The 55,461-nt window shown below is 71.4% G+C and carries 54 protein-coding genes and 6 pseudogenes (2 of these 60 only partly in view); 27 read left to right on the forward strand and 33 right to left on the reverse strand.

The window, feature by feature from the left end; translation table 11 throughout:
- The 3 genes from AQJ91_RS26060 to AQJ91_RS26070 form a co-directional block, all read left to right on the forward strand.
- A protein-coding gene (locus AQJ91_RS26060; RefSeq protein ID WP_067026312.1) for an MBL fold metallo-hydrolase crosses the window boundary here: on the forward strand, positions 1-11 show its 3' end. It extends 1,357 nt beyond the left edge of the window; the window shows 11 of its 1,368 coding nt (coding positions 1,358-1,368); its start codon lies off the left edge, out of view; its stop codon occupies positions 9-11.
- A 70-nt stretch (positions 12-81) separates the two neighbouring features.
- On the forward strand, positions 82-471 hold the full coding sequence (locus AQJ91_RS26065; protein ID WP_067026314.1) for a rhodanese-like domain-containing protein: 390 nt from the start codon (positions 82-84) through the stop codon (positions 469-471).
- Positions 468-1,214, forward strand: coding sequence for a sulfite exporter TauE/SafE family protein (locus AQJ91_RS26070; protein WP_067026315.1), 747 nt, complete (start codon positions 468-470; stop codon positions 1,212-1,214). Before AQJ91_RS26065 ends, AQJ91_RS26070 begins: the two co-directional genes overlap by 4 nt.
- A 30-nt stretch (positions 1,215-1,244) precedes the next feature.
- On the opposite strand, the gene AQJ91_RS26075 is transcribed toward AQJ91_RS26070, so the two are convergent.
- Positions 1,245-1,523, reverse strand: a complete 279-nt coding sequence (locus tag AQJ91_RS26075) for a metal-sensitive transcriptional regulator (protein WP_067026317.1) — start codon at positions 1,521-1,523, stop codon at positions 1,245-1,247.
- Positions 1,524-1,613: 90 nt separating this feature from the next.
- On the opposite strand from AQJ91_RS26075, the gene AQJ91_RS26080 reads away from it, so the two are divergent.
- The gene (locus AQJ91_RS26080) at positions 1,614-2,207 is read left to right on the forward strand and encodes a rhodanese-like domain-containing protein (RefSeq protein WP_067026319.1); all 594 of its coding nucleotides are present in this window, start codon (positions 1,614-1,616) and stop codon (positions 2,205-2,207) included.
- Positions 2,208-2,282: 75 nt separating this feature from the next.
- On the opposite strand, the gene AQJ91_RS26085 is transcribed toward AQJ91_RS26080, so the two are convergent.
- Entirely contained in the window at positions 2,283-4,010 is a 1,728-nt protein-coding gene (locus tag AQJ91_RS26085; protein ID WP_067026321.1) for an aminotransferase class V-fold PLP-dependent enzyme, read from the reverse strand.
- Positions 4,007-4,453 (reverse strand): OsmC family protein, encoded by a 447-nt coding sequence (locus tag AQJ91_RS26090; protein ID WP_067026323.1) that lies wholly within the window; start codon positions 4,451-4,453, stop codon positions 4,007-4,009. The genes AQJ91_RS26085 and AQJ91_RS26090 overlap by 4 nt, the downstream gene beginning before the upstream one ends.
- A gap of 278 nt (positions 4,454-4,731) precedes the next feature.
- On the opposite strand from AQJ91_RS26090, the gene sqr reads away from it, so the two are divergent.
- Genes sqr through AQJ91_RS26105 form a run of 3 tightly spaced genes read left to right on the forward strand, consistent with a single transcriptional unit; the run spans position 4,732 to position 6,800 of the window.
- A complete protein-coding gene (gene sqr / locus AQJ91_RS26095) occupies positions 4,732-5,973 on the forward strand; it encodes a type III sulfide quinone reductase, selenoprotein subtype (protein WP_067026325.1) in 1,242 nt (413 codons plus the stop codon).
- Between the two features lie 18 nt (positions 5,974-5,991).
- Complete coding sequence (locus AQJ91_RS26100) at positions 5,992-6,309, forward strand: TusE/DsrC/DsvC family sulfur relay protein (protein ID WP_067026327.1); 318 nt, start codon at positions 5,992-5,994, stop codon at positions 6,307-6,309.
- A gap of 17 nt (positions 6,310-6,326) precedes the next feature.
- A complete protein-coding gene (locus AQJ91_RS26105) occupies positions 6,327-6,800 on the forward strand; it encodes a DsrE/DsrF/DrsH-like family protein (RefSeq protein ID WP_067026329.1) in 474 nt (157 codons plus the stop codon).
- A gap of 94 nt (positions 6,801-6,894) precedes the next feature.
- Here the strand turns inward: AQJ91_RS26105 and AQJ91_RS26110 are convergent, their stop codons facing one another.
- Complete coding sequence (locus AQJ91_RS26110) at positions 6,895-7,185, reverse strand: hypothetical protein (protein WP_067026331.1); 291 nt, start codon at positions 7,183-7,185, stop codon at positions 6,895-6,897.
- Between the two features lie 119 nt (positions 7,186-7,304).
- Here AQJ91_RS26110 and AQJ91_RS26115 point away from each other — a divergent pair, with 119 nt between their 5' ends.
- Positions 7,305-7,727 (forward strand): redoxin domain-containing protein, encoded by a 423-nt coding sequence (locus AQJ91_RS26115; protein ID WP_079085193.1) that lies wholly within the window; start codon positions 7,305-7,307, stop codon positions 7,725-7,727.
- Between the two features lie 112 nt (positions 7,728-7,839).
- On the opposite strand, the gene AQJ91_RS26120 is transcribed toward AQJ91_RS26115, so the two are convergent.
- The 5 genes and pseudogenes from AQJ91_RS26120 to AQJ91_RS58365 form a co-directional block, all read right to left on the reverse strand.
- The gene (locus tag AQJ91_RS26120) at positions 7,840-9,225 is read right to left on the reverse strand and encodes a rhodanese-like domain-containing protein (protein ID WP_067026333.1); all 1,386 of its coding nucleotides are present in this window, start codon (positions 9,223-9,225) and stop codon (positions 7,840-7,842) included.
- A gap of 135 nt (positions 9,226-9,360) precedes the next feature.
- On the reverse strand, positions 9,361-10,590 hold the full coding sequence (locus AQJ91_RS26125) for an NAD(P)/FAD-dependent oxidoreductase (protein WP_067026335.1): 1,230 nt from the start codon (positions 10,588-10,590) through the stop codon (positions 9,361-9,363).
- A gap of 318 nt (positions 10,591-10,908) precedes the next feature.
- Positions 10,909-11,229: a hypothetical protein gene (locus tag AQJ91_RS55980; RefSeq protein ID WP_234382931.1), complete on the reverse strand. Its 321-nt coding sequence runs from the start codon at positions 11,227-11,229 to the stop codon at positions 10,909-10,911.
- Entirely contained in the window at positions 11,220-11,477 is a 258-nt protein-coding gene (locus AQJ91_RS55985) for a histidine kinase dimerization/phospho-acceptor domain-containing protein (RefSeq protein WP_324618029.1), read from the reverse strand. Before AQJ91_RS55985 ends, AQJ91_RS55980 begins: the two co-directional genes overlap by 10 nt.
- A gap of 42 nt (positions 11,478-11,519) precedes the next feature.
- A pseudogene (locus tag AQJ91_RS58365) lies at positions 11,520-11,588 on the reverse strand (hypothetical protein); the annotation flags it as partial.
- Between the two features lie 15 nt (positions 11,589-11,603).
- Between AQJ91_RS58365 and AQJ91_RS58370 the strand changes: the two are divergent.
- A pseudogene (locus tag AQJ91_RS58370) lies at positions 11,604-11,864 on the forward strand (DUF2202 domain-containing protein); the annotation flags it as partial.
- 187 nt (positions 11,865-12,051) lie between these two features.
- On the opposite strand, the gene AQJ91_RS26140 reads toward AQJ91_RS58370, so the two are convergent.
- The gene (locus tag AQJ91_RS26140) at positions 12,052-12,363 is read right to left on the reverse strand and encodes a DUF4235 domain-containing protein (protein WP_067026338.1); all 312 of its coding nucleotides are present in this window, start codon (positions 12,361-12,363) and stop codon (positions 12,052-12,054) included.
- Between the two features lie 20 nt (positions 12,364-12,383).
- On the reverse strand, positions 12,384-13,397 hold the full coding sequence (locus tag AQJ91_RS26145) for a glutathione S-transferase family protein (RefSeq protein WP_067026339.1): 1,014 nt from the start codon (positions 13,395-13,397) through the stop codon (positions 12,384-12,386).
- Between the two features lie 118 nt (positions 13,398-13,515).
- Here AQJ91_RS26145 and AQJ91_RS58375 point away from each other — a divergent pair, with 118 nt between their 5' ends.
- Genes AQJ91_RS58375 through AQJ91_RS58385 form a run of 3 tightly spaced genes read left to right on the forward strand, consistent with a single transcriptional unit; the run spans position 13,516 to position 14,371 of the window.
- Positions 13,516-13,902, forward strand: a complete 387-nt coding sequence (locus AQJ91_RS58375; RefSeq protein ID WP_407696915.1) for a hypothetical protein — start codon at positions 13,516-13,518, stop codon at positions 13,900-13,902.
- Between the two features lie 30 nt (positions 13,903-13,932).
- The gene (locus AQJ91_RS58380; protein WP_407696916.1) at positions 13,933-14,160 is read left to right on the forward strand and encodes a hypothetical protein; all 228 of its coding nucleotides are present in this window, start codon (positions 13,933-13,935) and stop codon (positions 14,158-14,160) included.
- Positions 14,147-14,371 (forward strand): hypothetical protein, encoded by a 225-nt coding sequence (locus tag AQJ91_RS58385; protein ID WP_407696917.1) that lies wholly within the window; start codon positions 14,147-14,149, stop codon positions 14,369-14,371. Before AQJ91_RS58380 ends, AQJ91_RS58385 begins: the two co-directional genes overlap by 14 nt.
- A gap of 82 nt (positions 14,372-14,453) precedes the next feature.
- Here AQJ91_RS58385 and AQJ91_RS26155 read toward each other — a convergent pair whose 3' ends face one another.
- Positions 14,454-14,903 (reverse strand): nitroreductase family deazaflavin-dependent oxidoreductase, encoded by a 450-nt coding sequence (locus tag AQJ91_RS26155; protein WP_067026559.1) that lies wholly within the window; start codon positions 14,901-14,903, stop codon positions 14,454-14,456.
- 192 nt (positions 14,904-15,095) lie between these two features.
- On the opposite strand from AQJ91_RS26155, the gene AQJ91_RS26160 reads away from it, so the two are divergent.
- Positions 15,096-15,527 carry a nuclear transport factor 2 family protein gene (locus tag AQJ91_RS26160; protein WP_067026341.1) on the forward strand — a complete coding sequence of 144 codons (432 nt, stop codon included), beginning with the start codon at positions 15,096-15,098 and terminating at the stop codon, positions 15,525-15,527.
- Between the two features lie 21 nt (positions 15,528-15,548).
- Here AQJ91_RS26160 and AQJ91_RS26165 read toward each other — a convergent pair whose 3' ends face one another.
- Positions 15,549-16,172 (reverse strand): LysE family transporter, encoded by a 624-nt coding sequence (locus AQJ91_RS26165; RefSeq protein ID WP_067026561.1) that lies wholly within the window; start codon positions 16,170-16,172, stop codon positions 15,549-15,551.
- A gap of 300 nt (positions 16,173-16,472) precedes the next feature.
- Here AQJ91_RS26165 and AQJ91_RS26170 point away from each other — a divergent pair, with 300 nt between their 5' ends.
- Entirely contained in the window at positions 16,473-17,672 is a 1,200-nt protein-coding gene (locus AQJ91_RS26170) for a cytochrome P450 (protein WP_067026343.1), read from the forward strand.
- A gap of 12 nt (positions 17,673-17,684) precedes the next feature.
- A complete protein-coding gene (locus AQJ91_RS26175; RefSeq protein ID WP_067026345.1) occupies positions 17,685-17,885 on the forward strand; it encodes a ferredoxin in 201 nt (66 codons plus the stop codon).
- Here AQJ91_RS26175 and AQJ91_RS26180 read toward each other — a convergent pair.
- Positions 17,860-18,371 (reverse strand): annotated as a pseudogene (locus AQJ91_RS26180) (RNA polymerase subunit sigma-70); the annotation flags it as partial. The gene AQJ91_RS26175 and the pseudogene AQJ91_RS26180 overlap by 26 nt on opposite strands.
- Between AQJ91_RS26180 and AQJ91_RS52375 the strand changes: the two are divergent.
- A complete protein-coding gene (locus AQJ91_RS52375) occupies positions 18,292-18,471 on the forward strand; it encodes a hypothetical protein (RefSeq protein WP_107122534.1) in 180 nt (59 codons plus the stop codon). The pseudogene AQJ91_RS26180 and the gene AQJ91_RS52375 sit on opposite strands and share 80 nt — an antisense overlap.
- 64 nt (positions 18,472-18,535) lie before the next feature.
- Here AQJ91_RS52375 and AQJ91_RS26185 read toward each other — a convergent pair whose 3' ends face one another.
- Positions 18,536-19,357 (reverse strand): phytanoyl-CoA dioxygenase family protein, encoded by an 822-nt coding sequence (locus AQJ91_RS26185; RefSeq protein ID WP_067026348.1) that lies wholly within the window; start codon positions 19,355-19,357, stop codon positions 18,536-18,538.
- 63 nt (positions 19,358-19,420) lie between these two features.
- Between AQJ91_RS26185 and AQJ91_RS26190 the strand changes: the two genes are divergently transcribed.
- Together AQJ91_RS26190 and AQJ91_RS26195 are read left to right on the forward strand one after the other, a co-directional pair.
- Complete coding sequence (locus AQJ91_RS26190; protein WP_067026350.1) at positions 19,421-20,341, forward strand: helix-turn-helix domain-containing protein; 921 nt, start codon at positions 19,421-19,423, stop codon at positions 20,339-20,341.
- Between the two features lie 343 nt (positions 20,342-20,684).
- Positions 20,685-22,895: a ricin-type beta-trefoil lectin domain protein gene (locus tag AQJ91_RS26195; RefSeq protein WP_067026352.1), complete on the forward strand. Its 2,211-nt coding sequence runs from the start codon at positions 20,685-20,687 to the stop codon at positions 22,893-22,895.
- Positions 22,896-23,041: 146 nt separating this feature from the next.
- Here the strand turns inward: AQJ91_RS26195 and AQJ91_RS53825 are convergent, their stop codons facing one another.
- Together AQJ91_RS53825 and AQJ91_RS26200 are read right to left on the reverse strand one after the other, a co-directional pair.
- The gene (locus tag AQJ91_RS53825) at positions 23,042-23,203 is read right to left on the reverse strand and encodes a hypothetical protein (protein WP_159054669.1); all 162 of its coding nucleotides are present in this window, start codon (positions 23,201-23,203) and stop codon (positions 23,042-23,044) included.
- Between the two features lie 81 nt (positions 23,204-23,284).
- Positions 23,285-25,669, reverse strand: coding sequence for a SpoIIE family protein phosphatase (locus AQJ91_RS26200; protein ID WP_067026355.1), 2,385 nt, complete (start codon positions 25,667-25,669; stop codon positions 23,285-23,287).
- A 255-nt stretch (positions 25,670-25,924) separates the two neighbouring features.
- Between AQJ91_RS26200 and AQJ91_RS26205 the strand changes: the two genes are divergently transcribed.
- The 3 genes from AQJ91_RS26205 to AQJ91_RS26215 all read left to right on the forward strand — a co-directional run bounded on the left by AQJ91_RS26205 (position 25,925) and on the right by AQJ91_RS26215 (position 32,074).
- A complete protein-coding gene (locus AQJ91_RS26205) occupies positions 25,925-29,020 on the forward strand; it encodes a glycoside hydrolase family 2 TIM barrel-domain containing protein (protein WP_067026358.1) in 3,096 nt (1,031 codons plus the stop codon).
- A 298-nt stretch (positions 29,021-29,318) separates the two neighbouring features.
- A complete protein-coding gene (locus AQJ91_RS26210) occupies positions 29,319-31,562 on the forward strand; it encodes a glycoside hydrolase family 9 protein (RefSeq protein ID WP_067026360.1) in 2,244 nt (747 codons plus the stop codon).
- Between the two features lie 47 nt (positions 31,563-31,609).
- A complete protein-coding gene (locus tag AQJ91_RS26215; protein ID WP_067026362.1) occupies positions 31,610-32,074 on the forward strand; it encodes a hypothetical protein in 465 nt (154 codons plus the stop codon).
- A gap of 6 nt (positions 32,075-32,080) precedes the next feature.
- Here the strand turns inward: AQJ91_RS26215 and qcrB are convergent, their stop codons facing one another.
- A complete protein-coding gene (gene qcrB, locus AQJ91_RS26220; RefSeq protein ID WP_067026364.1) occupies positions 32,081-33,535 on the reverse strand; it encodes a cytochrome bc1 complex cytochrome b subunit in 1,455 nt (484 codons plus the stop codon).
- Entirely contained in the window at positions 33,532-34,461 is a 930-nt protein-coding gene (gene sigJ / locus AQJ91_RS26225) for an RNA polymerase sigma factor SigJ (protein WP_067026366.1), read from the reverse strand. The genes qcrB and sigJ overlap by 4 nt, the downstream gene beginning before the upstream one ends.
- Positions 34,462-34,649: 188 nt before the next feature.
- Between sigJ and AQJ91_RS26230 the strand changes: the two genes are divergently transcribed.
- From AQJ91_RS26230 to AQJ91_RS26240, 3 genes are all read left to right on the forward strand, one after another.
- Positions 34,650-34,895, forward strand: a complete 246-nt coding sequence (locus tag AQJ91_RS26230) for a hypothetical protein (protein WP_067026368.1) — start codon at positions 34,650-34,652, stop codon at positions 34,893-34,895.
- Positions 34,896-34,898: 3 nt separating this feature from the next.
- Positions 34,899-35,276, forward strand: coding sequence for a toxin Doc (locus tag AQJ91_RS26235; RefSeq protein ID WP_067026370.1), 378 nt, complete (start codon positions 34,899-34,901; stop codon positions 35,274-35,276).
- A gap of 504 nt (positions 35,277-35,780) precedes the next feature.
- Complete coding sequence (locus AQJ91_RS26240; protein WP_067026372.1) at positions 35,781-37,397, forward strand: ricin-type beta-trefoil lectin domain protein; 1,617 nt, start codon at positions 35,781-35,783, stop codon at positions 37,395-37,397.
- Positions 37,398-37,594: 197 nt separating this feature from the next.
- Here AQJ91_RS26240 and AQJ91_RS54570 read toward each other — a convergent pair.
- The 5 genes and pseudogenes from AQJ91_RS54570 to AQJ91_RS26265 all read right to left on the reverse strand — a co-directional run.
- Positions 37,595-38,571: pseudogene (locus AQJ91_RS54570) on the reverse strand (2-hydroxyacid dehydrogenase); the annotation flags it as partial.
- Positions 38,568-39,737, reverse strand: coding sequence for a lactate 2-monooxygenase (locus tag AQJ91_RS26250; RefSeq protein ID WP_067026373.1), 1,170 nt, complete (start codon positions 39,735-39,737; stop codon positions 38,568-38,570). The gene AQJ91_RS26250 and the pseudogene AQJ91_RS54570, both read right to left, overlap by 4 nt.
- 73 nt (positions 39,738-39,810) lie before the next feature.
- Entirely contained in the window at positions 39,811-40,506 is a 696-nt protein-coding gene (locus AQJ91_RS26255; RefSeq protein WP_067026375.1) for an alpha/beta fold hydrolase, read from the reverse strand.
- Positions 40,503-40,712: pseudogene (locus AQJ91_RS26260) on the reverse strand (cytosine permease); the annotation flags it as partial. The pseudogene AQJ91_RS26260 and the gene AQJ91_RS26255, both read right to left, overlap by 4 nt.
- A gap of 381 nt (positions 40,713-41,093) precedes the next feature.
- On the reverse strand, positions 41,094-41,645 hold the full coding sequence (locus tag AQJ91_RS26265) for a hypothetical protein (RefSeq protein ID WP_067026379.1): 552 nt from the start codon (positions 41,643-41,645) through the stop codon (positions 41,094-41,096).
- Between the two features lie 324 nt (positions 41,646-41,969).
- On the opposite strand from AQJ91_RS26265, the gene AQJ91_RS26270 reads away from it, so the two are divergent.
- A complete protein-coding gene (locus tag AQJ91_RS26270; protein ID WP_067026381.1) occupies positions 41,970-42,404 on the forward strand; it encodes a protease inhibitor in 435 nt (144 codons plus the stop codon).
- 136 nt (positions 42,405-42,540) lie between these two features.
- Here AQJ91_RS26270 and AQJ91_RS26275 read toward each other — a convergent pair whose 3' ends face one another.
- From AQJ91_RS26275 to AQJ91_RS26305, 8 genes are all read right to left on the reverse strand, one after another.
- Entirely contained in the window at positions 42,541-42,954 is a 414-nt protein-coding gene (locus tag AQJ91_RS26275; RefSeq protein ID WP_067026383.1) for an STAS domain-containing protein, read from the reverse strand.
- A gap of 212 nt (positions 42,955-43,166) precedes the next feature.
- Entirely contained in the window at positions 43,167-44,603 is a 1,437-nt protein-coding gene (locus tag AQJ91_RS26280; RefSeq protein WP_079085194.1) for an MFS transporter, read from the reverse strand.
- 124 nt (positions 44,604-44,727) lie between these two features.
- On the reverse strand, positions 44,728-44,865 hold the full coding sequence (locus AQJ91_RS58390) for a hypothetical protein (protein WP_407696920.1): 138 nt from the start codon (positions 44,863-44,865) through the stop codon (positions 44,728-44,730).
- A 135-nt stretch (positions 44,866-45,000) separates the two neighbouring features.
- The gene (locus AQJ91_RS26285; RefSeq protein WP_067026385.1) at positions 45,001-47,817 is read right to left on the reverse strand and encodes an NHLP bacteriocin export ABC transporter permease/ATPase subunit; all 2,817 of its coding nucleotides are present in this window, start codon (positions 47,815-47,817) and stop codon (positions 45,001-45,003) included.
- Position 47,818: 1 nt separating this feature from the next.
- Positions 47,819-50,041 (reverse strand): NHLP family bacteriocin export ABC transporter peptidase/permease/ATPase subunit, encoded by a 2,223-nt coding sequence (locus AQJ91_RS26290; protein ID WP_067026387.1) that lies wholly within the window; start codon positions 50,039-50,041, stop codon positions 47,819-47,821.
- Positions 50,038-50,844 carry an HlyD family efflux transporter periplasmic adaptor subunit gene (locus AQJ91_RS26295; RefSeq protein WP_067026389.1) on the reverse strand — a complete coding sequence of 269 codons (807 nt, stop codon included), beginning with the start codon at positions 50,842-50,844 and terminating at the stop codon, positions 50,038-50,040. The genes AQJ91_RS26290 and AQJ91_RS26295 overlap by 4 nt, the downstream gene beginning before the upstream one ends.
- A 111-nt stretch (positions 50,845-50,955) precedes the next feature.
- Entirely contained in the window at positions 50,956-51,171 is a 216-nt protein-coding gene (locus AQJ91_RS26300; RefSeq protein WP_067026391.1) for a hypothetical protein, read from the reverse strand.
- Between the two features lie 456 nt (positions 51,172-51,627).
- Positions 51,628-52,041 (reverse strand): PaaI family thioesterase, encoded by a 414-nt coding sequence (locus tag AQJ91_RS26305; RefSeq protein WP_067026393.1) that lies wholly within the window; start codon positions 52,039-52,041, stop codon positions 51,628-51,630.
- A 185-nt stretch (positions 52,042-52,226) separates the two neighbouring features.
- On the opposite strand from AQJ91_RS26305, the gene AQJ91_RS26310 reads away from it, so the two are divergent.
- Positions 52,227-53,576, forward strand: a complete 1,350-nt coding sequence (locus AQJ91_RS26310) for a S1 family peptidase (RefSeq protein ID WP_067026395.1) — start codon at positions 52,227-52,229, stop codon at positions 53,574-53,576.
- 124 nt (positions 53,577-53,700) lie between these two features.
- Here the strand turns inward: AQJ91_RS26310 and AQJ91_RS50015 are convergent.
- A pseudogene (locus AQJ91_RS50015) lies at positions 53,701-54,063 on the reverse strand (GAF domain-containing protein); the annotation flags it as partial.
- 159 nt (positions 54,064-54,222) lie between these two features.
- On the opposite strand from AQJ91_RS50015, the gene AQJ91_RS26315 reads away from it, so the two are divergent.
- Positions 54,223-55,461, forward strand: partial view of a SpoIIE family protein phosphatase gene (locus AQJ91_RS26315; RefSeq protein ID WP_067026397.1) — the 5' portion only. 1,218 nt of this gene lie beyond the right edge of the window; 1,239 of the gene's 2,457 nt are visible here — the first part of the coding sequence; its start codon is at positions 54,223-54,225; its stop codon lies off the right edge, out of view.

The raw sequence follows: 55,461 nt of genomic DNA on the forward strand, positions 1-55,461 counted from the left end.
GGACCCCCTGACGGCGTCGGACGCCACGGACGCCCCACCGACCTTCCGAACCGATACGGGAAACAGGAGCGAGAGACCGAAATGAGCATTCTCCGACGAGGCCGGGGTGGCCCCGGCCGCGTGACCGTCCAGGAGGCAGCCGCGCGCACCGGCCACGGGAACGCCGCCGAAAGAGGCGGCCATGCCGTGCTGCTCGATGTCCGGGAACCCGGCGAATGGGAGGCGGGACACGCCCCCGGGGCCGTGCACCTGCCGCTGTCCTCGCTGGCCGCCGGGGCCGGGCTGCCCGAAGACGCACAGGCACGGCCCCTCGTCGTGATCTGTCGCTCGGGCAACCGCTCCCGGCAGGCCGCCGAACTGCTGGCCGCCCGCGGCTCTCAGACCGTGGACGTGATCGGCGGCATGCGGGACTGGGCCGGAGCGGGCCTGCCCATAGTGGACTCGCACGGCGGGAACGGCACCGTCGCGTGAGCGTTCTCGTACTCGCCCTGGCCGCCGGGGCCGTGATCGGTCTGGCGCTCGGTGCACTCGGGGGCGGCGGCAGCGTGCTGGCCGTCCCCGCCCTGATCTACCTGCTCGGCTTCACTCCGGTCGCCGCCACCACCGCCAGCCTGGTCATCGTCACCCTCATTTCGGTCACCGCGCTGTCCGCGCACGCTCGCGATGGTCAGGTCCGCTGGCGTACCGGGCTGTTGTTCGCGGTGGCCGGGATCGGTCCGGCGATGCTGGGCGGCGCGCTCGCCGGGCGCATCCCGGCCGCCGTACTGACGGCGGCGTTCGGCATGGTGGCGGCGGCCGCCGCGCTCCGCATGCTGCGGACCGGGCCGCCCGCGGACACCGTCGTGCCGGTACGGCCGGGCCGGGCCGCGGCCGCGGGAGCCGGGCTCGGTGCCGTCACCGGTGTCCTCGGCGTCGGCGGCGGTTTCCTCGCCGTACCGGCGCTGGTGGGCGTGCTCGGCCTGCGGATGCGGAACGCGGTCGCCACCAGCCTGCTGGTCATCACCGTCAACTCCCTGGCCGCGCTCCTTGCACGCGCCGACACGCTCGACGGGCTGAACTGGGCGGTCATCGGGCCGTTCGTCGGCGCCGCGATCCTCGGCGCATGGGACGGGAAACGGCTGGCCGCGAAGGTCTCCGGACGCACGCTGCAGCGCGTCTTCGCCCTGGTGCTGCTGGCCGTGGCCGCGTTCATGCTGATCGACGCGGTGGTGTGATGCGCCGAAGCCCACCGGCCCGGGCGCGCCCTACGCCAGGGACAGGAACAGCTTCTCCAGGCGGTCCCGCATCTCCTCGCCGTTCCTGCGGCCGGACTCGATGTCCGTCACGCACTGCTGCAGACCGGTCGCGATGATCGCGAAACCGGCCCGGGCGAGCGCACGGGAGGCGGCGGCGAGCCGGGTGACGACGTCCTCGCAGTCGCGCCCCTCCTCGATCATCCGGATCACGCCCGAGATCTGCCCCTGCGCCCGGCGCAGCCGGTTCAGCACGGCCTTCAGGTCCGCACCCGCGAGCTCCAGTTCCACGATCACTCCTCGAAAAATACCCCTAGGGGTACTCTATGTCCCGGTTCGGGACAGCGTCGAACATGTCGAACATTAAGGACCACACCTGCCATGACCAGTTCTCCTTCTCCCACCCCCGTCACCCTCGGCACCGACCAGGCCCGCACCCGGCTGCACGAGCTCACCGTCATCGATGTGCGCACGCCCGCCGAGTACGCCTCCGGCCACCTGCCCGGCGCCCTGAACATCCCCCTGGACCACATCCGGCGTGCCCTGCCGGAGATCCGGGACGCCGCCGAGCGCGGTGACGTCCTCGTCGTGTGCGCCTCCGGGGCCCGGTCCGAGAACGCCTGCAAGCTGCTGGCCGGGCAGGGCATTCCCACCGCAACGCTCGCCGGCGGCACCGGCGCCTGGGCCGCGGACGGGCACGACCTGCAGCACCCGGCGGCCTGCGACACCCGTGCCGGGTGGAGCATGGAACGCCAGGTCCGTTTCACGGCCGGTGCCGTGGTGCTCCTCGGTCTCCTGCTCGGCCTGCTCGTGCATCCGGCCTTCCAGCTCCTGTCTGCGGGCATCGCCGGTGGCCTGGTCTTCTCCGCGCTCACCGACACGTGCGGCATGGCGGTCGTCCTCGGCAAGCTGCCCCACAACCGCCCCCGCGCGGCCGATCTGGATGCCGCGCTGGCCGCTCTGCGCAGCCGCTGAGCGGTGCGTTCGAGGGCACCCGCGAACTCCGTGGGTGCCCTGGGCGTCAGTTCGCCCGCGCCGAGCCCGCGCACATCAGCGTGGGGATGGAAGAGATCCGGAAGGCCGACGCCGGCTCGGGCCGTGCCTCGGTTCCAGGCAGACGGGCGGCAGCGGGAACCAGCGCATGCACTCGAAGTCGGCCGGCAGTCCGGTGGGGCCGTCGTCCAGGCGGTCGGGGCGAGCGGCGAGCACCTCGCGGGCGCGGCCGAGTTGACCGGACAGTGCCTCCTCTCCCAGTCGGTGGTGGTGGACGCCCGGAGCCGCGATCCGTCCGTCGGCGGTGAAGCGCACGCCGGTCAGCCGCAGCGGCGGGTCGGCGGCACCGGCGCGGTGGTGCCACTGCCCGGTGTGCGGGTCGAAGCGGTAGTCGGGAAGGAGCCGATGGCCTTGCGTGGCGATCAGGTCGACGGCGGCGATGAGGTAGTCGCGGACGATGTCGCTGATGAAGTAGTTGAAGTTGACGCGGGTCCAGCCGGGTTTGATGCCGTCGCAGCCGTGGACCACCTCGTCGAGCAGGGCGTGGGAGGTGGTCGCGTCGATGGCGAGCAGGCGGTGGCCGTACGGTCCGGCGCACGAGCAGCCGCCGCGGGCCTGGACACCGAACAGGTCGTTGAGCAGAGCGACGACGTAGTTGTGGTGCAGGTGGGAGTGGTCGCCGTGGCGGATGCGGAAGGAGATGACGGCCAGCCGCCGGGCGTGGTGGTTGCCGAGGATCTCGATCCGCGGGTTGCTGTCCCAGTGGGCCAGCGCGTGTCGCCAGTGGCGCTCCTCGGCGGCCTGAATGGAGTCGGTGCCCACGGCCTGCTTGAGGGCGAAGGCGAGCCCTGCGCGGATGGATTCGACGATGGCCGGAGTGCCGCCCTCCTCGCGGGCGACCGGGTCGTCGAGGTAGCGGTGGCCGAGGGGGTCGACGAAGGCGACGGTGCCGCCGCCGGGCACGGTGGGCACGTGGTTGTGGACCAGTTCACGGCGTACGACCAGGACCCCCGGAGTCTGCGGGCCGCCGACGAACTTGTGCGGTGACAGGAAGACCGCGTCCTTGTGGTCGACCGCGCCGGGCTCGCTTTCTGCGACCCGGATCGGGACGTACGGGGCGGCGGCCGCGTAGTCCCAGAAGGAGAGCGCGCCGTGCGCGTGCAGCAGCCGGGCGATGCGGTCGGTGTCGGTGAGGATGCCGGTGACGTTGGAGGCGGCGGAGAAGCTGCCGATGCGCAGTGGCCGGCGGGCGTACCTTCGCAGTCCCGCTTCGAGCCGGTCCAGGTCGATGTGGCCGTCCGGGTCCTCGTCGATGACCACGACGTCGGCGATCGACTCACGCCAGGGCAGTTCGTTGGAGTGGTGCTCGTACGGCCCGACGAAGACCACTGGACGCTCGGCCTCGGGCGGCTTCTCCGGACGGCGCAGCTCCAGGATGCCGACCAGTTTGTTCACCGCCGCGGTGGCGCCCGAACCGCAGAAGATCACGAGGTCGTCCTCGGTGCCTCCCAGCGCGTCGCGGATGATCCGGCGGGCGTCCTCGCGCAGCCGGGTCGTCTGCAGGCCGGTGCTGGAGCTCTCCGTATGGGTGTTGCCGTAGCGCGGCAGCACCTGCTCGCGGATGAAGTCCTCGATGAAGTCCAGCGAGCGGCCGGAGGCGGTGTAGTCCGCGTAGACGATCCGCTTCGGGCCGTACGGGCCGTCCAGTACCTCGTCGTCTCCGATGAGCCCGCCCCGGATGCGCTCCAGCAGTGCCGACACGGCCGGCGCCAAGGACGTGCTCATGGCTCCAGCTCGATCGCGATCTCGGGCGGCTGCCGGAGGGTGTTGTGCACCGTGCAGTGCGAGGCCACGGCCAGCAGGGCCGCCCGGCGCTGCTCGGGGAGCTCCGGCGGCGGCACGACCACGACGCGCAGGGAGGCGACACGAGCGGGGCGGTCGGTGGCCGTCGTGAACTCCGCACGGACCCGAAGCCCCGCCTGGCTGAGGCCGTGCCGGTGGAGGTAGCGGCCCGCATAGAACGCGACACAGGTGGCCAGCGACGCCGCGAACAACTCGGTGGGGGTGGGTGCGGTGTCCGTGCCGCCCGCCAGGATGGGCTGGTCGACCTGGATGCGGTGTCCGCGGATGTCCACGGTGTAGGCGTCCCGCTCGACGTGGGTGACCTCGAAACGGTTCACGTCCGTGGACTGCGGCCGGTTCGTGCTGTGCTGCGTGCTGGCGGTCATGGCCGGGCCCTTCTCGCTGGTGCCGACTGCTGCCGGATTCCATTCGACCGCGGAGAGTGTGGCGGATCGAGAGGCCGACGGGGTGCGGCAGGGGCCGTTCGGCCCTCGTGCAGGCTGTCGTGGCAATATACCCTGCAGGGTATTTTATCAGCGGGTTTGCGGCGGGCAAGCGGGCCGTGGGAGGGCAAAGGGGGTTGCTGAAGGCATACCCCGGTGGGTACTGGAGTGAGGACCAGCGGCCCATGTCTCGCTCTCATCTGCCGTATGACAGTGGGGGCATGGGCAAACACATTGTGATCCTCGGCGGCGGAACCGCCGGCACCATGACGGCCAACCGCCTGCAGCGCACGTACGACGAGCGGGATTTCCGGATCACGGTCGTCGACCAGGACGATGACCACGTCTACCAGCCCGGCCTGCTGTTCGTGCCGTTCGGGCTGGCCCAGCCGCACCACCTCGTCCGCTCCCGCCCGCAGCAGCTGAACACCGCCGTCGACTACAAACAGACCCGGATCGAGCGAGTCGACCTGAACGGGCGGACGGTGTACCTCGACGGTGGCATCCGACTGTCCTACGACATCCTCGTGGTCGCCACCGGAGCCCGGCTGCTGCCGGAGGAGACCGAGGGACTGACCGGTCCCGGCTGGGGCGAGAACGTCTTCACCTTCTACGACCTGCCCGGCGCCGTCGGTCTGCGCCATGCGCTGGAGCGCATCGACGGCGGCCGCGTCGTGATCGACGTGGCGGACCTGCCGCTCAAGTGCCCTGTGGCGCCCCTGGAGTTCGCCTTCCTCGCCGACTGGCACTTCCAGCGACGCGGCATCCGCGACAAGGTTCAGCTGACGTACGTCACCCCCCTCGACGCCGCCTTCACCAAGCCGGTCGCCGCGAAGGCGCTGGGTGGTCTGCTGGCGGAGAAGGGCATCGAGCTGGTCACCGAGTTCACGCTCGGCGAGGTCGACGGCCCGGGTGGGCGGCTGGTCTCGTACGACGAACGGGAGGTGCCGTTCGACCTGGCGGTCGTCGTCCCGTTGCACGGCGGCGCGGAGTACGTCGGACGCTCCGAGGGCCTCGGCGACGAGCTGGACTTCGTGCCCGTCGACCCGCGCACCCTCCAGCACTCCGGCCATCCTGAGGTGTTCGCCATCGGGGACGCGGCGGGCGTGCCCGCCTCCAAAGCCGGGTCGGTGGCCCATTTCGAGGGCGAGGTACTGGTGCACAACATCGGCCGCTTCCTCGCCGGGCAGTCGCTGGACGCCTCCTTCGACGGGCATGCCAACTGTTTCGTCGAGACCGGCTTCCACAAGGCGCTGCTGATCGACTTCAACTACGACACCGAGCCGCTGCCCGGCCATTTCCCGGGTCCCGTCGGCCTCCCGCTGCTGAAGGAGTCGCACGCCAACCATCTCGGCAAGCTCGCCTTCGAGTGGCTGTACTGGCACAGCCTGCTGCCCGGCCGGGAGCTGCCCGGCATCGGCTCGGCCATGCCCGAGCACGGCAAGCACCACGCCCACGCCTGAACCCAAGGAGCACCTGCCATGCCCACTGCCACTTACGGCGACACCGCCGTTCCCGTCGACGACGAGGGCTTCTTCATCGACCCCGACCGGTGGAACGAGCCCATGGCCGAGCAGATCGCCCGCGAGGCCGGCATCGAGGCGCTGACCGACCGGCACTGGACGGTCATCCGCTTCATGCGTGCCCAGTACGCGGAGAAGGGCACCGGCCCCACCGTGCGGGTGCTGGGCAAGACCTCCGGCGTCAGTGTCAAGGAGCTCTACCAGCTCTTCCCGAAGGGGCCGGCGAAGACGGCCGCGAAGATCGCCGGCATCCCCAAGCCCCGCGGCTGCATCTGAGAAGGAGCGTGCCCGTCATGGCCGACACCGCCACGATCGAGAAGGTCTCGATCATCGTCTCCAAGGGATCCCTCGAAGGGATCTACCCGGCTCTGATCATGGCCAACGGCGCCCGCGCCGAAGGCATCGAGGCCGACCTGTTCTTCACCTTCTTCGGCCTGGACGCGATCACGAAGAAGCGCTGGGAGCACATCAAGCTGGCCACGGTCGGCAACCCCGGTCTGCACCTGCCGACCCTGCTGGGCGGCATGCCGGGCGTTCCGGATCTCGTCACCCGGTACATGGAACGCAAGATGGACAAGCTCGACATCCCGCCGATCCCCGAGTTCATCGAGATGATCTCCGACACGGGCGCCGGAATCTACGCCTGCAAGGCGTCGGTCGACCTCTTCGAACTCGACAAGGACGACCTCGTCGAGCAGGTCCAGGGCATCATCACCGTCGGCGAGTTCTACGAGCACGCGGCCGGCGGCCAGATCATCTACACGTGAGACGTCCGGCAACCCGGTGCTCTGGCGCCGTCCGGAACTCCTGGGCGACCGGGAGTATCCGCGGATCCTGGAGTGACCCGGGCCGGTGTCGAAGTCAGAAGGAGGGGGAGTCCGTCCGTGACGGGCCTGCGGGCTCGGTACCGCGCTCGGCCAGGCCGGCCTGCAGGAGGAGCAGGCGGGCCAGGTCACGTGCCTCGTCGACGGTGAGCGCCGCCCACACTCCCGGCTCGCCCCCCTGGTCCCGGCCAACGTCCAGGGTGACCCGACTGATGGGCCGGTCCACGGCTGCGAGCCGTAGGCATCGCACGGCGATCCTGCGCCCGCAGGTCGTCACGACAAAGCCGTCCTCGCCCGTAGGGAGTCGGTCAGGTCCTGTCGTCGTCATCGTTCTCACGCTCCTCCGCCGGGTCGGTGACGGTCTCAGGCGGGCGTCTTCCGGGACTCGAATACCCGCCGGGGTATAAGTGGAAGCGTCGCGCAAGGCCGCATTGTTCCCGTGCTCGCGTGCCGCAGGCGGAATCCACCCACGGGCCCGTCCGGCTCGCCGACCACGCCGGCCGGTGGCTGGTGCTCTTCAGCCACCTGGCGGACTTCACCCCGGTGTGCACCACGGAGTTCGTCGCCTTCACCGAACCCGCCGACGAGTTCGCGGCCCGCAACACGGCCCTGCTCGGCAACTCCGTGGACTCCGTGCACAGCCACCTCGCCTGGACCCGCGCGATCGAGGAGAAGCTGGGCGTGCGCGTTCCGCTCCCGATCACCGCCGACCTGGACACCCGCGTCTTGCGCGCCTACGGCGTGCTCCACCCGAACACCTCGAACACCGCCGCCGTACGCGCCGTGTTCGTCATCGACCCGGAGCAGACCGTCCGGGCGGTGCTAGTACTACCCGGCCGTAACTCGGCCTCGCTCAGCGGCGGGGTGTGACCCCGCTGCCGTTCGGTGAGGCACTGGCGCATGCCGCTGGGGCCTTGGAGCTTGTGCTGCGGAGCTGTCTACGTGTCGTGCGGTGAGGGGCCGCCGCCCGGGGCGCGGTGGATCAGACGTCGGCCGGTGCGGGCTGGGCGAGCCAGGCGCCGTAGCCGCCGAGCAGGTCGGAGACGTCGGTGCGGCCTTTGTGCCGCAGCAGGCTGGCGGCGATGGAGGAGCGGTGGCCGCCCGCGCAGTGCACGACGAGGGGCCGGTCGGCCGGGATCTCGTCGATGCGGCGGGCCAGTTCGGCCAGCGGGACGTGCAGGGAGCCCTCGATGAATCCCTCTTCGCGCTCGGCGGTGTTGCGCGCGTCCAGGACGAGCGGGGGTTCGTCGCCGTCGAGCAGCCGGCGCAGTTCCTCGGCGGTCAGCCGGCCGGCCTGCCGCATCTCGTCGGCCAGGGTGACGAACGCGCCCTCGGGTTCGCGCAGGTACCCGCCGACCTTGTCGAAGCCGATCCGCGCGAGCCGGGTGACGATCTCCTCCTCGCGGTCCTGGGGCGCGACCACGACGACTTCCTGCTCGGGGGAGACGACCATGCCGGCCTGTTCGGCGAAGCGTCCGTCGGCGGGGACGTTGACCGAGCCGCGCAGGTGGCCGGCCGCGAAGTCCTGCGGGGAGCGGGCGTCGACGACGACCGCACCGGCCGCGCGGTGCGCCAGGAACTCCTCGGTGGACAGCGGTCGCGGCGCGGCGGCCGCGTCGAACAGGCCGTGCTCCTTGCGGTTGAGGATGGCGTCGTAGACGAAGTAGGCGGGCGCGGACGGCTGTCCCGCGGTGACCAGCTCGACGAACCTCTCCTCGGCCATGGGCCGACAGGCGTAGTTGGTGGCGCGTTGCTCGCCGATGGTGGACTGGCGCTGGGTGGAGAGGTTCTTGCCGCAGGCGGATCCGGCGCCGTGCGCGGGGAAGACGCGGACCGCGTCGGGCAGGGCCATGAGCTTGTTCTGGACGCTGTCGTAGAGCATGCGGCCGAGTTCGTCGGCGGTGGCGCCGAGCGAGGCGAGGAGGTCGGGGCGGCCCACGTCGCCGATGAACAGCGCGTCGCCCGTGAGGACGCCGTAGGGGACGGTGTCGTCGGCGTGCTCGTGGACCAGGATGCTGATCGACTCCGGGGTGTGGCCCGGGGTTTCGAGGACGTGCAGCTGGACGTCGCCGAGGCTGATGCGTTCGCCGTCGGTCAGCTTGCGGATGGGGTACTCGGCCTCGGCGCGCCGGCCGTAGCCGATCCAGGCGCCGGTGCGGTCGGCCAGCTCCAGATGGCCGGCGAGGAAGTCGGCGTGGAAGTGGGTGTTGAGGACGGCCTCGATGGTGAAACCGTGCGTCTCGGCGTCGGTGAGGTATTCGGAGACGTCACGGCGCGGGTCGACGACCACGGCCCTGCCGGTGGTCTCGTCGGCGATCAGGTACGACGCCTGGGAGAGGCAGTCGAGGTAGTACTGGGCGAAGAACATCTTCGGACGACCTCCGTGTCGGAAGTGAATGGGGTTCCGTCTGATACCCGAGGGGGTATATGAAAGGGCCTGGTCCGCCCCGGTTCGGGGCGTGGGGATGGCGGGCCCGGGTCGGGGGACGCCCGGGCCGACCGGTCAGAGACGGCCGGTGAGCATGCCGTGCCAGTACACCGGCGGCAGCGCGTACCGCTTGAACACCCACATGTCCCGCCGCTCCTTGAACGTGTCGATCAGCGGGAAGGTGGGCGTGGGACGCAGGTCGTAGTCGAACTCGGCGAGCAGCATCCGGTCCCGGGCGGTCACCAGTGGGCAGGACGTGTAGCCGTCGTAGCGGTGCGACGGGGACCGGCCGTCCATCACGTCGAGCAGGTTGCCGGCCGCCACCGGTGCCTGCTTGCGCACGGCCGCGCCGGTCTTCGAGGTGGGCAGGTTCGCCACGTCGCCGACCGCGAAGACGTTGTCGTGGTGCGGGTGTTGGAGGGTGTGCCGGTCGGCGGCGATGAAGCCCTGGGGGCTCGCGGGGTCGGCGAGCGGGCTCGCCTTGACCCAGTCGGGTGCGCTCTGCGGCGGAACGGCGTGCAGCAGGTCGTAGGAGACGGTCTCCTTCGTGCCGTTCGTGTGGTCCGCGATCGTCAGCTCGCGGCGGTCGCCGTCGACGGAGGTCATCTCCGAGCGCAGGCGCACCTCGATGCCGTAGCGGGTGGCCACCTTCTCCAGGACCTGCGACCAGGCGGGCACCTTGAACAGGGCCGGATCGGGGATGACGAGGATGACACGGATCCGGTCGAGGACCTTCTGTCTGCGCCAGTGGTCGGCGGCCAGGTAGGCGATCTTCTGTGGGGCGCCGCCGCACTTGAGCGGGCCGGCCGGGTGGGTGAAGACGGCGGTGCCGGAGCGCATCGCCCTGATCAGCTCCCAGGTGCGCGGGGCGTACTCGGGTGCGTAGTTGCTGCTCACCCGGTCGTGGCCGACGGCTTCGGCCAGGCCCGGCACGCCACCCCAGTCGAGTTGCAGTCCCGGTGCCATGACCAGATGGTCGTACGTGATCTCGTCGCCGCCGGAGAGCGTCACCGTACGGGCGCCGGCGTCGACGGCCAGAGCGCGCCGCCGGATCCAGCGCACGCCGTCGGGTATCACGGATCCCTCGGGGCGACGGGAACTGCGCAGGGGTGCCTGGCCGCCGCCGACCAGGGTCCACAAGGGCTGGTACCAGTGGGTGTCGGACGGTTCGATCAAGGTGATGTCGGTGACGCCGGCGCGGCGCAGGCGGGCGGCGACGCTGATTCCGGCGCTGCCGCCGCCGACGACGGCGACGCGGTGGCGGCCGGAGATCGGAGCGTCGGAGGGTGAAGGGGTGGCGGCCAAGGCGGAGCTCCTTCCTGAAGGGCCGGTGTGCGGGTACCGGACGGGGGTCAGGCCGTGTGCTCGTCGGTGTCGAGGGAGTTCATCTGCTCCTGTGTCACTTCGCGAGCACTTCGTTGCCCCCTCAAATACCCCGGGGGGTTTCCTGCTGGCGAGAGTACGGCGGCTCCGAGAGGTGCGTCAAATACCCCAGGGGGTATTTGCCCGCGAGGCAACGTCCGGCGCCGCCCCGGCTCCGCGGAGTGTTCCCGAGCACCGTGTGCCGGCCCTCGACAGGCGGAGGGTGATCCGCGTTCCGCCACCTGGTCCCGAGTCCGCCGGTCACGCGGGCGCGGGTGCCGCGCCACAGCCGGTCGAAGACATGGGTGAGCCCATCGGCGGGGATACCCGGACCGGTGTCGGCCCCCCCTCGACGAGTGCCTCGCCGGTGGTGGCGGAAGCGGTCACGGTGACGGTGTCGCCGGGGCGGCAGTGGCGTGCGGTGTTGCTGAGGAGGTTGCCCAGCGCATGGTGCAGGCGGTCGGCGTCGGCGTACACCGCCAGGGGAGCGGAGCCCGTGCGCGTGCGTACGGTCAGACCGGCGGTGCGCAGTTCGGCCTCGCCGTCGGCCACGGCGGCACGGACCAGGGCGGTCAGTTCCACCTCGGCAGGGTGGAGGGACAGCCGGGCCGATTCGGCGTCCGCCAGACGCCGAGGTCGCCGCCGACGCGGCCCAGCCGCAGGGTCTGGTCGTGGAGGGCGGCCAGCCGGTCCGGGGCGGGGTCGGCGTAGCCGTCGCGCAGCTCCTCGAGCACGGCCTGCAACGCCGCGAGCGGAGTGCGCAGTTCGTGGGCGATGTCGGCGGCGAGCCGGTGGCGCGCCTGCTCGGTGTGGGTGACGTCGTCGGCCATGGCGTCGAAGGCGCGGGCGAGGTCGCCCAGTTCGCCCGGGGCGTCGATCCGGGCGCGGGCGCCGCGGTCTCCGGCGGCGAGCGCGCGGGCGGTGGCCGCGACCCGGACCACGGTTACGACGTCACCGACCCGACCGCCGGGCAGTCGGCAGGGGAGTTCGCCGACACGGCCGTCCAAGCCATCTACGACCGGATGCTGAGGCAGGGAGAGGACAGCCTGGACGCGGCTCTGAAGGCGGGGTGCACGGTCGAGACCGACGGCATCACCGCGCTGACCAAGGCGATGTCCGGACTCACGGCCTCGGACGCCCGCCAGGTGTACACCCACCTGCTCGCCGCCTCGGAGAGGCATCTGGCGGCGTTCGAGCGCGGGTCCGTCCGTCCATAGGGAAACGGTGACCGACCCCGACCGGCGACCCCGACCGGCGACCCCGACCGGCGACCCCGACCGGCGGCCCCGACCGGCGACCCCGACCGGCGGCCCCGACCGGCGACCCCGACCGGCGACGCCGCCCGGCGACCCCGACCGGCGACGCCGCCCGGCGACCCCGACCGGGGCCGGAAGCAGGCGCGCCTCAGTCCCGGCCCCCCTTGTCACTCACCGGCCACACACCGGTCGACCGCTCGACGGCCTTCGCGCCCGTGCGGTCCGCCACGCTGCGGGCCACCGCGAAGAGGGCGCCCTGGACCGCGGCCGCCAGCAGGATCTCTCCCCACCCGCGGTCGCGGTCCAGCGCGTCGGGTGCGTCCTCCTCGTGCCGGATCGCCATCCAGGCCTTGCGGAAGGCGAGTCCCGCCAGCGCCCCGCTCGCCCAGCCCAGCGCGAACCCGAGGGGCTTGTAGGCGAGCGGGAGCTTCAGCTTCGTCTTCTTCTTGTTCCTGGCCACGTGGGTGCCTCCTTCGTCGGTCAGGGCCGCCCGCGCGCCGGCACCTCCTCGGCCGCGGGCACCGGCCCGGGCGGTGTCCCGTCCCCGAACGGCCTGCCGCCGAGCTCCTCCCGGTGGTGCGGCGTCAGCCAGCCGGACAGATCCGGCCCGTGGGGCACGATGCCGGTCGGGTTGATACCGCTGTGCACCTGGTAGTAGTGCCGTTTGATGTGGTCGAAGTCGACAGTGTCACCGAAACCGGGCGTCTGGTAGAGGTCGCGGACGTACGCCCACAGCACCTGTTGCTCCGTCAACTTCCAGCGGTTGCACTTGAAGTGGCCGTGGTACACGGCGTCGAAGCGCACCAGCGTGGTGAACAGCCGGATGTCCGCCTCGGTGATCGTGTCGCCGACCAGATACCGTTGCCCGGACAGCCGCACCGCCAGCAGCTCCAGCCGCCGGAACACGGCCGCGCAGGCGCCCTCGTACTCCTCCTGGTCCGTGGCGAACCCGGCCCGGTACACACCGTTGTTGACGTCCTCGTACACGTCCGCCATCACCGTGTCGATCTCGTCGCGCAGCGCCTCCGGGTACAGATCCGGCGCCCCCTCCCGGTGCAGGCCGGACCACTCGGTGGCCAGGTCGAGGGTGATCTGCTGATAGTCGTTGGTGACCAGCTTGCCGCTGGGTACGTCCACGATCGCGGGGACGCTCACACCGCCGGGGTAACCGGTCTCCCGCCGGTCGTAGGCCTCGCTGAGGTAGCGGATGCCGAGCACCGGGTCCCGGCCGTCGGGGTCCAGGGTGAAGCGCCAGCTGCGGTCGTCCTGGATCGGATCGGCCACGGCCAGCGACAGGGCGTCCTCCAGACCGAGCAGCCGCCGGGAGACCAGCGCACGGCTCGCCCACGGGCAGGCGCGGCTCACCACCAGCCGGTAGCGGCCGCTCGCCACCGGCCGGCCGTCCCGGCCGTCCGCGGTGATCCGGTCGGCGAAGTGCGCCTTGGACCGCTTGAACGCCTTCCGGCCGTACGACTCGTTGCCCCCGACGCTCATGACCGCTCCTCCCTGAGTCACAGCTGTGCCGCACCGGCTGTACTGGCTGTTCTACCGGGTTCCCCGATTTCCGCCGACCGCACGGTGTGAGCCGCGCCGACCGGGGCAGTCGGCGTAGATGAGCAGGCGATCCTCCAGGCGGAAGGCCGACCGCAGGACGCGGGTCACCGTCCTGGTGGCGCTCGTGGCGAACCTGTTGATCGCGGTCGCCGAGGCGGTCGGCGGCCTCGTCGCGCGGTCGCTGCTCGCCGCCGTCGGGATCTTCGTGATGGGCGGCTGCTTCTCGTTCTTCCAGGGCTTCGAGGCGCCGCGCAACGGCGCGGAGGAGGACTTGGACGGCTATGTGGCGGGCATGATCGTGCTCGGCGTCGCCCTCGTCGCGGAGGGGGCCTCACTACTGCGGGCGCTGCACCAGATGCGCAATCAGGGCGGCGCCGCGGCGGGACCGCGTGATCCCGCGCTGCGTACCGTCGTCGCCGAGGACAGCATCGCGGTGCTCGGCTGACCCTGGCGCTCGCCGGGATGGGGGCTGCACATGGGTACCGGGCAGGTCGGGAGGGAGGCGGCCGCCTCGCTCGCGATCGGTGCGCTGCTCGGGTACGTCGCCTACCGGCTGGGCCGTGAGGCACGCGACCGGCTGATCGGGGAGGCCACCGACCCGGAGGTCAGCGGCCGGATCCGGGCGCTGCTCGAGGCGCAGCCGGAGATCGACAGCGTGGAGGCGCCACGCGGCGGTAGCCGCATATTGAATGCACCACCATGAAGACGGGGCTGGAGACGACACTGGTGGCGGCCCGCGTCGACCCGGTGCCCGGTCTGACAGCGAACGCGTCGAGGAGGTCGCCGACCGGATCAAGCGGTCCATCGACGGCGCGATCCCGGAGGCCGACCCGGTCTTCCTTGACATCACCGACCGGCCGGCGCCCGCGGCACGGGAAAGCCCCGCCGCGACGGGGGAGCGCGGCGGGGCCTGACGCACGGGTGCCCGGCGAACAGGGGTTCATGCGTCCCGGAACCAAGAACTTTCCCGGGCCCGTGACAACCCCTGCCCACCCGTCACTCGCTGTCGGTCGGCTCCAGCACGAAGACCGGGATCACGCGGTCCGTCTTCTCCTGGTACTCCGTGTACGGCGGGTACGCGGCGACGGCGCGTTCCCACCACTCGGCCTTCTCCGCGCCGGTGACCTCACGGGCCTTCATGTCCCGCTTCACCGGCCCGTCCTGGAGCTCCACCCGGGGATCGGACTTGACGTTGTGGTACCAGACCGGGTGCTGGGGCGCCCCGCCCAGGGAGGCGACCGCCGCGTACCGTCCCTCGTGCTCGACACGCATCAGCGGCGTCTTGCGGATCTTGCCGCTCTTGGCGCCCCGGGTGGTCAGCAGGATGACGGGCATACCCGTGTCCATCAGGGTCGTGCCCTGCGTTCCGCCGGAGCTCTCGTACAACTCCACCTGCTCACGTACCCACTGGGTGGGGCTGGGTTCGTACTCGCCCTCGAGAGGCATGGCATCGGTCCCATCGTCGTGTACGGGTGCTGACTGCTCCATCCTTCAACACCGGTCCGTTCAGGATTCATCCACCCCCCTCGCATCTCCGCCGCCCCCTCACGCTTACCCGACGGGTAATCGACCTCACCCGGCCGGTCGGGCAGAGTCGGCGTCGTACGACAGCCGCCGGTGCCGACGGAGAGGACCGCCATGACCGTGACCACCGACACGACGACCCGCGCCGTGGTCGAGGAGCTGCTGCGCAGGATCGGCCGGGGCGACCCCGAGCACATCGCCGAGCTGTACGCCGACGACGCCGACTGGAAGCTGAACTGGCCCGAGGACGAGCACGGCCGCACCGCCACCCCCTGGATCCGCCACCGCTCCGGCCGGGCCGACGTGGCCGCCCACTACCGGGAGCTGGCCGCGCACCACGTGCCCGGAGCGGCGGCCACGCAGGTCGAGCGGATCCTGGTCGACGGCACCGACGCCGTGGTGCTGGGCGAGATCCGGCAGACGGCCGCCGCCACCGGACGCCCGTATCGCGCCAGGTTCGCCCTGCACCTCACCGTCGAGGCCGGTCGGGTCGTCCGCCATCACGTGTACGAGGACGACCTCGCCGTCGCCCGGGCCTTCGCGTAGCGGACCGGACACCCACGACGGCTACAGCAGCATCCCCCCCGCCAACGCCAGGATCACCGCACTCGACACCAGCGCCGTCACCAGCCGCCCCCGATCACCCGTCAGTGCCTGTCCCAGCAACGCCCCGCCGCCGGCCAGTGACAGCTGCCAGCTCGCGGACGCGGTGAACGCCGCCAGGACGAACACCCCTTGTTCCAGGGCCGGTAGGGCGACCGTGGCACGGGTGCCGAGGACCAGGGCCGCGAAGTAGATCACGGTGGTGGGGTTGAGGAGGGTGATGCCGAGCAGCGACAGGTAGGCGCGGGCGGGGCTCGGCGGAGGTGGCGTGGTGCGGGTGGCGAGCCGGTGGCGGCGGTACTGCCGTACGGCGGTGACGGCGCCGCGTATCGCAAGCGCCACCAGGACCAGGGCGGAGGCCCAGCGCAGGGGCCCCAGGAGCGGCTGCAGCGCGGCGGCGAGCGCGGCGCCGCCGACCGTGGCCAAGAGGGCGTAGAGCCCGTCGGCGGTCGCGACGCCCAGCGCGGCGCAGACACCGGTGCGCAGGGACGTCCGGGCGGTCAGGGAGACGAGGTAGGTCGCGACCGCGCCGACGGGCACGGCGATGCCGTAGCCCGCGAGCAGTCCCGCGACGAGCGCGGCCGTCACGACGTGGGAAGCGTCGGCCTCCACCGTCGGCCGGGCTGCTGCTGGAACCGCACCGGACGAACGGCGGTGACGGTCAGCGGCAGGGGGAGGGAGATCGTAGGCATGGCCGGATTCTGGGGTACGGAAGCCGCGCCCACAAGCCGATTTCCTCCGGGGGCCCACCGACACGCGGGGCGGGGCGACCATCCCCGGCCAGATTGCCGCCGTAGCCGATCTGGCCGAACTTGACGTGGCCTCACTAGATGCCCGGGGCATCTACTGAAGATCGGCACGACGCACTCTTCGTCTGCGAGGTCTCCCATGACGGAACCGCACACCGTCGCCTTCCCCCAGGACCGGACCTGTCCCTACCACCCGCCCGCCGCCTACGACCCGTTGCGTGACGAGCGCCCCCTGTCCCGGATCACGCTCTACGACGGCCGCCCGGCCTGGCTGGTCACCGGCCACGCCCTGGCCCGCACCCTGCTGGCCGACCCGCGCCTGTCGACCGACCGCACCCGCCCCGGATTCCCCGCACCCACCGCGCGCTTCGAGGCGGTCCGCAACCGCAGGACGGCCCTGCTGGGCGTCGACGACCCCGAACACCGGGTCCAGCGGCGGATGATGGTGCCCAGCTTCACCCTCAAACGCGCCGTGGAACTGCGCCCCGAGATCCAGCGGATCGTGGACGAGCGGCTCGACGCGATGATCGCGCAGGGGCCGCCCGCCGAGCTGGTGAGCGCCTTCGCGCTGCCCGTGCCGTCGATGGTGATCTGCGCGCTGCTCGGTGTCCCGTACGCCGACCACGACTTCTTCGAGGCGCAGTCACGCCGGCTGCTGCGCGGCCCGAAGGCCGCCGACATCGAGGACGCCCGCGACCAACTGGAGGCATACTTCCACGAGTTGATCGACCGCAAGGAGAAGCAGCGGGATCCCGGCGACGGCGTCCTCGACCAACTCGTCCACGAGCAGCTGCGCGAGGGCACGATGGACCGCCCGGAGCTGATCGCCCTCGCGATCATCCTCCTCGTCGCGGGCCACGAGACCACCGCCAACATGATCTCGCTCGGCACCTTCACCCTCCTCCAACACCCCGACCGCCTGGCCGAGTTGCGCGCCGACCCGACGCTGATGCCCGCCGCGGTCGAGGAGCTCATGCGGATGCTGTCCATCGCGGACGGCCTGCTGCGGCTGGCCCTGGAGGACATCGACGCGGCCGGGACGACGATCCGGGCCGGTGACGGGGTGCTCTTCTCGACGTCGGTCATCAACCGCGACGAGGCCGTCTACCCGGCCCCCGACACCCTGGACTGGACCCGCTCGGCCCGCCACCATGTCGCGTTCGGTTTCGGCATCCACCAGTGCCTCGGCCAGAACCTGGCCCGCGCCGAGATGGAGATCGCCCTGCGCGCCCTCTTCGACCGGCTGCCCGCCCTGCGTCTCGCGGCGCCGCCCGACGAGATCCCCTTCAAGCCCGGCGACACGATCCAGGGGATGCTGGAACTCCCCGTGACCTGGTAAGAGGATCCGGTCATGCACATCGACATCGACAAGGACCTCTGCATCGGCGCCGGCCAGTGCGCCCTGGCCGCCCCGGACGTCTTCACCCAGGACGACGACGGCTTCAGCACCCTGCAACCCGGCGGCGAGGACGGCACCGGCGACCCGATGGTCCGGGAGGCGGCGAGGGCCTGCCCGGTCGGCGCGATCACGGTGTCCGAGACGGCGGGGTGAGGCCGGGCAGTTCGAGCACGGCCACGTCGAGCCGGCGCAGCCGGTCCGGGTCGGCGATCACCTCGTACGACGTGATCCGTTCGCCCTCGACGGTCACCCTGAGGGCGAACAGCAGCCGACCGCGCGGGGCGACGACGACTCCGACGTCGCCGTCGACGAGGGCCGCCGCGGCGCGCCGGGCCCGGTCGCGCAGCAGCACCGTGCCCTCCGCCACCGCCCGGGCACCCCGCAGCTCCCGCGGCACCCCGGGCGGCAGGATCGGCACGGCGTACGGCGTACGGCGTCCGGCGCCAGCACGTCGAGCAGTGCGCCGAGGTCGCCGCCCCGCGCGGCGGCGAGGAACGCCTCGACGACCCTCCGATGCCGGTCGAGTTCGGCCCCCGGGACCGCGGGAGCGCCCCGGACCTTGAGCCGGGCCCGGCTGGCGAGCTTCTTCGCGGCCGGCTGCGAACGGTCCACCACCTGGGCGACCTGGTCGAAGGGCACGCCCTTCCTCTACGTCGTCTGCGCCGCCGGGATCGCCGCGGACGTCAGCAAGCTGATCACCGCCGCTCAGGAGCGGGACGGGGCGCGGGGCTGGGGCTGAGTCGATGTGCGGCTCCGCCGCGTGGGCGCGACCAGCCACGAACGACCCACAGCCGAAACACCCCCTAGTGCGGCCCGTGCGGTTCAAACTCCGTACCGCACGGCCCAGCCCCCTCACTCTCGGCCAACCGCACCCGCTCCCCACGCATCGACACAGTCCGGTAGTACCTCCCGATGCGCTCGGCCGAAGACCCCGCATAGTGCCCGATGAACGAACGCCGGAACCGCTCAACCGACCCGTTCGGCTGCGACCCATGCACCAGACTCCCGTTGAAGAACAGCACGTCCCCCGGCCGCATATCGACGGGCACAGCCGCGAGCCCGTCCGGCGGCGGCACATACTCCCGCGCGAACGACACCTCCGCATCGGCCACCTCAGGACAGAACAGATCCATCGCATGCGTACCGGGCACGACCTCAAGACCACCGTTCTCCCGGTCGATCACATCGCAGGCGATCCACGCCGCCACACACGTACCCGGCTCGACCCGCAGATAGAAGTTGTCCTGGTGCAGCGCCTGCCCCCGGGCCCCCGGCGGCTTGAAGTAGAACATGCTCTGCGCGGCCAGCACTTCCTCCCCGAGCAGCACCTCCAGCACAGCGCGCAGCCGCGGGTCGAGGAGCACACTCAGGGACAGCTCGTTGATCTCGTGCGGCTGCATCACCCTCGGGTAGGTGTGCAGCGGGTCGCCGGAGTCCGCCCGCGGCTCGAAATGCCCGCGCACCGGCCCCGCCGCACGCAGCGCCGCGAACTCCGCGCACAGCCGCTCGATCTCGTCGTACCCGAACAGCCCGCGTACGACAGTGAAGCCCTCCCCCTCGAACTGGCGGCGCCCGGCCTCGGGCAGGATGGGAGCGCCGGCGGCGCCGATGTCCATGGCTGTCATGCGTGCACTCCTCGGTCGGATGTCCTTCGCCCGCCAAGCTAGGCCCCCACCCATGCCAGGAGGATGACCGTGCGTGCTGACGGATTGCCCGGGACTGCTGCCGCCGGCGATCCCGCACCGCCGCCGGGCCTGGTGGTGGCCGGCCACTTCGACCAGCCGCAGGGCTACGGCATCAACCGGCCGCACGGCGCGGACAGTTGGCTGTTCACCTGGACGACCGGCGGTCAGGGCAGACTGCGGCACGGCGGGGCCGAGGTCCGGGCCGCGGCGGGGGACCTGGTGGTGCTCGGCCCGGGCGTTCCGCATTCCTACGGTGTCGAACCGGGCGTACCGCACTGGCGGTTCTGGTGGGCGCACTGCCAGGCCCGGCCGTCGTGGCAGGCCTGGCTGCGCCCGTACGACGCCGGGGGCGGGATGTACGTCGTCGCGCCGACGCCGGACGCGGTGCGCGGCCGCGTCGAGGCGGCGTTCCGCCGGATGCTCGCCGATGCCCGCTGGACCGGCACTGAGGCGCCGCCCGCCGTCGCGCCCGGGGACGACGCGGTCGCCGTGGCGCACGGCACCGCCGCCCGTGAACTCGCTCTGTGCGCACTGGAGGAGGCCCTCCTGCTCGCCGCCGTCACCGCGCGGATGCCATCGCCCCGGCCCGGTGCGGACGACCGGGTGCGCCGGGCCGAAGAGCTGATCGCCGCTGACCCGGGCGCGCCGCACACCGTCCGCTCGCTCGCCGCGCACGTCGCCCTGTCGCCCTCGCGGTTCGCCCACCTGTTCACGCAACAGCTCGGTCAGTCACCGATGCGGGCGCTGCGCGAGGCGCGGCTGCGGCATGCCGCACGGCTGCTGGAGGGGACCGATCTGTCCGTGGAACGTGTGTCCTTCGCCTCCGGTTTCGCCAGCCCCTTCCACTTCAACCGGGTGTTCCGCGAGCGCTTCGGGATACCGCCCGGTGCCTACCGGAAGAGCGGTTCAATGGTTGGAGAGTGAGTCGACGAGACCCACCGGAGGTGCGGTGGGGTGGCCGTTCAATGGTTGCCGCGGGGAGCGCCGACGAGTCAGGTGAATACGGTTTCCAATTGCCGTAACGATACGGCGGCATTGATCCCCGGCCCGCATTGACGATTCGTCAAAATGGATCTCTGGGTACGCAATGCACAAAACTGCGGTATCACTTGTTCCGTCTCGCTGACCTGTGCAAAGGTGTGCACGCTCCCCATGCGTCCCCTGCTCCAAAAGAGCCGCGCCGGGCGAAAGTTGGTGAGCTCAATCCCCGCTACATACCTCTTGGTATGGACTTTTGGTGCCGCATGCCCTCGGGAGGAATGCCGCTGTGCACGACGCAGGCCTGTCGAATTCCCCAAGCAGTGCCCGCCTCTTCGGCGTGACGGACGCACAACTGAGCGCCGAACTCAAGAAGTGGACGGGCGCGTCGCCGGCGCTGCACCCGGTGGGTGAACTCCTCGACCGGCACTGGGAAGCGGGCTTTGCCTACGCGCGGCTGTGTACCGACGACGCCCGTTCCGCGGGAATGCTCACCACCGCGGCGTTCACCAGGCTCTTCGGTGAGTCCCTCCGGCAGACCGGGCCGAGCGCCGCGTGGCGCCCCCATCTGCTCGTCACCGTGCGCCGGATCGTGGCGGAATGGGACACCGACCGCAGACGGGAGCAGCTCCACCCCGAGCTGAGATCCGAGGCCGGCGAGGGGGAGCGGCTCGCCGCCCGGCTGCTGCCGCCCGCGGACCGGCGTCTGCTGTCCGGTGCGTTCCAGCGGCTGCCCCAGTCGGCCCGTTGCGTGCTGTGGCACAGCGAGGTGGAGGCCGAGCCGCTGGAGATTCCCGCCGGGTTGCTCGGCCTGTGCGAGGAGGACGCCCGCATTGAACTGGAGCGCGCCCGCGAGAGGTTGCGCGAGGAGTCCCTCCAGTTGCACCGCGAGCTCGCCCCCGAGCAGGAGTGCGGGCGCTTCGCACGGATGCTGGACGTCACCTACCGGCGCGGCGGCGTCGACGTCGACCCCGACCTGCGCGAGCACCTGGACCGGTGCCGGCACTGCCATCAGACCGCCGAGCAACTGAGCCAGTTCAACGCGGGGCTCGGCCTCGCCCTGGCCGAAGCGGTGCTCGGCTGGGGTGCGCGTGCCTACGTCGAGTCGAGAGCCGCGCAGACCGAGGAGGCCGCGGCGGGCACCACCGCCGAGCACGAGGCGGTGCCGCCACCCGTCATCGCGGGCGAGTCCTTCTTCGCGGAGGGCGAGGCGTCCGCTCCTGCGGCTGAGGCTTTTCCTGCCGGGGGAGGGGCCTTGGCTCCTGTGGATGGGGCATTTCCCGCCGGGAGTGAGGCGTTCGTTCCTGCGGCGGGGGCATTTCCCGCCGGGAGTGAGGCGTTCGTTCCTGCGGCGGGGGCATTCCCTGCCGGGAGTGAGGCGTTCGCTCCCGTGGTTGGCGCATACGGCGCCGGAGGCGAGGCCTTCGCCCCCGTGGGGGAGCCCTTCTTCACCGAGGGAGATGCCTTCGGCGCCGCGGCCACGCCCGCGGACGGCGCTCCCACCGCCGGAGACGCGGCCGGCGTCCCCGGCCCCCGCACCGGTCGCCGCACCCACGCCACTCCCGGTGGCTCCCGTACCGCCTCCCGCCGCTCGGCCCACAAGGCCGCCCGCCGCCCCCGTCCCCGCCGCCGCAACCTCACCGCGGCCATCATGACCGTCAGCGGCCTGATCGTCCTCCCGCTGGTCCTGTGGTCCACCCTCGGCAACGGCGACGGCACGAACCCGGCCGCCGACGACCGCCCCTCCGAGGCGCCCGGCTCCGACCGGGGCACGTCGACCAGTAACCCCTCCTGGGCCGGGGCCGAAGAGGCCGCCAAGGGCACCCTGCGCGGACGGCTGCACAACCTCGGCTCCGGCCTGTGCGTCGGCATCGTCGGCGGAAAGGCCGTCGAGGGCGCCGAGACCGAGCTCACCACCTGCTCCTCGGCGCCCGGCCAGCAGTGGTCGTACGAGACCGACGGACTCGTGCGCAACGGCGAGGACCTCGGCCTCTGCCTCGACTCCCACCTCGGGTACTCGGTCCGGCTGGCCCCCTGCACGGGCACGACCCACCCGGACACCAAGAACATCCGCTACGACTTCACCCTCCAGGGCACCCTCGTACCGCGCTTCAACCAGGAACTCGCCCTCACCCCCGCCGCCACCGACGGCTCGGGCGCGCTGGTCCTCAAGACCCGCGACGCCAATGAGGACCAGCGCTGGGTCGTCGACACCTCGAAGACCGAACTCCAGATGGAGGTCGTCAACTGGGACGCGGAGACCCCCGCCGCACCGAAACCCACGCCCACCCCCAAGCAGGCGAAGACGCCGACACCGACGCCGACCGCCACCCCGTCCACCCCGCGGCCGACCCCGACGCCGACGAGCCCGTACCCCGGCGGCGCAACCTGCTCCCCCTACTCGTACGGCTGCTCGTGGAACGGGGATTACGGCCAGGGCGGTTGGCCCGGTTACAACGGCGGCTACGGCTACGGCTATGGCGGCGGCGGCCGTCGCTGACAGGCGTCAGCAGGACGACCCCTGCGGTTCCTGGGTTCAGGCGCCGGTGCCTGCCCGCAGCACCGTCAGGAACACCCAGTTCCCGGAAACGGGCACCTCACGGGCCGTCCACCTCACCTTCAGGGGGTCCCGCTCGTCCGGCGGCGTCACCAGACGGAGGCGCGCAGTTCGGAGGTGCGGCAGCGGGTGCCGGTGGCGGCCGACTCGGTCGCAGGGCTGCTCGTGCCGACCGGTGTCTGCGCACTGCTCGCCGAGCCGCCCCCGCCGTCACAGGCGGCCAGCAGTGCCACCAGCGCGGCGACGCTCACAAGGGGAGTCGTGCGGCGTAAGGCCCGGGCCGCGGATGCACATGCCATGCCTGTCACGCGTCCCCGCTTCCCGGGATGTACTCACGCCTCGTCCAGGAGCCCGATCTCCGCCCAGATCGTCTTGCCGTCCGCCGTGTGTCTGCTGCCCCAGCGCTGGGTGAGCTGGGCGACCAGGAGCAGCCCGCGGCCGCCCTCGTCCCACGTCTTGGCGCGGCGCAGATGCGGTGCCGTGTGGCTGCCGTCGGACGCCTCGCAGATCAGCGTGGCCGCGTCGTGGATCAGCCGCAGCCGTATGGGGTGGGCGCCGTACCGGATGGCGTTGGTGACCAGCTCGCTCACCACCAGCTCCGCCGTGAACGACACCTCGCTCACCTCCCACGCGGCGAGCTGCTCGACGACCTGCTTGCGGATCGGGGCGACGAGCGCCGGGTCTGCCGGGATGTCCCAGGTCGCGACCCGCGACGCGGGCAGCCCCTGAGTGCGGGCCAGCAGCAGGGCCACGTCGTCCGCGGCGCCGCCCGCCGGAAGCAGGGTGTGCAGGATCCGGTCGCAGGTCTCGTCGAGGGACCCGGAGTACGCCGACAGCGCCTCGCAGAGCAGCGCGTGCCCGGCGTCCACGTCCCGCTCGCGGCTCTCGATCAGACCGTCGGTGTAGAACCCCAGCACGGTGCCCTCGCGCAGTTCGAGCTCGGCGGACTCGAACGGCAGCCCGCCGAGACCCAGCGGCGGCCCGGCCGGCAGCTCGACCTGCTGGGGCGTGCCGCCGGGCGGGAGCATGACCGGCGAGGGATGCCCGGCCCGGGCCAGCGTGCAGCGCCGGGTCACCGGGTCGTACACCGCGTACAGACAGGTGGCGCCGACCTCACCGGGGCTGCCCTCGCCGCCGGCCTCCGCGGACAGCCGTACGACCAGGTCGTCGAGGTGGGTCAGCAGCTCGTCCGGAGCCAGGTCGATGTCGGCCAGGGTGCGCACGGCGGTGCGCAGCCGGCCCATGGTGGCCGAGGCCTGGATGCCGTGGCCGACGACGTCCCCGACGACCATCGCGACCCGCATCCCGGACAGCGGGATCACGTCGAACCAGTCGCCGCCCACCCCGGAGCGCGCCGCCGGAAGGTAGCGGGAGGCCCCTTCGAGGGCGGCGGTGCGCGGCAGCGACCGGGGCAGCAGGCTGCGCTGCAGGGCGAGGGCGGTCTCGCGTTCGCGGGAGTAGCGGCGCGCGTTGTCGATGCAGACGGCGGCGCGGGCCGTGACCTCCTCGGCCAGCAGCACGTCGTCGGGGGTGTACGGCTCGGGATTCCGGAACCGGGTGAGGACGGCGACGCCGAGTGTGGTGCCGCGGGCCTGGATCGGCACGGACATCGTCGTGTGGATGCCTTGCTCCTTGATCCGTTCGCCGCGCCCCTGGTCCCAGGAGAGCCACTCCGCGAGGTCGCCGGTCGACGTCGACGCCACAATCGTGTGGCCCACGAGCAGGGAGTCGGCCTGCGGCGACGAGGCGGGGTACACGTCCACGTGCCCTGGCTTGACGACGGTCTCGGGGGTGCCCTCGTCGATGGACCGGTGGGCGGCCCGGCGCATGCTGATCGGGGCGGTCAGCCGCCCGGCGGCGGGTTCGCCTCCGTGCTCCGGGGGGTCCAGCAGGTCGACGCTGACGAAGTCGGCGAGGGCGGGGACACAGACGTCCGCCAGCTCCTGGGCGGTCCGGGTGACGTCGAGGGTGGTGCCGATGCGGACACTCGCCTCGTTCACGATCTGCAGTCGCTCGCGGGCCAGGTACTGCTCGGTGAAGTCGTGGGCGGCGACCGTGACGCCGCGCACCCGTCCCTTCTCGTCGGTGACCGGGGCCATGCGGGCCAGCCAGGCGTACATCCGGTCGCCGCCGATCGGGATGTACGCCCGGACGTCCTGGTCCCGGCCGGTGGTGAGCACCCGGAGGAGGTGCCGCTCGATGTCCGTGCTCTGCGGCCGGCCGCTCAGCTCGGGCGCCCGCAGCCCGCGCACCCGCTCCTCGGAGAGCCCGAGGACGTCCGCCATGACGTCGTTGATCCTGCGCAGCCGGAGCCGCTCGTCATAGATCGCGATGGCGCAGGGCGACTGGAGGAGCCCGACGCTCTCCAGCGGATCGTCGGGCGACGGCGGACCGTCCTCATCGAGCGGCGTGACCACGAGCCAGTGGCCGGGACCGGCGCCGTCCGGCCGCACCCGGTGGGCGAGCACCCACACGGATACGGCGCCGCCGTCACGATGCCGCAGCGTGAGGGTGCCGTGCAGGCGGTTGTCGCCCGGCGTGACCGCCCGGCCCGCCCGCGCGTCGGCCAGCAGCCGCTCGGCAGGGTGTCCCACGACCTCGGCGGCGGACCATCCCAGCAGCCGTTGGGCACCGGCGTTCCACTCGACCAGGGTGCCGTCGTCGTCGACGACCGCCCGGGCCGTCGCGGCATCGTCGAACGGGTACTCCGGGCTCATCGTCGTCGCCACTCCATCGCACACTCACAGTGAACAGGCGTGCCACTTCGGCTCCAGCCTAGTGCGTCCGCGACCTGCACGGACGGGAACCGTGGAGCCACGCGGCGGCACCCGGTCAAGGGGGAAAACCGGCCGTTGTCCGCCGTGGGGCACAAGGCCCTCCCCGCACCCTTGACGGGCCTGTGTGGCCCGCCGTCAGAATCTGTTTGTTCGCGATCAGTTGTGAGTACTTCTGGGTTCTGAGGGAGAGCCGCCATGACAGTCGCTCGAAGATCGTTACTGCTCGCCTCCGCGGCCGCACCGGCGGCCGGAGCTTTGCTGGGCGCCCCGGCCGCGCGGGCCGCCGAGACGGCGGGAGGAGCGTCCGGCCGCCGCACCGTCCTGCTGCGCGACGGGTGGCGCTTCGCCCTGGTCAACCCGGGCGGGATCACTGACCCGACCGGCGCGTACGCCGGTGCCGCCGAGCCCGGCCACGACGACTCGGGCTGGCGCGAGCTCGCGGTGCCGCACGACTGGAGCATCGAGCTCGCCCCGACCACCCAGCACGGCACCACCAGCGGCACCGGCTTCTTCCCCGGCGGCCTCGGCTGGTACCGCCACGCCTTCACCCTGCCGCCCGCCCTCGCCGGGAAGCGGATCTCGGTGGAGTTCGACGGCGTCTACATGGATTCGTACGTCTACTGCAACGGCACCGAGGTCGGCCGCCACCCCTACGGCTACACCGGCTTCGCCTTCGACCTCACCGACCTGCTGCACGCCGACGGCAGCACCGAGAACGTCATCGCGGTCAAGGTGCAGAACCGGCTGCCCAGCAGCCGCTGGTACTCGGGCAGCGGCATCTACCGAGAGGCCCGCCTGGTCGTCACCGAGCCGGTGCACGTGGCGCGCTGGGGCACCCAGGTCACGACGCCGGACATCACCGAGGACCGGGCCGTCGTCCGCGTGCGGACCTCGGTGGTGAACGAGTCCGACGACGGCGCGGACGTCGAGGTCGTGTCACGGATCGTCGATCCCCGCGGCCGCACCGTCGCCCGTACGTCCGCCACGGTCACCGTCACCGACCGGGCCACCGCGACCCAGGAACTGACCGTCCCAGACCCGAAGTTGTGGGACTTCGAGGCCCCGCACCGCTACACCCTGAAGACCGAACTGCGCGTCGGCGGCACGATCACGGACACCTACCGCACCACGTTCGGCATCCGCACCTTCCGCTTCGACCCGGACGAGGGCTTCCACCTCAACGGCACCTATCACAAGATCAAGGGCGTCGACCTCCACCACGACCTCGGTGCGCTCGGCGCCGCGGTCGACATCGACGCGATCCGCCGGCAGATGACCATCATGAAGTCGATGGGCGTCAACGCCTTCCGCACCTCGCACAACCCGCCCTCGCCGCAGATGATCCAGGTCTGCGAGGAGCTCGGCATCGTGATGATGGTGGAGGCCTTCGACTGCTGGCGGAGCCCCAAGACCCGCTACGACTACGGTCGGTTCTTCGACGAGTGGGCCGACCAGGACATCACCGAGATGGTGCTGGCCGCCCGAAACTCCCCTGCGGTTCTCATGTGGTCGATCGGCAACGAGGTCTCCGAGTTCACCTCCACCTCGGGTCTCGCCATGGCGGACCGGCTCATCGCCGCCATCAAGGCGTCCGACGACACCCGCCCGGTCGTGATCGGCTCCCACCGGCACCGCAGCGTGCCCGCCCCGGGCACCCCGGGCGACCTGATCCTGGCCAGGCTCGACGGCCTCGGCCTCAACTACAACACCGCCAGGTCGGTGGACGCGCTGCACGCCCGCTATCCGAACCTGTTCCTCTTCGAGTCGGAGTCGTCCTCGGAGACGTCCACCCGTGGCGTCTACCAGGAGCCGGAGCACCTCAACACCGGCGAGAACCACACACCCGGCAAGCGGGGCCTCTCGTCCTACGACAACAACCTCGCCTCCTGGACCATGAGCGGCGAGTACGGGCACAAGAAGGACCGGGACCGGAAGTGGTTCGCCGGGCAGTTCCTGTGGTCGGGCATCGACTACATCGGCGAGCCCACGCCGTACGACGTGTTCCCGGTGAAGGCCTCCTTCTTCGGCGCGGTCGACACGGCCGGGTTCCCGAAGGACATGTACTACCTGTTCCAGAGCCAGTGGCTCAGCGAGCCCATGGTCCATCTGCTGCCGATGAGCTGGAACCACGAGAAGGGCGACACGGTCGAAGTGTGGGCGTACTCCAACGTCGACACCGTCGAGCTCTTCCTCAACGGCAGGTCCCTCGGCACCCGGACCTTCGACACCAAGAAGACCACCGACGGCCGTACCTACCTGGAGACCACCGAGGCGACCGGCGACGACAAGACGTTCACCGACGGCCCCTACCCCGGCAGTTACACCAGCCCCAACGGCAGCGCGGGCAAGCTCCACCTCACCTGGAAAGTCCCGTTCGCGCCGGGCGAGTTGAAGGCGGTGGCGAGGAGCGGCGGCAAGGTCGTCGCCACGGACGTGCTGCGTACGGCCGGTGAGCCGAAGGCCGTGCGTCTGACCGCCGACCGCAAGTCCCTTGGCGCGGACGGACGTTCGCTGGCCTTCGTGACCGCCGAGATCGTCGACGCCCGCGGCGTGGTGGTGCCCGACGCCCAGCACCTGATCTCCTTCGAGGTGAAGGGCGGCTCGCTCGCAGGGCTCGACAACGGGCGTGAGGAGAGCGCCGAGCGCTACCACGCCAGTACCCGTACGGCCTTCGGCGGCAAGGCGCTGGCGATCGTACGGTCCGGCACGAAGGCGGGCGCCCTGAAGGTGACCGCACAGGTGGAAGGCCTACGGTCCGACACCGCGACCGTGCGCACGACGCCCGCCGCGTCGGCCGCCACCACCCCGGCCACGGAGTTCGCCCCCGACCACCCCGCGCCCCCGGACCACCCCCACGCGGACGCCAGTTACTCCGGCCGGCCCGACACCCTCCCGGCCGCATTGCTCGACGGCGACCCGGCCACCGGCTGGTCCAACGGCTTCCTCAAGGCGGCCACCGCCCTGCTGCCCGCCTTCAGCGGAGCCCGCCCCGAGGACTGGGTCTCCGTGGACTTCGGGCGGACACGGACCTTCGACCGGGTGGAAGCCTCCTTCACCGTGGACACGACGCACACCCTGCCCGCGCGGGTCGAGGCCGAGGTCTGGGACGGCCGACGGTACGTACCCGTCGAGGGAGCGGCCGTCGACTGGGCCACCGCCTCGGACGCGCCCACCGTCATCACCTTCACCCCGGTGCGCGGCTCCCGGCTGCGGCTCACCCTGACCAGCAGCCATCCGGGTGAAGCCCGAGGGGCGGTACGGATCAGCAAGTTGGAGGTGCCCGCCACCTGAGCCCCGCCGCGGTCCGGACGGACACCGTGCAGGTCGGGCGAAGTCCGCTGACGGTTCGGCAGCGCCCCGCAAGGGGGCGGGGCTGTGTTCAATATGCGGCGCCGCCGCCCGGGCGCGACCAGCCACGGCGGCGCCGCGGACGAGAGACGGCACAACGCGGCACCACTCAGCGGAGCGCTTAGTCCCGTCCGGACCGTTGACGGGGTGTCACACTCCCACAAGCATGGTGCGCGTCCGCATCTGGGAGCGCTCCCATCGCGAGCGTCACCCGCACCTCCCCCCCCCGAGGAGCCCAGACGTGAAACGACGCAGAACCACGCTGCTGTCCCTGACGGCCCTGCTGGCGGCGGGTCTCACCACGCTCCCGGCCGCACCGGCCGGCGCGGGAGAGGTCGAGCAGCTCAAGAACGGCACCTTCGACACCACCACCGACCCCTGGTGGGCAACCGGCAACGTCACCGCCGGCCTGTCCGACGGACAGCTCTGCGCGGACGTGCCCGGCGGCACCACCAACCCCTGGGACGCCGGCGTCGGCCAGAACGACATCGCCCTGGTGAAGGGGGAGTCGTACCGCTTCTCCTTCACCGCGAACGGTGCTCCCGAGGGGCACACGGTACGGGCGCTCGTCGGGCTGTCGGCGGCGCCGTACGACACGTACTTCGAGGTGACGCCGCAGCTGAGCGTCTCCGGCAACGCGTACTCCTACACCTTCACCTCGCCCGTCGACACCCCGCAGGGCCAGGTCGCCTTCCAGCTCGGCGGCAGCGCGGACGCCTGGCGCTTCTGCATGGACGACGCGTCGCTGCTGGGCGGGGTGCCGCCCGAGGTGTACGAGCCGGACACCGGGCCGCGGGTGCGGGTGAACCAGGTCGCCTATCTGCCCGCCGGCCCGAAGAACGCCACCCTGGTCACCGACGCGACCGCGAAACTGCCCTGGCAGCTCAAGAACGCCTCCGGTGCCGTGGTCGCCCGGGGCTCGACGGTGCCGCGCGGGACCGACGCGTCCTCCGCGCAGAACGTCCACTCCATCGACTTCGGCGCCTACCGCAAGCAGGGGCAGGGCTTCACCCTGGTCGCCGACGGGCAGACGAGCCGCCCCTTCGACATCGGCACGGCCGCCTACGAGAAACTGCGCCTCGACGCCGCGAAGTACTACTACACCCAGCGCAGCGGCATCGCGATACGCGACGACCTGCGCCCCGGCTACGCCCGCCCCGCCGGCCATGTGGACGTCGCACCCAACCAGGGCGACGGGAACGTGCCCTGCCAGCCGGGCGTCTGCGACTACACCCTCGACGTCACCGGCGGCTGGTACGACGCGGGCGACCACGGCAAGTACGTCGTCAACGGCGGCATCTCCACCTGGGAGCTGCTGAGCACGTACGAACGCTCGCTCACGGCCCGCACCGGACAGCCGTCGAAGCTGGCCGACGGCACACTCGCCATCCCGGAGAGCGGCAACAAGGTGCCGGACCTCCTCGACGAGGTCCGCTGGGAGCTCGACTTCCTGCTGAAGATGCAGGTGCCGGAGGGGCAGCCGCTGGCCGGCATGGCCCATCACAAGATCCACGACGAGCAGTGGACGGGCCTGCCGCTGCTGCCGAGCGACGACCCGCAGAAACGCGAACTGCACCCGCCGTCCACCGCCGCGACCCTGAACCTGGCGGCGACAGCGGCACAGGCGGCCCGCCTGTACCGGCCGTACGGCCCGGAGTTCGCCGCGAAGGCGCTGGCGGCCGCCCGCAAGGCGTGGTCGGCGGCGCTCGCGCACCCGGACCGGTACGCCTCCGAGAGCGACGGCATCGGCGGCGGGACGTACGCCGACAACAACGTCACGGACGAGTTCTACTGGGCGGCGGCCGAGCTGTATCTCACCACGGGCGAGAAGGCGTTCTCGGAGTACGTCCTGAACTCCCCGGTCCACACGGCCGACATCTTCGGCGCCCTCGGCTACGACTGGGCCCGGACGGCGGCCGCGGCCCGGCTGGACCTGGCGACCGTGCCGAGCAGGCTGCCCGGCCGGGACAAGGTGCGCCGGTCGGTCGTCAAGGGCGCCGACCGCTACCTGGCCACGCTCAAGGCCCACCCGTACGGCATGCCGTACGCCCCCGACGACAACCTCTACGACTGGGGCTCCAACCACCAGATCCTGCACAACGCCGTCGTCATCGCCACCGCGTACGACATCACCGGCGGCTCCAAGTACCGGGACGGCGCCGTGCAGAGCATGGACTACATCTTCGGCCGCAACGCGCTGAACATGTCGTACGTGACCGGCTACGGCGAGGTCAACGCCCGTAACCAGCACGCCCGTTGGTACGCCCACCAACTCGACCCGAACCAGCCGAACCCACCCGTCGGCACCCTGGCCGGCGGCCCGAACTCGAGCATCCAGGACCCCTTCGCGCAGAGCAAACTCCAGGGCTGCGTGGGCCAGTTCTGCTACATCGACGACATCCAGTCCTGGTCCACCAACGAACACACCATCAACTGGAACTCGGCCCTGACCCGGATGGCGTCCTTCGTGGCGGACCAGACGTAGGGCGAAATCGGTTGGCAGGGGCTCCATGAGTGCGGTGATACTCCGCCATGAGCAGAATCGCGGAGGTCATCGTGCTGGCGCTGGGCAATTCCGACGAGGTCATGGAGCCCCTCCTCCAGTACGACGATCAGCGCAGCTGGAAGGGCCGTTTCGTGCCGATCCCGAGCTCCCTCGGCGGCGGCACCATGTACGGCTGGGCGTCGGAGTTCATCCGGGTGGGTTCCCGGACGGGACTGCTCAAGCATCTGGAGTCGCTTCCCTGGGACCGCCCGGAGAGCGTTCAGGTACTGATCCACGACGAGGAGGACGACTGCTTCGGACTGTGGATGATCCGCGACGGGAGGCTGGTGGAGATCCCGATTCCGGGCACCGAGCGTTTCCATGCCCCGGCACCGGAGACCTTCGAATGCGTGCCGAGCCCCGGGTACCTCGTGCGCACGGACCAGGGCGAGGGGCACTGGCGTCCGGATCAGACCCCGGAACACCTCCGTGACCCCCGCCCGGCCTGGTAGGGGCGCCTACCGTTCGTGCTCCACGAGTTCCCCGGGCCGCTCGTGCGCGGTCAGGGTGTGCAGCTGGGCCTGTTCGAGCGGCTGGTGCGCCTCGACGTACTCGCCGTGCGGCAGCCGCTTGATCACACCGGTCGCCCGGCCGTGCAACACCCGCTCCCTGTCCTGGAGTTGGAGCCCGAGGCAGATACGCCGGGTGACGACGAAGACGATCGCCGGGACGACGAACACCCCGATCCGCACCGCCCACGTCACCGTGTTGATCGACAGATGGAGGCGGGTGGCCACGATGTCGTTGCCGCCGCCCGCCAGCAGGATCAGATAGACACTGATCCAGGCCGCGCCGATCCCCGTACGGACCGGACGGTTGCGGGGCCGGTCCAGGAGGTGGTGCTCGCGTTTGCCGTCTCCGGTGAACCGGCCCTCCAGGAACGGATACACGCCGATGAACACCAGCAGCAGCGGGAAGACCACGACCGGGATCAGCACGCCGAGGGCGAGCGTGTGGCCCCACAGCGTGATCTCCCAGCCCGGCATGATCCGGACCAGGCCCTCGGCGAAGCCCAGGTACCAGTCGGGCTGGGCGCCGGTGGAGACCTGGTCGGCGCGGAACGGGCCGTACGCCCAGACGGGGTTGACCGTCGCCACGGCCGCGATGATCGTGAGGACGCCGAAGACCAGGAAGAAGAAGCCGCCCGCCTTCGCCAGGTACACCGGCATGAACGGCGCGCCGACGACATTGCGTTCGGTGCGTCCCGGGCCCGCGAACTGGGTGTGCTTGTGGTGGACGACCAGCAGGATGTGGGCCACGATCAGCGCCGCCATGATGCCCGGGATCACCAGGACGTGCAGCGAGTAGAAGCGGGCCACGATGTCGTCGCCCGGGAACTCCCCGCCGAGCAGGAACATGGAGAGATACGTCCCGACGATCGGCACCGACAGCAGCGCGCCGTTCACGAACCGCAGGCCCGTCCCGGACAGCAGGTCGTCCGGCAGGGAGTAACCGAAGAGGCCCTCGAACAGGCCCAGGAACAGCAGCGTCCAGCCGAACAGCCAGTTGACCTCACGCGGCCTGCGGAACGACCCCGTGAAGAAGTGCCGCATCATGTGCGTGAGCATCCCGGCGACGAATATCAGCGCCGCCCAGTGGTGCAGCTGCCGGATCAGCAGCCCGCCGCGCACGTCGAAGCTGATGTCCAGGGTGGAGGCGTACGCCTCGGACATGCGGACGCCGTTGAGCGGCGTGTAACTGCCGTGGTACGTCACCTCGTTCATCGAGGGATGGAAGAAGAGCGTGAGCCACACTCCGGTCAGGATCAGGACCACGAAGCTGTACAGGCATATCTCGCCGAGCAGGAAGGACCAGTGGTCCGGGAAGACCTTCCGCAGATAGCGCCGGCCCAGCGTGTGGATGCCGAGCCGGCCGTCGAACCAGTCGGCCACGCGCTCGCCTTTGCCGGTCACGCCTCCTCCTTGTGTACATGCGTGAGCTTCTCGGGGTTGGACACGATGTAGACGCCGGACACCTGGTCGCCCTCGGGCGTGAGGTCCATGACCATCACGGCGTACGGCGAGTCGCCCTGGAACAGCACCGCCGCGTCGTCGCCGTTGACGCGCCGGTAGCGCAGTTCCAGGTCCCGCGGGCCGCGCCGGGACGCGTACGACGCGAGGAGGCGGACGGCCTTGTCCCGGCCGTGCACCGGGCGCAGCCCCGCCGGCCTGCGCTTGCCGCCGCCGTCCGTCCACACCGTGACGTCCGGCGCGAGGATCTCCAGCAGCGCGGCGATGTCCCCGCCGAGCGCGGCCCGCACGAACCGCTCGGTCGCCTCCCGCCGCACCCGCGGATGCGCCTCGTACAACGGCCGCCGCGCTTGCACATGCCCCCGCGCCCGATGCGCCAGCTGCCGTACGGCAGCCGGGGTGCGGTCGATGATGTCCGCGATCTCGGTGTGCGGGTACCCGAACACCTCGTGCAGCACGAACACCGCCCGCTCCAGGGGCGTCAGTGACTCCAGCACGACCAGCATCGCCATCGACACGGACTCGGTGCGCAGGGCCGGTTCATCGGCGCCGTCACCGTCACCGCCGTCTCCGAGCAGCGGCTCGGGCAGCCAGGGCCCGACGTACGTCTCCCGGCGCCGGCTGATCGCGGCCTGTCGCGCCAGCGCGTGGTTCACGGCGACCCGGACGAGATACGCCCGCGGGTTGGCGACCCCGTCGAGGGGCGAGTCCTGGTTCCGCGCCGTCCACGACAGCCACGTCTCCTGCAGCACGTCCTCGGTGTCGGCGACGCTGCCCAGCATGTTGTAGACGACCCCGAACAACAGCTCGCGCTGCTCGACGAACACCCCGGTCGCCTCGTCGGCATCGGGAACTGCGATCTCGGACATACGTGGGCCTCCCAGTGACGCGGTCACCACTACGAGGCCTGCCGGGGGCCGGAATGTGACATCCAGGAGCGGGAATGTGAGCTACGCCTCATCGGCGGCGGTCCGTGTCCTGCCCCGCCGGTACCGTTGTACATCACACTTGACCTGCTGGTATTTACGGGTAAGTACCCGCGCGGTACCGTGAGGGCATGCCAGCTCTCAACGTGGAGTTCAGCGACCGCGAGCTTGAGGACCTCCGACAGATCGCCAAGGAACGCGGTACGTCCATGAAGGCCCTCGTGCGCGAGGCGGCCGCGGCCGACATCGCCCGGCACCGGGCCCTGCAGGAAGGCGCCCAAGCCTTCCGCCAGTTCTTCGCGGCGCACGCCGACGAGTTCGCGGCCGCGTTCCCCGAAGACGAACCACTGACCAAGGGCGAGGGGCGGGCCGCCTGACCGATGGCACCCGTCCTCCACATCGACGTGCCCTGGCTGCTGCAGCGCCATGAGGAAGTCCTGCCGGACCAGCCCACGATCAACGACTTCTCCGCACTGGTCGCCGCCGTCGCCCGGCACCGTGTCGACCCGCCCCGCCTCGGCGTGGACTCCGACCCGGCCTGGCGGGCCGCCGCCCTGCTGCACACCCTCGCCCTGCTCAAGCCTCTGCCGTCGGCCAACGCTCGCTTCGCCTGCGCCACCGCCGTGGCCTACATGTTCGTCAGCGGCGTCGGCATCGACCCGCCCTACGGCGCCCTCGTGGACCTGGCCCGCGACCTGATCTCCGGCAAGACGGACGTCTACGGCGCGGCCGACCGGCTGCGCTCCTGGCAGATTTGAGGGCCGCGAAAGCGGCGAACCCCCGCCCCGCCGCCCTCGGGGCCGCCGGCCGAGGGCGGGAGGAACGGGGCCGGCGGCCTGTCGCACGGGAGAGCCGCCGTCCTGCGCGGTGCCTCCGAGAAGGGCCGGTTCCAGTGGACTACGGGGTGGTGTGCGCCGGGAGCGTGCGCGGCGCTCCGGCGTGTGCGCGTGTTTCACACGGGGCGCTTGGAATCTCGAAACGGGGTGCGAGCGAACAGAGTTGCCACCGCATCTGACTTTCCGTCAACGAGGCTGATGTTGCCCAAGTGCCTTGTTGGTATGAGTGTGTTGTGCAAGGGTGAACTACCCGTGCGGGGGGTTGAAAAGGCCGGGCTCATTCGTTCCGTGGGGAACCGGAGCGGATGGACGGTGGTGAATTCACGCTCCCCGCGCTCACGCCGAAGAGGTGCACACCAACCCGGGCCCCCTTTTCGGCGACTGGAACTTCTGTGAGTCACCCGCGCGTGGGAAGGAATCCGCTCAGTGCCCACCCCCCACCCCCCTCGCCCCCCTTACCCCCCGCCCGGCGGGGTTCCCGAGGAATCCGACGAAGGCCTCGCCGTACGGTTGCGAGGCGGCACGGACGGCGAGGCCGCACCCTCCGTCGCGTTACTCATGGCGCGGCACTGGCAGCCGGTGCACGAATACGCCGTCATCTGCCTCGCCTCCCCGGCGAGCGTCGCCGACATGGTCACCGCTGCCGCCTTCCACCAGGTCCTGGACCGGCTGACCCTCGGGGAGCCGGCCGCCGCGCTGCGCCCCCGGCTCCTCGTGGCCGTCCGGGACACCGTCCAGGGATGGTCGTCCGACGACCGGATATCCGGTGTAATGCCGGATCTCGGGAAACCCGCGGACGGACGCGGTATGCGCGCCGCGAAGTCCATGACGCCCGAAAATCGGAAGTTGGCCGACCGTTCATTCCAGACTCTTCCCGGACTCGCCCGCTGTCTGCTCTGGCACACCGAGGTCGAGGCGGAGCCCATAACCGTGCCCGCCGGTCTGCTGGGCATGGATACCGACACCGCGTCGGCCGCACTCGAACAGGCGCGTGAAAAATTCCGCGAAGGTTGTGTACATGCCCACAGGGAACTCGCGCCGACCAAGGATTGCCGGTTCTACAACCGTCTCCTCGACGTTCCGATTCGCCGGGGCGGGGCACTGCTGCCGGATGTCCAGCAGCATCTGGCGGAGTGCCGCTACTGCCGAAACGCGGCCGAACAACTGAGTCATTTCGAGGGCGGGTTGGGCGTACTGCTCGCCGAGTCGGTGCTCGGCTGGGGCGCCCGCCGCTATCTCGACTCCAGACAGGGCCGCACCGAGCCGGAGGAGTCCCACCCCCAGGGCGCCGCCCGGCACGGAGCCGGGCGCAGACGGCTGCTGTCCAGGATTCCCGCGCCCGGCCGCCGCGGCCCCGCGGGACCGCGCTCCCCGCGGGCACTGCTCACCGGTGTGGGCCTCGCCTCCGCCGGGCTGCTCGCGACCATTCTCGCCGTGAGCGCCCTGCCGGACGACGACGGGGTCGACCCGGCGGCCTCCGCCACGAACGGCGGCACCGGCGCCCAGGCCCCGCCCGCCGTGTCCACGTCGCCGCCCGGCACCGCCCAACTCCCCTCCGTGCCGGGGCAGACCAGACTGCGCAACGCCGCCTCCGGGCTGTGTCTCGACATCCAGGGGCAGGTGAAGTCCGGGGCCGGCACCGAGCTGGCGGCGTGCTCCGACGCCGGCACCCAGCAGTGGTCGTACGAGGACGACGGGCTGCTGCGCAGCGTGGCGGATCCCGACCTGTGCCTGGACTCACACGCCGACGCCGGGGTCGTCATCCTCGGCACCTGCGCCGACGAGGACGCCAAGCGGGGTGACGACGTGCGCTACGACCTCACCGTGCAGGGCGAGTTGCTGCCCCGCTGGGACGAGCAGCTCGCGCTGACGTCCACCACCGAGGACCCGGGCGCCGACATCGTCGTCAAGGTCCGTGACGACTCGGACGGCCGGCGCTGGCTCACCGACCCGGTGACCACGGCCGGCCCCGGCTCACTGCGGATCACCGGCAGTGACGCCCCGTCCGCGCGTGCCGTCCAGCTCGCGGACGGCATCAACTAGGGGGTGTTTCGAAAGTCCTGTGCGGTGCCCGCGGTGTCCGGTGCGTGCTCTCGGCGTGCCGGACGAAAGCCCTCGTACTGGACGTACTTGGGCTTTTGGCCGGTGCGGCGAGTGGGGGCACCTCCCACGCCCTTAAGGCAGTGGGGGAGGGTGCCGGGCGCCGTGGGTGCTGTGCGGGACTTTCCAAACACCCCCTGGTTCACGATGTCCTGCGGCTCCCGTCCGGACACGAAGCCGGCCACGTTCCGCACGGCGGCCGACGCGACGGGGACGAGTGTCCCGCGGGTGAGGCCTCCCACGTGCGGGGAGAGCACCACGTTCGGGGCGCGGAGCAGGCGCAGGGCCGGGGTGGGCGGTTCGAGGTCGCAGACGTCGATGCCCGCCCCGGCCAGCAGGCCCTTCTCCAGGGCGTCCGCGAGGGCGTCCTGGTCGATCAGGGCGCCCCGCGCGGTGTTGATCACGAACGTCCGACGGCTTCAGCAGCGCCGGCCGCCCGGTGTCGAGCAGTTGCCGGGTCTCCTCGGTGAGCGGCGTGTGCAGGGAGTCGTAGTCGGCGGTGTGCAGTAGCTCGTCCAGCGGGACGTGGCGCGCGCCGGCCGAGCCCGGACTCCGTGTCCGGCGGCAGTCGGCGCCGTCCGGCGTGGAGGACGGTCATGTCGAACGCGGCCGCGCGGCGGGCGACCTGCTGCCCGATCTGGCCAGGCCCACGATGCCGAGCGTCTTGCCGGACAGCTCGGTGAGGGACCGCTGGAGGCGGGGCAGGGCACAGTCGGCCCCGGGAGAGCGGTGTGCGCGGGGACCAGCTGCTCGGCCGGCGCGAGCATCAGAGCGAAGGTCTGATCGGCAACGTTCTGGGCCTCGGCGCCCGTGAACCCGCTATTGCACACCCGCACCCCGCGTTCGCCCGCGGCCCGCCACATCGACGTAGTCGAAGCCGTGGCTCGCGCACTGCACCAGCTCCAGCTCCGGTGCGGCGGCTATGCGTTCGGCGGTCACCGGCGCGAGTGCCGTGATGACCGCGTGCGCCGCGCGCGGGGCGGCCGGTTCCTCGTCGGCCGCCTCGACGAACGGTGACATGGGCCTCGGCGGGGAAGAGTGTGGCGAGCCCGGCTCCGGTGCCGCGGCCGCCCACCACGGGGGAGACGACGGCGAGGACGTTCTTCGGCGCGGTCATGAGGGGTCCTCGACGAGGTCGGCCGGACCGATCGTGGCGGGGGAGGCATGCCCGGACAGCGCGAGGGTGAGGTCGAGTTCGGCGAGCAGACAGCGGACGACGTGCTCGACGCCCGCCTGTCCGTCGAGGCCGAGACCATAGACGTACGGCCGTCCGACGAGCACCGCCCGCGCGCCGAGCGCCAGGGCCTTGAAGACGTCGTCGCCGGTGCGGATCCCGCTGTCGAACAGGACGGTCAGCCGGTCGCCGACCGCCTCCGCGACCCGGGGCAGCGCGTCGGCCGCCGCGACGGAGCCGGCCACCTGCCGGCCCCCGTGGTTGGACACGACGACCCCGTCCATCCCGGCGTCGACGGCGGCGCGGGCGTCGTCCGGGTGCAGGATGCCCTTCAGCACGATCGGGCCGTCCCAGTTCTCCCGCAGGAACGCCAGATCCGGCCAGGTCTTGCCGGGGTCCGCGAACAGTCCGACGAAGTGCATGACGGCCGCGTTCGGATCCTCCCGCACCGGCTTGGCCAGGCCCGCCTGGAACGCCGGGTCGGTGAAGTAGTTGGCGGTGCCCACACCGTGCAGGAACGGCAGATACGCCTGGTCCAGGTCACGCGGCCGCCACGCCAGCAGCGGTGTGTCCAGCGTGACGACCAGCACGCTGAACCCGGCCGCCTTCGCCCGGCCGAGGAAACTCCGGGCCACCTCCGGGTCCTTCGGCCAGTACAGCTGGAACCAGCGCTCGGCGTCCCCCATCGCCTCCGCGACCTGCTCCATCGGCGTGCTCGACGCCGACGACAGGATGTACGGCACGCCCTGCGCGGCGGCGGCCCGGGCGGCCGCGGACTCGGCGTCCGGATGCATGATCGACAGCACGCCCACGGGCGCCAGCGCCAGCGGAGCAGGCAGCGCACGGCCCAGCACCTCGACGGACAGGTCCCGTTCGTGCACGTCCCGCAGCATGCGCGGCACGATCCGGCGCCGCCGCAGCGCGGCCCGGTTGGCGCGGGCGGTACTGCCGTCGCCCGCGCTGCCCGCGACATAGCCGACAGGGACGGGACCGAGCCGCTGCTCGGTCAGCTCCTCCAGCCGGGTCAGATCGGTGGGCAGCCGCGGTACGGCACCCGTCATCCCGTTCAGATAGATCTCGTACTGGAAGTCCGCCCAGTGGCTGGCCATCCGTACCTCCCGTCTCTCGTCGCCGAGAACGCGCTGCACGGCGACGATACCGGCGGGTAGGCGGAGTCGGCCTTCAGGATCCGGCCGCTGATTCCCGCAGGACACGGGCCAGTTCACGTGGCTGCGAGAACATCGGCCAGTGCCCGGTGTCCATCTCGACCAGCTCCCAGCGCTCGCTCTTGAGCAGTCCGGCCGCGGCGGGCATCGGTTCGTCGCCGTCCAGCAGGCACTTGATGTACGTCGCCGGAAGGTCGCCCAAGTCGCCTGCCAGTACGGCCGGTTCGGTGAGCGTGGCGCCCGGGTGCGGGGTGGAACCGGCCACGATCCGGGCTGTCTGCTCGTCCGTCAGGCCCTGGTCCGCGTAGTACCCCGCGGTGGCGCGCGGCCAGAAGCCGTCGTTCTCCTCGATCTCCTTCCGCACCTGCTCGCTCGGCCAGCCCGACAGGAATGACTCCCCGTCGACGGGAACATTCGAGTCGACGAACACCACACGCCGCAGCCGGTCTCCGATGCGCTCGGCGGCCTGGCCGACCGGGATGCCCGAGTAGCTGTGTCCGACCAGGACGACATCACGCAGATCGAGGTGCTCGACCTCGTCGACGATGTCCTGGACGTGCGTCTGCTGCCCGGCGGGGACGCCCTGCTTCTCGGCGAGGCCGGACAGGGTCAAGGGATGGACGTCGTGCCCGGCCGAGCGCAGTTCGGCCGCCACTTCGTCCCACGCCCACGCCCCGAGCCGTGCCCCTGCCACCAGTACGAAGTTGGTCATGCGGGCAACTTAGCCGAGGGGACTGACAACGGCCCCTCGGCGCAGGGCCCGGTGATCGGCTGCGCCGGCACCTCGACGGTCCGCGCCAGCCGCGGCCCCTCCGGCCCGTATACCGCCCGGGGCTCGGGGAACAGCCGCAGCAGCGCCAGGAACAGCACCGCGGCCACCACCATCGACAACGGCAGGCCGATGTCGACGCCGTCGTGCACAGGACCAGGGCGCCCACGACGACGTCGAGGAGCGTGGCCGCGAGCCCCTGCCAGAAGGAGAGGCCGAAGAGGATCGGGAAGGCGCCGAGGACGCAGGTCAAGAAGGTGTTGGCGCCGCCGAAGGGACCTCGGTCAGCGAGGGAACGGGGGAGTGGCCGGGAAGCTCGGGCTGTGGGGACAAGGGGGCTCCAGCGTGGGCGTGGCGGTGGAGCGCGGGGTGGCGCGGCGGAGGTCTCGACGGCCGGTCGCTGCCGCGGGAGTGTGCGGGCAGCACGGATGCCGTCCTCTCGGCGGTCTGCCGACGGTACGGCGGCGCACAAGATCCGCACCAGAGGACGGTTCATCCATCTACGGCGCCATGGGTGGACGAATCGTCCCTCACTCGTCGTCCGTTGGGGCGTCCTCCGGCTCCGCGTCCGGCCCCTGGGCCCGGACCCGTTGGACGTTCTCCAACGACTCCCGCAGCTCGGCCAGCCAGTCGTCGGTGTGCCGCTGGACCAGTCGCACACACCAGGCGAGGGCGTCGCTGCGGCTGCGGGCGACCCCGCCGGCGATGAGGGTGTCGAGGACCTGACGCTCGGGCTGGCGCAGCCGGGTCATGACGGGCGCGGCCACATGCGTGAACAGGGCACGCTCGGTGCCGCACTCGACTCCCCAGGACACCTTCCGCCGGAACCGGTGCTCGGCCTCGCGGGCCACGCCGATCCGGGTGTCCCGGGTGCGCCCCCGGAACTCCTGGATCCGACCCTGCAGGGCCGCCTCCCGCTCCGCGGCCGAGGTGTCCTCGGCCAGGTGGGGCTCGGGAATGCGGCCGATCACGGTGATCTCCTCGCGGTCGACCGTCACCTTGGTCAGCTCCTCGAAGAGGTCGTCCGGCAGGCGGCCGGTGAACCAGCCGCGTACCTTCTCTCGCTGCTCGTTCGTAATCATGTAATGACCATTACTCGGCCCGGACATGAACACAAGGGGTGGAGCGGAAGTCCGCCGACAGCTCAATCGGAATGTTTCAGGCCTATTAATCAGGGTGCGAGATTCGGCCACTTGGCAACTTCGGGCGATCAAGAACCGCTCAGTTCCGGGGTTGGAACGTCCAAGTTCCGTTACTTCACGCCACTGATTCAACACGCAATGTTACTGAAACCCATGGGGTCGATGTGAGTTTCGGCGGCGGACTCGGCAGACTCGCGCTCGCCGCTCCGGCACCGATCGCGTCGGACGTGGCACACCCCCGAAATGAGCGGAAGGATGCACACAATGCGTTACACCGCGCGCTGGGCAGCGACCCTCGGCCTCACGGCCACCGCCGTCTGCGGACCCCTCGCCGGGCCCGCCCTCGCCGCCCCCGGCACCACCCCCGCCTCGCTCTACGCCCCGTCGGCCCTGGTCCTCACCGTGGGCCACGGCGACATCGCCGCCATGGCCGCCCCGGACCGCGCGGTCGTGCTGACCTGCGCCCCGACACCCTCCGGCACGCATCCCGCCGCCGGGGCGGCCTGTGCCGAACTGCGCGCAGCCGACGGCGACTTCGACGCGCTGACCGGCAGAGCCGACGTGCTGTGCACCAAGGAGTACGACCCCGTGGTCGTCACGGTCGACGGCGTCTGGCAGGGCAAGCGCGTCTCCTACGAGCGCGCCTTCGCCAACGAGTGTGTGAAGAGCTCCCACGGGACAAGCCTCTTCACCTTCTAGACCGGGATCGCGCGGCCCTCGCACGCACCGGCGGGGGCTCGCGGATGGGGAGTGCGAGCCCCCGCCGCGGGGGCCGCAGCGATCTCGCACCGGGGGCCGGCTGGGCGGAGTGGGGCCGCCCGGCCGGCGCCTCGGTTCACTGCCGCTGCCCCGGGATCCCGGGCAGCGGCGGAAAACGGTGCAGCAGTCCCGCGCCGCGCAACAGCCGCCGGATCGACGGCGCGTCGGAGACGACCCGCAGCCTGCCGCCCCGGCTTCTGGCCCGGCTGTCGGCCCGGCACAGGACCCGCAGCCCCGAGCAGTCGAAGAAGCCGACGCCCCGCAGATCGACCAGCACGTCCGGCTCCGGCCCGGCGGTCGCCGCGTCCAGATGCTCGGCGAGGAACCCCGCGGTCGCGAGATCGATCTCACCGGCGGCCTCGACCACGGTGAACGCACCCCATGTCCGGGTACGGGCATGGGGGTTCGTCGGGGGAGGCCCGGAACGGGAGGCCAACGGGGCTGAGTTCCCGGTCGGTTCGGGGGCGAGGTCGTCGGATGCCGGCGTCATGTCCGCTCCACCTCGGCAAGGGGGGTATTTGATCTCGGAGTTACCCCGGTGCGATGGCGGTCATCCCTGCGGCGCCGCCCGCAAGATCTGGTTCACTCGACCTGGTGAATTCCGGGAGTTGTGGTTGACCGATCCGGGGCAACTGCGGCAAGGGAGAGGGGCCGCCGTCTCCCTGATGACGGCGGCCCCTCGGACCTGGGTGACCGGGGCGGTCACATGTGGACGACCGGTGCGGCGGACTCGTCCTGGTCCGGCGTCCCGCGGCGGAAGAGCAGGAAGGCGATCGCCGCGCCCGCGGCGAACAGGCCCGCCGACCACCAGAAGGCGGTGGTGTAGCTCTCGATCGTCGCCTGGGCCTGGACCAGCTTGCTGGTCGCGTCCTTGCCGGCGAGATGGTCGGTCGCGGCGCTCGCGGCGAGGGTGTTGAGGAGTGTCGTGCCGATCGAACCGCCCACCTGCTGCATGGCGTTGACCGTCGCGGAGGCGACGCCCGCGTCCTCGGCCGCCACTCCACCGGTGGAGAGCTGCATGGCCGCCGGCATCACCAGGCCGAGGCTCAGGCCGATCACCATCAGCTGCGGCAGCACCGCGCTCATGTACGACGAGCCGACGCCGATGCCGGTCAGCCAGGCCATCCCCGCCGCGGCGATCGCGAAGCCCAGCGGGATGACGGTCTTCGGGCCGAGCCGCGGGAGCAGCTGCGTGGTGCCGAGCTGAGCGGCCACCATCAGGACGCCGACCATCGGCAGGAACGCCACGCCGGTCTTCGTCGGGCTGAAGCCCAGGTTCAGCTGCAGGTAGTGGGTGAGGAAGAGGAACACGCCGAACATGCCCGCACCGGAGATCAGCACGGCGAGGAGCGAGGCCCCGCGGTTGCGGTCGAGCAGGATGCGCAGCGGCAGCAGCGGGTGCTTCGCGCGGGTCTGCCACCAGGCGAACGCCGCCAGCAGGATGCCGCCCACGATCAGGAAGCCCCACGTCTGCGGCGAGCTCCAGTCGTGCGTCTCGGCGTTGGAGAAGCCGTAGACCAGGGCGAACGGACCGCCCGCGACCAGCACCGTGCCCGGGATGTCCAGCTTGGAGCCGGCCGCGTCACGGTGGTTGTCCAGCAGTAGCCAGCCGCCCACGAAGGCCACGACCGCGATGACCACGTTGACGTACATCGTCCAGCGCCAGTCGAGGGCGTCGGTCAGGATGCCGCCGAGCAGCAGGCCCACCGCACCGCCGGCCCCGGCGATGGCGCCGTAGACGCTGAACGCCCTGGCCCGCTCGCGGGCGTCGGTGAACGTCGTGTTGAGCAGCGAGAGCGCGGCGGGCGCGAGCAGCGCGCCGAACACGCCCTGCAGGGCACGCGCGGTGACCAGCATCCCGAAACTGTTCGCCGCATCGCCGGCCCCGGCGATGGCGCCGTAGACGCTGAACGCCCTGGCCCGCTCGCGGGCGTCGGTGAACGTCGTGTTGAGCAGCGAGAGCGCGGCGGGCGCGAGCAGCGCGCCGAACACGCCCTGTAGGGCACGCGCGGTGACCAGCATCCCGAAACTGTTCGCCGCACCGCCGAGCGCGGAGACGGCGGCGAAGCCGACGACACCGATGAGGAAGGCCGGCTTGCGGCCGAACAGGTCGGCGATCCGCCCGCCGAGCAGGAGCAGTGACGCGAACGCGAGCGCGTACGCGGTGACGTTCCTCCCCCACTGCCTTAAAGGCGTGGGGGGACCCCCAGCCGGTTGCCGTCGGAGAACCCGAGGTCGGCCTGGGCCGACGGCAGGGCGATGTTCACGATCGTGGCGCCAGCACCACCATCAGCTGCGCGACGGCGACGATCGCGAGGATCCACCACCGCTTCGCCGAGGCCGCCGACGGCGCCTCCGCGGCGCCCGCGCGGGCGCTCTCGGTCAGGGTCTTCTGAGACATCGGGGAACTCCAGGGAAGTCGTCCGAGGCAGGGGCACGGAAGGCAATAGGCAGGTAAGCGAAACTGTTTCGTTCACTTCGAGACTGGACCTCTGCGATCGAAACGGCAACGTTTCGTTGGGTGACGTACGCCCCATCAGGCCATCTGGCGCCGCACCAGCTCATGCAGCCGCCCGCCGGTGTCCGCGAGGAGCTGTGCCGGCGCGCCCTGCTGGGCGACCTTGCCGTCCTCCATCACGATCACGCGGTCCGCGTCGAGGACCGTCGAAAGGCGGTGCGCGATGACGATCCGGGTGGCGTCGAGGGCCTTGGTGGACTCGATGACCGTGCGCTGCGTCTCGTTGTCGAGGGCGCTGGTCGCCTCGTCGAAGAAGAGGATGCGAGGCCGGCGGATCAGCGCCTGAGCGATCATCAGGCGCTGCCGCTGGCCGCCGGAGATCGCGCCGCTGCCCGCGACGATGGTGTGCAGGCCCATCGGCATCCGCTTGATGTCCTCGGCGAGGCCCGCCATCTCGGCCGCCGCCATCGCCTCCTCCGGCGTGTACGGCTCGGTGCCGCAGATGACGTCCAGGATCGAGCCGTTGAACGGCTGGGCGTGCTGAAGCACCACCCCGCACTGCCGGCGGACCGCCGACTGGTCCAGCGCCGCCAGGTCCTGGCCGTCGTACAGGACACTCCCGGACACCGGCTTGTCGAAGCCGATCAGCAGCCTGAGCAGCGTCGACTTGCCGCAGCCGCTGGGGCCGACGATCGCCACGAACTCGCCCGCCCGTACGTCGAAGGACACGTCGTCGAGGATCAGTGGACCGTCGTCGGAATACCGGAACGACAGGCGCCGCGCCTCGATCGCCCCGGTCAGCGGGCCCGGCCGGGTGCTCGACGTGCGGACCTCGGGCGTCGCGTCCAGCACCGGCTTGATCTGCTCGAACAGCGGCATCGCGGCCACCGTCGACACGAACGCGCCGGTCAGCTGGGTGACCGAGGTGAGCAGCATCGTCACCGACGTGTTGAAGGTGAGGAACGCCGCCGCCGACATCGACCCGCGCGCCGGACCCGCCAGCAGCATGAACATCAGCAGGGTGCACAGCGGCAGATACACCGTACCCATCACCGTGTTGAGGTTCTTGATCCGCCCCACCTGCTGCTGGAGCTCACGGCTGCGCGCGAACTGGGACGCCCAGGCCGCGTACGCGTAGTTCTCGGCCGCCGCCACCCGCAGCTTGGGCAGCCCGCGCAGCGTCTGGAACGCCTGGTTGTTCAGCTTGTTGCCGAGCACCACCAGCCGCCGCTGCCAGCGCACCTGCCACAGCCCGAGCCCCAGGAACACGGCGGCGATGACGACGAGCATCCCGATCGCCGCCAGCGCCATCGACACGCTGTACCAGAACAGCAGGGCGAGGTTCATCGCGCCCACGGTCACCGACTGGGCGACCACCGGGCCGATGCCCGCCATCATCCTGCGGATCGAGCTGATGCCCATGGCCGCGCTCGCCAGCTCACCCGTCGAGCGCTCCGTGAAGAACTTCGTCGGCAGCCGCAACAGCCGGTCCCAGACGGCCGACTGGAGCGTCGCCTCGATCCGGCCCTCCAGGCGGAGGATGGTCAGGTTCTGCAGCAGCATGAACGCCGCGGCCACCACGCTGCTGATCATCACGGCCAGACAGAACTGCACGATCAGCGCGGTCTGGGCCTTCGGCACGAACTCGCCGAGCACCTTGCCGGTCGCGATCGGCACCAGCGCGCCGATGGCGACCGTCACCAGACCGCTGAGCAGCAGATTGGTCATGTCGCCGCCCGTGCCGCGCATGCTGAACCGCAGCAGCCGCGCGGGGCTCAGCCCCCGGTCGGGCAGCGGACGGTAGAACATCACCGCACGCGGCTCGAACTCCTCCGCGTTGGCCTTCTCGATCGGCGTCTCCCGGCCCGTCGCCGGATGGACGGAGACGTATCCGCCGCGCCGCCACAGCAGCGCCACCGGTGCGCCGGACAGGGCCCGATGCCCCACCAGCGGGCCGATGTCGTCCCGCCACCAGCGCCCGTCCAGACGTATCGCCCTGGTGCGGACCCGGGAGGCGACGGCGATGCGCTCGACCGGATCGAGGCGGTCGCTCTCCGTGCCGCTCTGCGCGGGCTCGGACAGCGCGATCCCGGCCGCCTGGGCGACCAGCTTGCACGCGGCGTACGAGGCGTCGGCGTCGGCGGCCGTCGTGCGCTGCCCCGACCGCTTGCCGATCGACGCCAGCAGCGTCCGGTCGGCCTGGGCGCGCACCGCCTCACCGGCCTTGATGCCCTCCGCCGTGCGGGTCTCGTGGGTGCGCTCCAGCTGTTCGATCCAGCGGTCCAGCGTGGTCAGCAGGCGGTACTGCTGGTCGACCATGCTCTGCCAGACCGCAGGGTCCATCAGCAGGTCGGCGGCCGCCTCCGCGCCGTACAGCGACCCGTACTGCACACTGCCCGGCGGCACCTGCATCCAGAAGACGTCGTCGTCGGTGATCTCGGCGGCCCGCTCGGTGGCCATCGGTGCCTGGAAGAGGATGGAGAGGCTGCGGCCCACACCGAGAGCGAGGGCGTACTCCAGGGGGCTCGTCGTCGGCGGCACGTACTGGGGGTTGCCGTACTCGTCGTACGACCAGGTCTGGGTGCTGGCGGGCTGGTACAGCTCGCGCAGCCCGATGCGGTGCACCACGCAGTCCCGGAGCGGGCGGGCGACCAGCGTGTGCTGCGGGCCCGCCATCGGCCCGAGCAGCAGCGAACCCGCCTCCAGGCGGCCCAGGTGATGCCAGTGGCCCTGCTGTTCGGCGTCCACCGCGAACAGGTCCACGGCACCCGAGGCGACCAGCCACAGCACCTGCGGGCCTTCGAGGTCGAGGCGGCTGAACCCGGTGCAGTCGATCGGCGTGCCCATGGACCCGAGCGCGCCCAGGACCAGGTCCCCCTCGTGTGCGGTCGTCATCTCATCGCTCCCTGACCAGCTGCGCGTACACGCCGCCCCGCGCCACCAGCTCCTCGTGCCGCCCGCGTTCCACGATCGTGCCGTGCTGGAGTACGACGATCTCGTCGCTGTCGCGCACGGTGCTGAGCCGGTGCGCGATCACCACACAGGCGCAGCCGCGCTTGCGCAGGTTGTCCATCACGACCTGCTCGGTCTCGGCGTCCAGCGCGCTCGTCACCTCGTCCAGGACCAGGATGCTGGGACGGCGCACCAACGCCCGGGCGATCTCCAGGCGTTGGCGCTGGCCGCCGGAGAAGTTGCGGCCGTCCTGCTCGACCCGGCTGTGGATACCGCCGGGGCGGCGCATCACGACGTCGTACAGGGCCGCGTCGCGCAGGGCGTCCACGACCGCGTCGTCCGGGATCGACGGGTCCCACAGCGCCACGTTGTCGCGGACGGTGCCCTCGAAGAGGAACACCTCCTGGTCGACGAAGGAGACGGACGCGGCGAGCGCGCCGCGCGGAATGTCGTCCAGACGCTGGTCGTCGATGCGGATGACGCCCTCCCAGGGGGCGTACAGGCCCGAGATCAGCCGGGACACCGTGGACTTGCCGCTGCCCGAGCCGCCGACCAGCGCCACCTGCTGACCCGGGCCGACCGTCAGGTCGAAGCCGCTGAGCAGGGGCTTGTCGAGGGGGCTGTAGCCGAAGGTGATGTTCTGGAGCTCGACGTGGCCGTGCAGCCGGCGCGTCGACTCGCCGGCGCCGGGACGGCCGTAGAGCGGGTCCGCGTCGAAGTTCTCCACGTCCTTCAGCCGCGCCACGTCGGCCGCGAAGTCCTGGATGCGGCCCGCGACGCCGTTCAGGCGGGTGATCGGCGCGGTGAAACGCGTGACCAGTGCCTGGAAGGCGACGAGCAGACCGACGGATATGTGGCCCTCGACCGCCCGCATGCCGCCGATCCACAGGATCAGCGCGCTGTTGAGGGTCGCGAGCGTCGGCGCGACCACGCCCAGCCAGGCGCTCGGCACACCGAGGCGCTGCTGTTCCTCCAGCGTGGTGGCGTGCTGGCCGGCCCACTTGCGGAAGTAGCCGTCCTCGCCGCCGGTCGCCTTCATCGTCTCGATCAGCTGCAGGCCGGTGTACGACGTGTTGGTGAGCCGGGCGCTGTCCGCGCGCAGCTTCGCCGTACGGGTGGCGCGCAGCCGGATGACCACCCGCATGGCGACGATGTTCAGCAGCGCGACGCCGATGCCGACGAAGGTGAGCTGGGGGTCGTACGTGTAGAGGAGGATCGCGTAGAGGACGACGACCACGGCGTCCACGCCCGCCGCCGCGAGGTCACGGGCCAGCGTCTCGGCCACCTGGTCGTTGGACTGCAGGCGCTGCACCAGGTCGGCGGGGCTGCGCTGGGAGAAGAACGTCACCGGCAGCCGCAGCAGATGGCGCAGGAAGCGGGCGCTGGAGAGGGTGGAGGAGATGATGCGGCCGCGCAGCAGGTTCGCCTGTTGCAGCCAGGTCAGCACGACCGTGAGCAGCACGCACGTCCCCATCGACGCGAACAGCACGCCGAGCAGGGAGGTCTGGCCGCCGATCAGGAACATGTCGATGTAGGTGCGGCTCAGCGCGGGCACCGCGGCGCCGACCAGCACCAGCAGCAGGCTCGCCAGCACCGCGGCGGGCATCGTGCCCGCGGTACCGCGCAGCCGGGCCGGCATCGCACCGAGGATGCCCGGCTTGCGCCCGCCCCTGGTGAAGTCCTCGCCGGGCTCCATGACCAGCACGACACCGGTGAAGCTGCCGTCGAAGTCCTCCATGGGCACGAAACGGCGGCCCTTGGCGGGGTCGTTGATGTAGACGCCGCGGCGGCCGAAGCGGCGGCCCATGCCGTCGTAGACGACGTAGTGGTTGAACTCCCAGAACAGGACGGCCGGCGTCTTCACCCCGGCGAGGGCGGCCGTGTCCATCTGCATGCCCTTGGCCGTGAGGCCGTAACTGCGGGCCGCCTTCAGCAGGTTGCTCGCGCGTGAGCCGTCGCGGGAGACACCGCACGCGATGCGCAGCTCCTCCAGCGGGATGTGGCGGCCGTAGCGGCCGAGCACCATCGCGAGGGAGGCGGCCCCGCACTCCACGGCCTCCATCTGGAGCACGGTGGGGGTGCGGACGGTCTTCGACTTCCCCTTGGGCACCGGGCGTTTCGGCGGGGCGGAGCGGCGCCTGCTCCGGGTGTCCTGCGCGGCGGTCACGGCAGCAGCCAATCGACGGGACGCTGGTCGGCCAGCCGGATCGAACCCGTGGCCATCGTCATGGAGGTGAGGGAGAACGGCGGCCCGTCCGCGGACGACCACTCGTAGCCGCTCTTCGTGCCCGACGCCTTGTCCAGCTTCACCAGCACGGCCACCGGCCGGCCGTCCTTGGTGAACTGCTCGCCCAGTTGGCTGTCGCCGAGGAACGCGGAGATCTGCTGCGCCGACTGCACCGAACGGTCCACCGACTTCACATGGCCGCGCAGTACGCCGTACTCCTGGGTGGGCACCGACTGGACGGTGAGATCGACGGCGGCCTTGTCGGGGATGGAGGCCGCGTTCTCGGCGGGGACGTACACCGTGGCGTAGAGCGGGTCGCCGGCGTGAGCGACCTTCTCGACGGCGGCGACGTTCGCGCCGGTCTGGATGATCTGGCCGATGGTGGCGGCCAGCGCGGTGACCCGGCCCGCGGCGACCGTGCGAACGACGGTCTCGCCCTGGGCCGTACGCACCTTCAGTACGGGGGAGTTCGCGGGCAGCCGCTCGCCCTGCTCGGCGAGGACCCCGGTGACCTGGCCCGCGACCGGGCTCTGCAGGATGTAACTGCCCTGCCCGTGCGTGAGGATGGCGGGCGCGCCGACCGTGGACGCGACCGAGCCGGTCACCGCCCACACCGACGCCGCCGCCATGACGACCACCGTCACGGAGAGGACGAGCCAGCCCTGGGGACGGGCGAAACGCACCGGAAGGTCGAGCTCCTCCGGCGACTGCAGCCTGGCGAGGGCCTGTTGGCGGAACTGCACGGAACTTTCCCTCACCTGAAAGCGACTGGTTCTACGGCACCCGAGAGTCCCGGAACCGGGGAACGGCTCCGGGACTCAGCGGTACTACACGCGATCAGAGACCGGCTGGGATCAGAGACCGGCGACCAGGTTCGTGACCGGAGCGGTGTTCAGGCCGGTGACACCCTCCACGGTGCCGACGGCCGTGTCGACCAGGCCGGAGACCGGGACGATGCCGTTGACAGCGTCGAGAGCACCGTTCACGGCGTTCACGGAAAGGCCGCCGGAGACGTTGTCGAGCTCGGCGTCGGAGATCTCGACGGTCTCAACCTGGGGGGTGGAGTTCATGATGGAACTTCCCTTCGTATGGATATTTCACAAGGGGGGGAGCGGCCCCCTCTGGGGACAGATGGACGGCCGCGAGCCGCAGGCGCCCGGCGCCCGATTCCAGGAACCGTTGGCGGCCCCTGCGGTGCGATGGATCAAAGCACGCTGCGGGTCCGCCCTTCCAATCAACCATCCGTCTCATCAGGGCACTTGAGTCCCTTAGGCATCGATCGGTGCAGGCGAGGTCACGGCTTGTCGGCGACTTCTTCACATGCGGCACCGCATCGGTTCGGCCGGGCCCTTGTCGGTGCCGAAGCGAAAGCGACACTCCCGCCCCAATGGCGTGGCGGGGGCCGCCGGCCTGTGCAGAACCTAGGAGCCCCGTGACTTCGTTGGGCATTCGATGTGCAGATTCGCTGAAGCAGGGATTCCGCTCGGTGTTCACAACCGACCGTCGCTGAACGGTCGCGGATCGTGTCAGCCCAGAAGCGCATAGACCGTGCTCGCCCGGGCCGTGATCTCTCCCGATCCCTCGTCGGTCATCGTGATGTCGGCGAACGCCATCCGGCGGCCCAGCTTGGTGATCACCGCTTCGATCAGGACATCCGAGCCGGTCACCGCGCGCTGGAACGACGTGGACTGCTGCACCGTCGTCATCGGCCCGTAGGCACCCCGCGCCGCCGACACCGCGATCACGGTGGCCGTGTCGGCGGCGGCCATCAGTGCCTGCCCCGACAGCGCGCCACCCTCCCGGGCCAGCCCCGCTGACCAGGGCAGACGCAGGATCGCCCGGGCGTCGCCCAACGCCTCGACCGTGAGGCCGAGTTCGAGCACCCAGGGGGCGAAGTTGGTGGAGAGGATCTTGTCGGCTTCGGCGGTGGTCATCGTCATATGGGGGATTGTTCCCGCCGCCGGGCGCGCGGACTCGGGCCGTGGCTGATTCGGCATGGCAACCGGGGCGCGCGCAAACGGAATTGAACGCCCCACACGACCCGTGCGTACCCACTGCCAACCAGGCGCCCCGAACAGGCTGCCGAACGGCGGCACAGACCCCGTCCCCCAGGAGGTCGAGAAGTTTGAGTCACAAGCGAATTCCGAAGCGCAAGGCCGTAATCGCGGTGGGTGGTGTGGCGGCGCTCGGCGCGGCCGCGATCCTGCTGCCGAACGCCAACGCGTCCCAGGACGGTGCGTCGACCGACGCCGCCGCCCCGAAGACCCTGAAGGCGGCGGACGCGTCGGATCTCGCCTCGCAGCTCGAAGGACTGCTCGGCGACGCCTTCGCCGGTTCGTACTACGACGGGGAGAGCCAGCAGCTCGTCGTCAACGTCATATCCGGCGACAACAACAACGTGATCGTCCAGGCGAAGAAGGCGGGCGCGACCGTCCGCGAGGTCGAGAACAGCATGGCCGAGCTCGAGGCCGGCGCGCAGACTCTGAAGAGCGAGGCGACCATCGCGGGCACCGCGTGGGCCGTCGACCCCAGGACGAACAAGATCCTGGTGACCGCCGACTCCACGGTGACCGGCGACAAGTGGGACAGACTGGAGTCGACCGTCCAGACCCTCGGTTCGGGTATGGCGACCATCCAGAAGTCCAAGGGCACCTTCAAGACGTTCGCGTCCGGCGGTGACGCCATCTTCGGCGGCGGCGCACGCTGCTCCCTGGGCTTCAACGTCCAGGCGGACGACGGCTCCCCGGCCTTCCTGACCGCGGGTCACTGCGGGGTCGCGGCCGAGCAGTGGGCGGACGCCGAGGACGGCCAGCCGGTCGCCACCGTCGACCAGGCCACGTTCCCGGGCGAGGGCGACTTCGCGCTCGTCAAGTACGACGACCCGGCCACCGAGGCGCCGAGCGAGGTCAACGTCGGCGGCGGGCAGCTCGTCCCGATCAGCCAGGCCGCGGACGCCGAGGTCGGCCTCGAGGTCTTCCGGATGGGCAGCACGACCGGTCTGAGCGACGGTCAGGTGCTCGGCCTGGACGCCACCGTGAACTACCCCGAGGGCACGGTGACGGGCCTCATCCAGACCAACGTCTGCGCCGAGCCCGGCGACAGCGGCGGCTCCCTGTTCACCCAGGACGGGCTGGCGATCGGCCTGACCTCGGGCGGCAGCGGCGACTGCACGGTCGGCGGCGAGACCTTCTTCCAGCCGGTGACGACCGCGCTGGAAGCGGTCGGCGCGACGCTCGTCGGCGACGCGGCCGGCGGCGGCGCGGGCGGCGAGGAGGCCGGCGGTGAAGAGGCCGGTGGCGGCGAGGCCGGTGCGGGTGAGGAAGTCGGCGGCCAGGAAGTCGGTGGCCAGGAGGCCGGTGGCGAAGAGGTCGGCGGCGAGGAAGCCGGCCAGGAAGTCGGCGGCGAGGAAGCCGGTACCGGTGAGGAGACGGGCACCGGCGTCCAGGACGACTCCGGGCTGACCCACACCAACTGACCCCGAGTCCCAGACACGTGGTCCGGCCCTCCGGCGGGAGGGCCGGACCGCTCCGTGTGCGGTGTGCGCCTGGTGTCGAGCTCTCTTCGTGCGTCGGAGGGGGGCCTCTCACCCCCGCGCCCAGGGGGAGGAGGGCCGCCTGCAGTCCATGGGCCAGCTGGTGCTTCGCGTCGTAGAGCACCGCCCGCTCCAGGGCCTGCGCGATCAGCCCGCCCAGACTCGCCAGCACCGCCCGCTCGTCCGCCGGGAATGGGTGCGGATCGGCGTAGGCCAGCACACAGGTGCCCACCGGGCGGCCGGAGGCGATCAGCGGCAGATACGCCCAGGCCGCGAAGTCGTCCGGAGTGGCGTGCCGCGCCGGATACAGGTGCTCCAGCTGTTCCCGCGACTCGAAGAACGCGGGCACCCCCGTGGTCAGGGCGTGCGTGCCCGGGGTCTGCTCGGCGAGCGGCAGCCCGTCGAACCGCTCCACGAGGTCCGGGTCCGGCGGCCGCCGGCAGCGCATGTGACAGCCGGCGCGGTCCCCCTGCGTCGGCCGACGCAGGGGGACCGATCCGCTCTGGCACCCCCTCGGCGGCAGCGTGCGTGCCGTCGCGAACCCGCCGAACGGTCACAGGGGCTGCGCAGGTGTCTCATAAGCGCTGTAATGGCGGACGTGGTGAGTGAGGGCGCTGCGGGACGCAGAACAAGGACTCTGCGTGCCGAAGATGCCCTCCACGCGCTCACCGCCGACCCGGAGTCGCCCGAGCGGCTGCGCCGGGTCCTGGAGCAGGCGCTCGTGTTCGCCGGTGCCGCGTTCGTCGCGGTGTACACGCCGGGTGCGACCGGTGAGCAGCTCTTTCTGGTCGAGTCGGTGGGGGTGCCCCGGACCCTGTACGGCGTACGCGACAGCTATCCCGCCGCCGGGGGTTCCCCGGTGGCCGACGCTCACCGCGCGGGGCGGCCGGTCTGGCTCGGGCCGCAGGAACTCGCCGACTCGGCGGACTCGCGGCGCACCCCGTCGCGTGACTTCTTCCTCGCCGCCCTCCCGGCCCGCGCGGACGCCGGCGGCGGCTGTCTGCTCGCGGTGAGCGAGGGCCTGGGCGGTTTCGGCAACGACGACCGCAAGTGTCTGGAGCTGATCGCCGACGCCGCCGTCCTGCCCATTCCCGGCGCGGACACGGAGGGCGGTGAGCTGCCGTCCGACGCGTTCAGCCTCGCCATGGACACCGGCCGTGTCGAGATTGGCGACGACATCCTGGACCTGTTCGGCCTCGGCCCCGCCGACTTCGACGGCAAGGTCGAGACCCTGCTCGGTCTGACCGTCCCGGAGGACCTGCCGTCCCTGATGTCCGTCGTCGAGGCCGACCACATGTCCATCGGCGACCGCGAGCTGGAGTTCCGGGTCCTGCAGCCCGCCGGCCCACCCAGATGGCTCAGGCTGCGCGGCCGTTTCCTGCCCGGCGGCGAGGGCCACCCGGCCCGCCTGGTCGGCACCGTCGACGACGCCTCCACGCTGCGCCCAGAGGTCACCGACGTGGCCCGCGTCCAGCGCCTCGCCGCAGCCCTGGCCACCGCCGGCACCGTCCGCGACGTCGGCCAGGCCGTCGTCACCGCCCTGCGCAAGCCGCTGCGCGCCGACCGCATCGCGCTGGCCGAGCTGGAGAACGACCGGCTTGTCGTCACCGTCCTCGACCCGCCCGAGCCCGAGGCCTGGCCCGAGCTGTGGCGCCTGGAGTGGCGCTCCGAATGGCCCGACGCACCCGTGCGCGCCATGCCCACCCTCGCCGCCGCCCTGCGCGAGGGCCGCGCCCAGATCTGGCCGGCCGACGCCCCCCTGGAGCCCGCCCTCGCCGAAGTCGGCCCCGGCGGCCTCGCCGTCCTGCCGCTGCCCGCCGCGGGCCGC

It is taken from the genome of Streptomyces dysideae (assembly GCF_001514305.1).
Lineage (GTDB): Bacteria > Actinomycetota > Actinomycetes > Streptomycetales > Streptomycetaceae > Streptomyces > Streptomyces dysideae.

Excerpts from the sequence above, each read along its gene's own strand:
- AQJ91_RS26205 (WP_067026358.1), top strand. The coding sequence starts at position 25,925 with ATGACAGTCGCTCGAAGATCGTTACTGCTCGCCTCCGCGGCCGCACCG.
- AQJ91_RS58385 (WP_407696917.1), top strand. The coding sequence starts at position 14,147 with ATGCACCACCATGAAGACGGGGCTGGAGACGACACTGGTGGCGGCCCG.
- AQJ91_RS26085 (WP_067026321.1), bottom strand. The coding sequence starts at position 4,010 with ATGAGCACGTCCTTGGCGCCGGCCGTGTCGGCACTGCTGGAGCGCATC.
- AQJ91_RS26145 (WP_067026339.1), bottom strand. The coding sequence starts at position 13,397 with ATGAGCGTCGGGGGCAACGAGTCGTACGGCCGGAAGGCGTTCAAGCGG.
- AQJ91_RS26200 (WP_067026355.1), bottom strand. The coding sequence starts at position 25,669 with ATGAGCCCGGAGTACCCGTTCGACGATGCCGCGACGGCCCGGGCGGTC.
- sqr (WP_067026325.1), top strand. The coding sequence starts at position 4,732 with ATGGGCAAACACATTGTGATCCTCGGCGGCGGAACCGCCGGCACCATG.
- AQJ91_RS26160 (WP_067026341.1), top strand. The coding sequence starts at position 15,096 with ATGACCGTGACCACCGACACGACGACCCGCGCCGTGGTCGAGGAGCTG.
- sigJ (WP_067026366.1), bottom strand. The coding sequence starts at position 34,461 with ATGTCCGAGATCGCAGTTCCCGATGCCGACGAGGCGACCGGGGTGTTC.
- AQJ91_RS26265 (WP_067026379.1), bottom strand. The coding sequence starts at position 41,645 with ATGATTACGAACGAGCAGCGAGAGAAGGTACGCGGCTGGTTCACCGGC.
- AQJ91_RS26105 (WP_067026329.1), top strand. The coding sequence starts at position 6,327 with ATGGCCGACACCGCCACGATCGAGAAGGTCTCGATCATCGTCTCCAAG.
- AQJ91_RS26100 (WP_067026327.1), top strand. The coding sequence starts at position 5,992 with ATGCCCACTGCCACTTACGGCGACACCGCCGTTCCCGTCGACGACGAG.
- AQJ91_RS58375 (WP_407696915.1), top strand. The coding sequence starts at position 13,516 with ATGAGCAGGCGATCCTCCAGGCGGAAGGCCGACCGCAGGACGCGGGTC.
- AQJ91_RS26270 (WP_067026381.1), top strand. The coding sequence starts at position 41,970 with ATGCGTTACACCGCGCGCTGGGCAGCGACCCTCGGCCTCACGGCCACC.
- AQJ91_RS26305 (WP_067026393.1), bottom strand. The coding sequence starts at position 52,041 with ATGACGATGACCACCGCCGAAGCCGACAAGATCCTCTCCACCAACTTC.
- AQJ91_RS55985 (WP_324618029.1), bottom strand. The coding sequence starts at position 11,477 with ATGGCCGACGACGTCACCCACACCGAGCAGGCGCGCCACCGGCTCGCC.
- AQJ91_RS58380 (WP_407696916.1), top strand. The coding sequence starts at position 13,933 with ATGGGTACCGGGCAGGTCGGGAGGGAGGCGGCCGCCTCGCTCGCGATC.
- AQJ91_RS26170 (WP_067026343.1), top strand. The coding sequence starts at position 16,473 with ATGACGGAACCGCACACCGTCGCCTTCCCCCAGGACCGGACCTGTCCC.
- AQJ91_RS26300 (WP_067026391.1), bottom strand. The coding sequence starts at position 51,171 with ATGAACTCCACCCCCCAGGTTGAGACCGTCGAGATCTCCGACGCCGAG.
- AQJ91_RS26080 (WP_067026319.1), top strand. The coding sequence starts at position 1,614 with ATGACCAGTTCTCCTTCTCCCACCCCCGTCACCCTCGGCACCGACCAG.
- AQJ91_RS26235 (WP_067026370.1), top strand. The coding sequence starts at position 34,899 with ATGGCACCCGTCCTCCACATCGACGTGCCCTGGCTGCTGCAGCGCCAT.
- AQJ91_RS26175 (WP_067026345.1), top strand. The coding sequence starts at position 17,685 with ATGCACATCGACATCGACAAGGACCTCTGCATCGGCGCCGGCCAGTGC.
- AQJ91_RS58390 (WP_407696920.1), bottom strand. The coding sequence starts at position 44,865 with ATGTCTCAGAAGACCCTGACCGAGAGCGCCCGCGCGGGCGCCGCGGAG.
- AQJ91_RS26275 (WP_067026383.1), bottom strand. The coding sequence starts at position 42,954 with ATGACGCCGGCATCCGACGACCTCGCCCCCGAACCGACCGGGAACTCA.
- AQJ91_RS26190 (WP_067026350.1), top strand. The coding sequence starts at position 19,421 with ATGACCGTGCGTGCTGACGGATTGCCCGGGACTGCTGCCGCCGGCGAT.
- AQJ91_RS26155 (WP_067026559.1), bottom strand. The coding sequence starts at position 14,903 with ATGCCTCTCGAGGGCGAGTACGAACCCAGCCCCACCCAGTGGGTACGT.
- AQJ91_RS26215 (WP_067026362.1), top strand. The coding sequence starts at position 31,610 with ATGAGCAGAATCGCGGAGGTCATCGTGCTGGCGCTGGGCAATTCCGAC.
- AQJ91_RS26230 (WP_067026368.1), top strand. The coding sequence starts at position 34,650 with ATGCCAGCTCTCAACGTGGAGTTCAGCGACCGCGAGCTTGAGGACCTC.
- AQJ91_RS26090 (WP_067026323.1), bottom strand. The coding sequence starts at position 4,453 with ATGACCGCCAGCACGCAGCACAGCACGAACCGGCCGCAGTCCACGGAC.
- AQJ91_RS26285 (WP_067026385.1), bottom strand. The coding sequence starts at position 47,817 with ATGACGACCGCACACGAGGGGGACCTGGTCCTGGGCGCGCTCGGGTCC.
- AQJ91_RS26110 (WP_067026331.1), bottom strand. The coding sequence starts at position 7,185 with ATGACGACGACAGGACCTGACCGACTCCCTACGGGCGAGGACGGCTTT.
- AQJ91_RS26185 (WP_067026348.1), bottom strand. The coding sequence starts at position 19,357 with ATGACAGCCATGGACATCGGCGCCGCCGGCGCTCCCATCCTGCCCGAG.
- AQJ91_RS26065 (WP_067026314.1), top strand. The coding sequence starts at position 82 with ATGAGCATTCTCCGACGAGGCCGGGGTGGCCCCGGCCGCGTGACCGTC.
- AQJ91_RS26255 (WP_067026375.1), bottom strand. The coding sequence starts at position 40,506 with ATGACCAACTTCGTACTGGTGGCAGGGGCACGGCTCGGGGCGTGGGCG.
- AQJ91_RS26250 (WP_067026373.1), bottom strand. The coding sequence starts at position 39,737 with ATGGCCAGCCACTGGGCGGACTTCCAGTACGAGATCTATCTGAACGGG.
- AQJ91_RS26120 (WP_067026333.1), bottom strand. The coding sequence starts at position 9,225 with ATGTTCTTCGCCCAGTACTACCTCGACTGCCTCTCCCAGGCGTCGTAC.